Below are 57,671 nucleotides of genomic sequence, written 5' to 3'. Positions count from 1 at the left end.
AAAACCATGTACATCGTGCTCTTTTTTATTGCGTTGACCCTTGCCGTAATGGGATTAAATATTGACCATCAAGCTGTTCTCATCGCTTGCGTTATTCTCATCGGCGGTTTTCTCGGCATTAACAATACCCTGGTCACGACAGCCGTCATGGAAGTGGCACCTGTTGAACGGTCGGTGGCATCGTCGGCTTACAGCTTTGTCCGTTTTGTCGGCGGAGCCGTTGCCCCCTGGCTTTCGACAAAATTGGCTGAATGGGTGAATGAATCGTTCCCTTATTACTTTGGTGCCTTTTGTGTGATTCTCAGCTTGCTGGTCTTCTTTTCCGGACGAAAATATATGGTGAATATTCGTTAGGCGATGAAGCGGTTCGGCTTGACCGACCGCTTTTCGACGTTTTCAAAACCCGTACCTATCTTAAGACGGCATCATCTTCCGTTAATTTTTTTGGCAGGTGTCTTCATATGTTCATGTCATCCACAGCGCGCGTCGCCAAAGATCGCTTTTATCCTTGGCTCGTTTTATCGACCACAAGCCTTGGGTCATTACTCGTCCTCCTTAACGTAGGGACATTAAATGTGGCTTTACCGGTCGTTACCCGGCATTTTCATACAACGGCGGATCTCAGCAGTTGGATTCTCCTATCCTACATGTTAGTGAATACCATTTTTATCCTGATATTTGGACGGGTTGCCGATGTATTTGGCCGGCAAAAATTGTACCTGATCGGTTTGTCCGTCTTTACAGCAGCCGCCCTCCTCATCGGCTTTTCTCCTAATGTGGGCGTTCTGATCACTTTAAGAATCCTTCAAGCCCTTGGCGGAGCACTTGTCATCACGAATACAACGGCACTTATTACGGATTCATTCCCTTCTAAATTACTGGGAACAGCACTCGGGATTAACGTGCTTGTCGCCTCTACCGCCCAATTGCTCGGGCCAGTGGTCGGCGGATTTTTAGCCTCTGCGCTTGGCTGGCGTTGGGTGTTTTGGTCGAGTGCACCATTTGGTCTAATCGGCCTATTGTGGGGACTTTTCACTTTGAAAAGAACCCGCACCACCAAAGCCCGTGAACGCATTGACTTTTTGGGTAGTCTGACCATCTTGCTTGCTTTAGGAGGTTTGATCACCGGTCTATCTGAAGGGAGCGTCCTTGGCTGGGGCAACCCACTTGTCGTCCTTGGCTTACTATTATTTGTTACAATGACGCCGCTTTTTATCATTATAGAAAAGTTTGCGGCATCACCGCTTCTGGATTTTTCCTTATTTAAAAAATGGTCGTATTCAGCAGCCAATGTCACGAACTTTCTCAATTTCTTTGCGCAAACGGCAGTCGTAGTGCTTTGCGCTCTCTATTTTCAACTCGTCTACCATGAAAGTTCGTTCCAATCCGGATTAAAAGTTTTACCGATTACGCTCGGGATGTTGATCATGTCTCCGGTTGCCGGTATATTGACGCGAAAATACAGTGCCCAAATTTTATCAACGATCGGCTTGGCCACTTCCTTTATCGGGTTACTCATTATCGTCATCGTCATTAGCCCATCTGTTGGTTATCCGCTCTACGGGATCGGTTTATTTTTGATAGGTTGCGGTGGCGGTTTGTTTTTGACACCGAATACGACGACCATTATGACAAGTGTCCCTCCCCATCGGCGCGGCATCGCAAATGGCGTTCGCTCCATGCTCGGGAATATGGGCCAAGTGACAAGCACCGCCATCTCATTGATGGTCGTAACGGTGGCGCTTCCGGACCATTTGAAAGATATCATTTACACTGGCACCACAACTGGTTTGACGCCATCCGACTTGCATTTCATCACTTCAGGGTTCCGATACGCCTTTCTCGTGTTAATGCTCGCACCTTTTCTCGGCATGTTTATTTCTTACTTCCGGAATGCAAAATAAAAAACTTGGCTCCACCAAGCCTTCTAGGCGAAGGCAGAGCCTTAGTTGCCCTTATGCTACCCAGAAAAAATTTTATACTTCTTACCCATAAACTTAAGCATGGGGTCCCTTTCAGCCCCATGCTTTTTATGTTTACTCTATTTTCTCATCAGAGACGAACCAGCTGCTTTTGCGATAAGCCATCGCCTCCATGACGGCAACCAATTCGCCTTCACTTTCCACCTTTATGCGATACCATGAGGTACGATGATTTCTTTTTTCTTCGGTGGCCACTGCCTGAAGCATCTTCCCCCGAAAAGCAGGGGCCATAAAATTGACAGTCGTTGACAACCCGACAGCGGTCCTTCCGTAAGAATTGCAAGCCGCCGCAAATACATAATCGGCAAGTGCAAAAATAATGGCACCATGCACCGTTCCATGGCTGTTCAGCATATGATCTTCAATCCGAACCTGAGCAGAAGCCGTTCCCGGACCTAATGCCGTCAGTTCAATCCCGAGAAACTTCGCATAAGGTTCGTTCTTAAACACGTCCATAATTTCCTGATAATGTTTTTTATGAAAAATCAACTCTTGGTCGTCACCGGACACGGCGAAACACCTCCTTCGCTAACACTTCGCCAAAGCCGGCTAATATCCTTCTAAGATAACCCAGCATTTTACAACGCGAAAAAACGATGAACCCATACTGCAATAAAACAGGTATTTTTTTGGCTCTATAATATTTGTTCGGGTATGAGAAAAATTCAGACAAAATCATACACGCAACCTCCTATATCCTTTAAACTTGAATTGTGCAGAAACAAGTTAAAGATAGGAGTTGCGTGTACATGAATTTTAACAAGATTTTACCTGGATTAAAAGACGCAGTAATTACTAGGGTAAAGAAGTTAATGGTGATTACCATTTACATAATCAGTTACCAAAAACGAAATGCTCTTAAAGTATTTTTCTAGCGTTTCCACACGGCGAACAGGGAGCACTTCAATGATTTCCTTTTTCTCGACATCAACAATAATGGTTTGGAATTTAGTCTTATTTGCGTCTCCCTTGAATTCATCAACCGCAATAACTCTAGGGAGCTGGCGACGAATGGGCATTCTCCGTATATCAGAGAGCCGAATTAGGCTTGATAAAGATAACTCGGAAAACGAGCAGCTTGTGTAAATGATTGCTCAGCTACATAACTCAAAGCCTATTGAGTTAATGAAACGGTGCGTCGTTGATAACGATCTACAAACTGAAAACGCTCATAAAATGTATGCCCACAGTCCATACACTTATAGCGTCGTTTCCGAAGTAATAACTCTACTGGTCGTTCTTCGATTAGCCGGCCTCGGATCCGTTGAACTCGATAACTGTGAACCTTATTGGTTTTCTTCTTGCATCCTGGGCACGATACTTTTCTGAGTTTTGTCCCTGACTCAACTACGAAGCCTTGTTCAGTTTGTTTTGCATGTTCAACCTCTACATTATTGTGTTGTTAAATAACTGGTTCTTTTTTATAATTGGATATGAATATCCCTACTTTTATTTTTATTTGAAGGTGATAATATGTTTCTTGATTTTATAATTCTTTTGGGGGTAGCAATCGCTGGTGGAATTGTTACAGTTATTGGATCAATTTTTCTCATGGGGAAAAAAATTTTAGAACCTAACAAAGCACTTCAACAAAAAATTAACAACCTTGAAAGTGAAATTGAAAATTTAAAAAAGAAATGACTTTCCCAAAATATTCGGAGTATAGGTAACGGCTAAATGATCCTTATAATCGCGCTTCCCCTTACGTTTACAATCGAAATTGGATTACTCACTAGAGAAAATCAAAAACCTTATTTCACGCCCTACGTGGTTACCCACAACGTTTCATCTTCTTAAAGCTCACAGTAATCAAACCATCTTTGTAAATGTAACACAATACATATTAAGTTACATCATAAAATGAAATGAAAACTTATATGTATAGGATAATTAGAAATCAGAACCCTTTTATTGCCTCCCAATGTAACTTATTGTATTTTAAACATACATAACATGTAACTTAACGCTGTCCAACAGTTGGAAGGCGCTATTAAATTTGAATACGGATTCATGGACGAAGAAAAACTCATGAAATTTGTGGAACCCATCCGTGACCTCGAGAGGATCGAAGCCATGAAAATTTGCCTGAAACCAATTTTTAAAAAGTGTTTTAACAGTTGGTAAACTATTTGGGTATATAAAAAAGCCTACCTTAATTTAAGAAAGGTAGACTTTCGATGAAAAATGAAGGATCTCTTACTTTTTAACAGGCTCTATATATAACGATGTGTTTACTTCATCATTATGATTTTTTGTATCGATAACCAAAATATAGGCTTTAATATTATATAGTTTCCCGTCTCTTTTAACACTTTCTGAGGTTGAAATACTTACAAATGAATAATTAGTTTTGATTGTGTTATGGTATTTCATGGTTCCATCCTCAAAATCAAAACCTTGTTTTTTGATGGTTTTATCTAATTTAAAGTCATCAATATTTAATGGTCTGTTGTTGACGGTAAACGATTTTATATCGTTTGCGTAATCATTTTCAATGATGCTTTTAACTTTTCCCAGACTATTCTTGTCAGCAATATTTTTATACTTTTGGGGCATTTGGGATACAGAGGCAGAGCCAAAAGCACAGTTGTAAATTCTTTGAGTTGGTTTCCATTCATAACCATTATTTTTAAAATCGAATATTGACGTTGATTTCTCCAATACTCCTACCGGGGTTTCTAATAAAAATCCGCCGGTATTAGGACGTTGTTCATAGTCGGAAAATTGTATTACACCACTTACATTGTAAGCATCGTAATCTATTGAAATACTATCAATTGGCTTACTTGAGTTTCCCGAATAGTCTATATAAGAGTTAGCCCCGCACCTCACATCAACATAATTAAACCAAGAATAAGCACCTAAACTATACCCACCGGGAAAAGAATTAGTATAGTATGCGTGATCCGCTGCGTGTGCTTCGTGTTGTAAAGAAAAGGCCGACATAGTAAGACACACTACCAAAACAAGTGCAAAGGTTCCTACTTTTTTAACCATTTTCTTCACCCTCTTTTCAAAGACTTTGATACTTTTTTGAAAATACCTATAATATTGGGAAATGTCAATAACTATTTGAACAATTAAGTCTTTTTTACCTAGGAAAATGGGAAAATAGGTCTAGTTATAGTTATGTTTAATATGATCTTGTCTTAAAAATCGGGGATAAACGAGTTTATTCAGGTAATAAAAACCTTAAAAAACTGGGAAATCGAAATTTTAAACAGCTTTGCCTTTGGCTATAACAACGGATCCCTAGAAGGACTCAGCAATCAAACAAAAGTGATTAAACGAAATGCCTTTGGATTTAAACGTTATGACCGTTTACGGTTACGTGTTTTATTACATCATTAGTTTAAATTAAACAATATTCCAGATGTTTAAGGAGTACGAGGTTTAGCTCCTACCCCAACATTTGACGTAGAACCATTTTTTTCATTGACAACTATCTAAAAAAAGCTGCCCATAAGGCAGCTTTTTCGTCAAATATCGTTTAATGAACACCGCGCATATGCCGTTGAATAACCGGGGCAATCGCAAAAAGCAATAAACCAAGAATGACTGCGACGGCGCCAATGATACTGAAGAAGGCAATCTCTGTGTCTGGGTTATATAACGGTGCAATTTGCGCATTCAAGGATTGTGCCGCCGCATCCGCCAACAGCCAGAGACTCATCATCTGTGAAGCAAAGGCCTTCGGTGCGAGTTTTGTTGTGGCTGACAATCCGACCGGCGAAAGGCAAAGTTCACCGATAACAACTAAGAAGAAGCTTGCTACAAGCCAGAGCGGGTTAACAAGTGTATGCGTGCCGTGTAACGCCGGAATGACCATGATTAAGTAAGACAGGCCGGCGAAAATCAGACCAAATGAAAATTTATGCGATGTGGATGGCTGGCGCTTTCCAAGTTTAACCCATAAGGCTGCAAACACCGGCGCAAAAATGATAATAAATACCGGGTTTAATGATTGGAACCAGGAGGAAGCAAGATGTATCCCCCAAATATCTAGCTGAGTCCGCTTATCCGCATAACTTGCCAAGATTACCGAGCCTTGTTCTTCAATAGCCCAGAACATGACTGCTGCGATAAATAGCGGAATGTAGGCAATAATACGAGAACGTTCATCTTTCGTCGTTTTCGGACTGCGATACATAACGACAAAATAACTGACCGGGATTAAGATGCCCAAAAAGCTGATAAAGTTGATAACATTATCAATGGTCAGCGTACCCGTTGCCTTCGCAATAAGAGCAAGGATGATGATCACAATCGCGATAGCGCTAAACAAAACAGTGACTCTTTTGCGCTCATTAGGAGCAAGCGGATTTTTGACCTCTTTTCCAGCGTCCCCTAAATACTTCCGTTCTGTTAGCACATAGATCAATAAACCTAAAGCCATACCAATGGCGGCGCTTCCAAAGCCAAGGTGATAATTGATTTTTTGTCCGAGCGTTCCAGCAACGTATGGCGACATAAAGGCACCCATGTTAATACTCATATAGAAGATGCTGAAACCCGAATCGCGCCGCGCATCCGTCGGGCTGTATAAAGTACCGACAATCGTCGAGATATTTGGTTTCATAAGTCCGGAACCCAAAATAATGAATACCATTGATACAAATAATGCCGTGACACCGCCAGGAAATGACAGTGCAATGTGGCCGCACATAATCAATACAGCGCCCCAGAAAACCGTGCGGCGGTTTCCAAGCAAACGGTCAGCAATCCAACCCCCGATAATACTCGACATAAAAACAAGTGCTCCATAAATGGACATAACAGCCATGGCTGTGCTATCTTTCAGCCCCAGTCCCCCGTTTGAGACTTGGTCATACATGTAATAGAGTAAAATGGCCCGCATGCCATAATAGGAAAAACGCTCCCAAAGCTCTGTAAAAAATAATGTAAATAGACCCTTTGGATGGCCAAAGAATCCCCGTTCAGGCTTGTCCTGAGTAAGGTTCTGAATTAAAGCCAATTTTCACTACTCCTTTTCTTATGTGAGATCTCAGATGTGGTTAAATTTTCTGATAAATAACACCGCAAAAATACGTTCCGTTTTCGGATGACCATTCAACGCAGGGAAATACCGATGGGCTTACGGTGATTCCATAACGGGGACAAAAAAGGATTCCGAGCGCGGGCTAAATGTTTTGACCGAGTAATCTGACAATAATAATAAAAAAAGACCACTAAAATCTTCGTACCAAGGGCTGTTTTGTGACCATCTCAGCAAAAAAATTCATTGGAGGCTATCCCTATTTTACCTCGAGCTATGGAGGATGTCCATTCATTCATAATTTTTTCTTATTGTCTTGCAATACAAAAAAGAAAATCAACTTATAACAAATAAATTGGTCAATGCAACCTATTCCACTTATGATCAAAATGAAACGGAGGTTTCTCGGTCTGAAATCCAAGAAACCCCGCGATCGTTTTTTATAAGCGATAGATGTTTGCGCACGTTTCACTAGTAGGTTCGTAAAAACAGTGTAATTTGAAGCGGCCGACGAGCGGTTGACCATACCATTGTTGTGGGCAATCCCCTTGAGGCCTAAAATACCAAAGGCTATACTTGGCCGGCCAATGCCGGAAACCGTTCACCACCTTTCTGGAAAGGCGTTTTTCCAGGGCCCGCGCTCTTTGGTAAAAGTAACCGTATAAGACGGCTTCAAAAGCATGCGGTTGAAAGATCATTTGCGGGATGGTTCGGATCCCTACAAAATCAGAGCAGTCCGCCCGAACCCGATTAATCCCGACATTACCGACGAGCAACTCCCCAAGTTGCCCTTCACCTTCCGCCTCGGCACGTAGCAGTCGCGCTAATAGATTAATATCCTTAGTAGTTGCTTGCACAACAGCCATATTTCCACCTCCCGATGTTTCCCTTGTATCATATTGTTTAAAAGGGCTCTTGTTGACACTGGATTAACATTCGAGGTGGAAAAATGATTTATTCAGAAGCAGAATGTTGTTGTTCCAATATTTTTTTATGTGACGGTAGAAAAATCACCGCAGCCATATTTAATAACGCAAAAATAAACATCGCCCAAAAGACATGATGGAGGCCATTGGCTAATACCTTTTGGATATAGCTAATGACGGAATCCGGTAAATGTTTGAGAACGTCGGCATTTAAGAGATCATTGAAATCCCCTTTAAGCTTTCGGCCTTCTGCGGCCTGTGAATGGATAGAATGCGTGATGGCATTATTAAAAATCGTGCCATAGACCGCCACCCCGACGGTTTGGCCCATGGAACGCATGAAGTTGGTGGAAGCCGTTGCAGCCCCGCGCATCCGCCACCCGACTGCCGCTTGCACAATGACGGTTGTCGGTGTTGTCGCATACCCCATGCCGAGGCCGATGACGACCATTAGCCCGACAAAATACCAATAGGGTGACTCAAGGGTAAGGGCAAGCAGCCAACACCCACCAGCCAAAATGAGAAAAGAACCTATCACGGCTGTGAACTTGGCGCCAATTTTATACATATAGCGGCCAGCAAACGTCGCCCCAATCGGCCAAGCAATCGACATGGGCATTAACGTCAAGCCTGAACTTGTTGCACTATGTCCGAGAATAACTTGAATCCACATCGGCAGGTAAACATTGACACCGATTAAAACAAAACTTGATAAAAATCCGATAAGATTGGATACGACGATGGTTGGAATGGTAAAAAGGGCTAAAGGCAGCATCGGCTCGCTCGTTTTTGATTCAATCAGAATAAAAACGATAACGAAAATAATGCTAATGGCAAAAAGGCTGATAATGATCGGTGAATCCCAGGCATACCCTTTTTGCCCGCCATTCAGCAATGCATAAAGCAATGCTGAAATCCCAACGGTAAAAACCAGCGCCCCAAGATAATCAATTTTTCTTTTCGCTTTATTTTCAAGCGTTTCATGGAAAAACACCAAAATGAGAACGAGTGAGATGACCCCAATTGGTAGATTAATATAAAAAATCCAGCGCCAAGATATTTGGTCAACAAAAAAACCACCGACAAGCGGTCCTAATAGACCAGCCACTCCCCAGACGGCACTAAAAAGGCCTTGCATTTTCGCGCGTTGTTCACCCGGGAACAAGTCCCCGATAATCGTAAAGGTGATCGGCATTACCGCACCGGCTCCGATCCCTTGAAAGGCTCGAAACCAAATGAGCTGATTCATGGTTTGCGAAGCCCCGGATAACATTGATCCAAGGACAAATAAAATAACGCCAAATATAAAAACTTTTTTCCTTCCAAACAAGTCGGCCAATTTTCCGTATATCGGCGTTGTGACAGCCGTTGTCAACGTGTAAATCGCAAACACCCAGCTGATTAAACTCAGCCCGCTTAAATCTTTCACAATTTCCGGCATGGCCGTACTGACGACTGTTACATCAATGGCAACAAGCAAAATGGCCACCAACATGGCCACGGTGACCATTTTTCGATTTGTTTCCTTAATCATATATTAACCTCTCTTTTTATTTTAATACCAAGATTACTTTTAGAAAGTATAGCGGAAAGACGCGTTTTGCACCAAAAAAATGCATCAATATAATCGTCATTTCTTGTTGGTCATGGCTAGGTTTCTGTATAATCCAATTAGTGTTGATAAAAGGAGTCCTTAGGGTATGATTCGTCGTTTTTTTTCTTATTATAAACCACATCGAAGGTTATTTTTCATTGACTTCACAAGTGCTGTGATTGTTGCCATTCTTGAACTTGCTTTTCCTGTTGCGGTACAGAGGTTTATTGATACATTGCTGCCCGGAGGCCATTGGCCGATGATTGTCGCCGTCAGCATTTTGTTGCTTATCGTCTATCTAACTAGCACCTTCTTGCAGTTTGTGGTTGGCTATCTCGGGCATAAACTCGGGATCAACATTGAAACCGACATGCGCCGAGAACTGTTTTACCACATCCAGCGCCAGTCGTTTCGCTTTTTTGATAATACAAAAACCGGGCACATCATGAGCCGAATCACGAATGACCTTTTTGATATTGGCGAGCTTGCACACCATGGTCCGGAAGATTTTTTTATTGCGGTCATGACCTTTATCGGCGCTTTCTGCATCATGATTAGCGTCAATGTGAAGCTTGCGCTTGTTGCGCTTTTCGTCGTTCCGTTTCTCATCTGGGTGATCGTTTTTTGCAACCTACGCATGAATAAAGCCTGGGACACGATGTATGAGAAAATCGGCGATGTCAACGCCCGAGTGGAAGACAGCGTCTCTGGCATTCGCGTTGTCCAATCGTTTACGAATGAAGAGTTTGAGAAAAAACGATTTAATAAGGATAACGGGAAATTCCGCATGGCCAAACTCAAAGCTTACAAAGTGATGGCCTTCACCGAGTCGAGCACGTATATGATGACGCGTTTTATGACACTTGTCGTTTTAGTATTCGGCGCATGGCTCACCTATCACCATCAGCTTTCTTACGGTGAACTCGTCAGCTTCGTTTTATATGTGAATGTACTCATCAAGCCAGTGGATAAAATCAGTGCCTTGTTGGAGCTCTATCCGAAGGGTATGGCTGGATTCAAGCGGTTTCTCGATATATTGGCGGTTGAACCTGACGTCCAAGATGAGCCCGGTGCCATCGATGTGAAGAACCTTGAAGGCCACATTGAATTTCATGATGTCTATTTTCAATATGAAGCCAATCACCCCGTTCTTAAAGGGATTGATTTGACGATTGAAGCCGGAAAAACGGTCGCCTTTGTCGGCCCATCTGGCGCGGGCAAAACCACGATTTGTTCCTTAATCCCACGCTTCTATGATGTTGATCGGGGATCGATCACCATTGATGGATTGGATATTCGGAAAATGACGAAGCGGTCGCTGCGGTCGCAAATCGGCATCGTCCAACAAGACGTTTTCCTGTTTACCGGGACGATTCGGGAAAATATCGCTTACGGAAAATTGGATGCCACCGAAGAAGAAATTCGGGAGGCTGCGCGACGTGCATATTTGGATGCTTTTATCGAATCACTCCCTGACGGTTATGATACGCAAATTGGTGAAAGAGGTCTGAAGCTATCCGGCGGTCAAAAACAGCGCCTGGCGATCGCCCGTACGTTTCTGAAAAACCCGCCGATTTTAATTTTGGATGAGGCCACCTCAGCACTTGATACGGAATCGGAGAAAATTATACAAACCGCTCTGAATGAATTATCGGCCAATCGAACGACACTCGTCATCGCCCACCGCTTGGCGACCATCAGAAACGCCGACCATATTATTGTTGTGACCGAAGACGGCATCGCTGAACAAGGAAGCTATGAGGAATTACTGGAACTTGGCGGCGTGTTTAGCAAACTGCATCATATCCAATATGAAAAAGCCATTGAAAGCCAGCTCAACCGCTAAAAGAAAACGTTTTGAAGAAACTCACCAAAAACAAGCTGATATTTGAGCTATTTATCAACAGGGGCATACTTTATTATCGTATGGGCGAAGAACAAGGGAAGTTTTTAATCATCGTTCAACGAGCGAAGGTCATGGTAAAAATTCACTTGGTCCATTGACGAGACATCTAATAAATAAGTGGTTCTTGAAGTTATCTCCAGTCAATTTTGCGTGACATTTTGTTTGGCTATTGGCCTCAAAATGTCGCGCTTTTTTTGCCAAAACAATGCCCGGGTATTCCTATTTTTCGTGATTCCGTATCATTTTCCCGGTCTCCTGCCTCTGTAATGATATGCTTTTTCAAATTGCATATCATTTGACTGACCAATCGACCTCAAAATGATATGCTTTTTTGGTTTTTGGTCGAAATTCAGCCCAGTTATTTCTATTTCCTATGATTGTATATCATTTGCGCGGCTCCCAGCTCATGAAATAATATGCTTTTTCGGATTGCGTATCATTTGGCTGATTGATCGACTTCCAAAATAATTTGCTTTTCTTGTTTTTGACCGAAATGAGACGCGTTATCCCCTTTACTAGCAACATCTTTTGCCAATGAACATACTCTTTGGGGTATAGTCAATTAGACATAATAGGAAGCAACGGATCGTTGTGTCATTTTATAATGTTTTCTTAGAATTCTATGGATTCGTTGTCTCTTATCATTATTGAATTGGCACCAATCCAACAGATTAGATACAGACAGTGGTCTGTCGGGAAAAAGGAGTTTAAAAGATTCTGCCATACGGAGAATGCCTTTTTCAAAGTTTTCCTTAAACCCGCACCTTTTACATATTAAATACCGCCCTTCAACATCTACCGAAAGCGAGCGGCACTGACCACATGAAATTCCTTTTTTCAAAGTGTCATAGGAATAGTCGGGAATATGCATTTTTAGGTAAAAGGAATTTTCATCATGCAGTCTAGCAAGCTGTCGGGCTTTCTCTATGAACGTTTCATCATAGACGGCAGATCCGAGCTTTTTTACAAAGGAATTTATTTGTGTTGGCAGGATGATGGAAAGGTGTTTATTGGCATTGAACAAGGTGAATTCCCCATTAACAAAAATAACTTTCGATATAACCGGAAGATAGAGGCCAAGGTGTTGCAAAAGCTGCCTGAATAAGTCTTCACTGCGTTGCAACGCCTGTAACGGATTTTTAATTTCCTTGCCAGTGACAGAAAACCGACGTTTTCCTTCAATATAGTATTCGCCTTCATAGTTTTTTACTTCGAAAAGATAGGCTTGATGCGGAGAAAGGAGGCAGGAATCAACTTGGAACGTGGAATTGTTCCATTTTAGAATCAGGTCTTTAAGATGGAGGTAAGATGAGGCTGGGGACTGGGCGATGAGCTGATCAAAATAGCACTCGCCTTCGAACCCTTTTTCGTCTGCGTGAAGTTGTTTTAATTCTGATTCTGTAAAGGGCATCCTCTCAAGAAGTAGCCAGCGAACCTGGAGGTTATAAGGAACGGATCTAGATTTTATATCCATACTTTCCCTCCCTATTTAAATTTTAAAAAAATAATAACAAAATATAAAATATGCGTCCAGAACACACCTTTGTAAACGCATCCAAAATGGAATAAATATTAAACTCAGCATATATTACTTTTTTTTCACTATGTTTGTCGATGGGTTCATTCGGGTAGTAGCAAATGTGGTTTTTTGGCTCAAACACCTCTTCTTTTCCGCCAATCCCTGATCAATTGATTCATGACCTCTGATACGATCAGCCCGATGGCGATGGCTAAAGACATAAAAAACACCTTGGCAGCCAATGACAACGCCACATTGTATTCGCTGATGACAAAATGGCGCATGGCGTCGTAAGCAAATCCCCCGGGAACGAGCGGAATGATACCGCAAACCGAAAAAATGATAACAGGGGTCCTATATTTTCTAGCAAAGACATGGCTGAGCACCGCTACCCAAAACGCACCCACAAATGTCGCGAAAATAATGTTTACCCCATGGTCCTTTAAAACATAATAAAACATCCAGCCAACCATTCCGGTAAACCCGCACTTTAGCAACGATTTTTTCGGGACGTTAAATATAATGCCAAAAGCTACGGAAGCTAAAAAGCTCGTTACGATTTGTTGTATCATCGACATACCCCTTTAGAAAAAAGCCAGTACCATCGCGATCCCGGTTCCGATCGCAAAAGCTGTCAAAAAAGCCTCGGCCCCTTTGGAAATGCCGCTTACCAAGTGACCTTCCATTAAATCCCTTATAGCATTGGTAATCAATAAACCGGGAACAAGCGACATCACTGAACCGATTGTAATCGTATCAAAGTGGATGCCCAATCCGCTTTGGGTAAATAGGTAAGCCAAGCAACCAATAATAAAAGAGGCAAGAAATTCAGCAAAAAAGTGGACCTTGATCCACCGGTTAAAATAGATAAAGGCAGCATGACCAATGCCGCCGGTGACAAAGGCCGGAGCAAAATCCCGCCAGATGCCGCCAAACATGATTAAAAAACAGCCGCTAGCAATCGCCGCGAATAAAATCTGCAACCAAACGGGAAAGGAATGGCTCATGGCTTCAATTCCTTTTAATTTACTGCGGGCTTCCGAAAGGCTCAACCTACCGGAACTAACCATTCGAGAAATTTGGTTAACGAGTACGACTTTCTGCAAGTCTGTCGTTCTCTCCTCGATGCGCACCATTCTTGTCGAATTCGATCCGTCAAAAGAAAAAATGATCGCTGTGGGAGTCACATAACTTTGCGGCAAACAACCCGTAAAAGCGATGCCCATGCGCGTCATCGTATCCTCCACGCGATAGGTTTCCGCTCCATTTTGCAACATAATTTTGCCCGCCAAGAGGCAGACATCCATTGCTTCATCCATATTGGCCATTCTTAAAAGATCTCCCTTTATGCGAATTTTCGTTTATAGCGTCGAAAACGGATCAAGTCGCGTTCGTTAAACCGCCTTGATTTTCATTATAAGAAAAAAAACAAGACAAGGACAGTCATAACAGACCATCCTTGTTTGTTTAATGCCAACGGAATTGCAGCGGTTGAAGGTTCGGGTCAATCGTCTTGAATTCATAATGGCGGGCTTTTAAAGCTTCTAACAAACTTGCTAGATACTTTGCCGTCTCTGGTTTATCATGGATTAAAATGACCGGGCTTTCCTTTTTATGACGAAATTGATCGACCTGCTTTAATGTATATGAAACATATCGTGCATCGTTAAAAGCCCAATCACGGCTGTCAATATTCCAATCCCACATAATGAACCCGGCCTCTGCCTCTGCTTTTCGATAATCCGGCGTCATATAGGGAACACTTCCGTAAGGCACACGAATTAACACGGTTTTAATACCGGTTATTTGCTGTAAGGTTTTCTGTGCTGTTTTCATTTCCGCCACGACGGTTTCCCTTGAATGATAAAATTTATTTTTATCATGCGTCACACCATGTAGTCCTAAACGAAATCCTTTTTTCGCTAAGTCTTTCAAAACGTTCGGATATTTTTTCATGTTCGGTTCAAGTAAAAAGAATGTCGCTGGAACGTGGTATTGAGTGAGGATCTGAGCGATTTTCGCAGTAGCCGTCGAGGGGCCATCATCAATGGTCAAATAGACGACATGATTTCCCTGTGGGCCTTGAAGTGAGGGCGTTTGAACTTTTGGTGCCTTCTTTGGTTTCTTTGTTTCAGACTTTCCTTTGTTATGACGCTCCAGGTTTCCCTTTTTACCTGTAACCAAAACTTTTTGTGGGTGTTCTTTGTAATATTGCTGAATAAGTGTGTTGAGCATCTTTTCTTTCTTTTCTTCCCAAATGAGCATATAGACTTCATCATTGCCGTCGAGATCATCATTCAAAATCGATGCTTGAGAGATAGCACTACTATTAAAGAATTTAAGATTCAAAGTTATGGAAACGATTATTGCCAATGATAAAAGTAAAAATCCGCTCCCCATCCTTCGAAAATGCCAACCGCGTTTCCGCATCCACGCCACTTCTCCCATATTTTTTAACAAATTATACCTAACTATTACATTACCATTACATATGTTACATTATATATTCAAATGTCTTTATCTTCAATACACTTCGAAAAAATATATGTGGAAAAATCTTTCATTTTCTGTCCATTCCAAAACCATACATTTAAGGAAGTTGCTCAAGTAACGTTCCATTTTTATAAAAATAGTAAACAAAACAGCTTCAAAGCGACCTGTTTTTTTATTTCCAAACTGGGGAAACGTGCTATTATATATAGGTATGCCACCACGGATCTAAATGTTCACATGCATGATAAGGGGGTTGAGAAAACGAGAGGAAGGAAAGGCCATTCATCATTATCAAGCGATGTTCAAAGTTTTGGTTTTTGATAAGCCAAGAGTCCATACAAGCAAGATCTTGGCCGTGGTTCGAAACCATCCCACGTAAAAAAACTAAGGAGCGATTATAATGAAACTGAAAACATTTGTTGTCAATGCGGTTTTGGCTGCATTGTACATTGCCGTCACCTTTTTGATTCAACCATTTGGTTTTACGAACATTCAATTTCGACTATCGGAAATCTTTAATCACATGGTCGTCTTTAATAAGAAATATTTCTTCGGCATTATCATTGGCGTCTTCCTTTCCAATCTGTTTTTCTCTCCAATGGTGGCGTATGATCTGATATTTGGTGTCGGACAATCCGCGATTGCTTTATTGATCACCATTATTTCGGCGAAATACATTAGAAGCTTATGGACGCGAATGGCCTTAAATACCGTTGTCTTTACAGTCAGCATGTGCTTCATCGCTTTGGAACTCCATCTCGCCTTGCATTTGCCGTTCCTCATTACCTGGCTGACGACGGCAATTGGTGAGTTTGTCGTCATGGCTGTCGGCGCGCCGATCATGATGGCCATCAATAAGAAAATACCCTTTGCAAGAATGATATAGAAAACAGGGCTCTGCCAAGCCTTTTAGGTGAAGGCAGGGCCTTCGTTGCACTTATATTGGTCTGAAACTTTCTTACCAGTATGAAAAAGGCTGCGCTTCGCAGTCTTTTTTTCGTTAAGAAAAACAAGTCGGCTGACCGGGCTTGCAAGCAGGATCGCCAAGACAAAACGCTCGCCATACTTGTGACAACAAAGTGATAAAACCACCCATGCATAGTTTCGGTTTTTACTGGACCATATTAAAACTAAAAATGGGTGGTGATGATATTGGACGTGGAAAGATGGGGTTATTTGATATTGTTAAGCGTCATCTTAGTTGCGGGTTTACTCATCCCATTTATTTGGTATAAATTCGTGAAAAACAGAAAATGGGGAACAAAATAATCGGAAATCAATTCGCGCACGTTGCGGCGAGTTGATTTTTTCTTTTTTGTCACTGTTTTTTTACACAACCGTTCGTATAATCCGTGAATTTGGAGACAACATAAAACCGATTCACTAGTCTGGACGAGAATAATCTTTGACATAGAGGAGAATGGATTATGATCACCAAGCGGCGCCTTGTGCGATTGAAAAATATACTCATGCTCCTGCTGCTCTTCGTGATGACCGGATGCAGCAAAAACTATATCGTTTTAGACCCTAAAGGACCGGTGGGGCATGCGGAATTAAGGTTGATCATCCTCTCGACGATCCTCATCGCCATCGTCTGCGTGCCAGTCATCTTGCTCATGCTCTATATCGTCTACCGTTACCGCGACACACCAGACAATAACGCCCCTTATGCACCAAACTGGGAGTCGAGCCGCCTTCTTGAAATCATCTGGTGGGGCGTTCCCATTATTATCGTTGCCATCCTCGGTTATCACACGACCAAAGGCATTTATGGATTGGTCAAGCCGCCGACGACGGATAAAACACCGATTACCATCCAGGTCACTTCTTTGGACTGGAAATGGCTGTTCCAATATCCGGACCAAAATATTGCTACCGTCAATCACGTGCGCATACCGACGGGTGTGCCCGTGCAGTTCGTTCTGACTTCCGATGCGCCGATGAATTCCTTCTGGGTCCCGCAGCTCGGCGGTCAAGAATATACCATGCCGGGCATGGCCATGCGATTATGGCTGCAAGCAGACCACCCCGGAAAATATTTTGGCACGGGAGCCAATTTTTCCGGAGAAGGGTTTGCTCACATGCGCTTTCCGGTCATTGCCGAATCCCAAGCTGATTTTAATCAATGGGTGAAAAAAGTAAAGAAAACTGCGCCGCCGATGACCCAAAGCGAATATGAAGCCATAAAAAATCCCGGATTGATCGATCAACGAACGTATTCTTCCTATCCGCCGAACAGCTTTGTCGAGACACTGATGAAAAATGGTCATCATCATACCGAACGGCGGAACGAAAATCATGATGTCCCATCCACCGGAACGCCTTAAAAGCTTGAAGGTTTAGGAAGGAGAAGCACTATGCAAACTCAACATTTCTTTATAGTCGGAGACCCGCTCATCCTTGGGGCGGATATTTCCATTATTCTAGTTTCCGCAGCGATTATTTTTGTTTTAACGTATTTCAAAAAATGGGGCTGGCTTTGGAGAGAATGGCTGACGACCGTTGATCACAAAAAAATCGGGATTATGTATTTTATATCTGCCCTCCTCATGCTTTTTCGGGGAGGCGTGGATGCCCTCCTCATGCGTTTGCAGCTGATGTTTCCGAACATGAATCTATTGGAATCGGAACATTATAATGAAATTTTTACAACGCACGGCACCATCATGATCCTTTTTATGGCGATGCCCTTGATTTTTGCGATGTTTAATATTGCCGTACCTCTTCAAATTGGGGCACGCGATGTCGCTTATCCCTTTTTAAATGCCGTGAGTTTCTGGTTGTTCTTCTTCGGGGCCTTGCTGTTGAATTTATCGTTTGTCATCGGTGGTTCACCGAATGCCAGTTGGTGGGGCTATCCCCCTCTATCGGAATTGACCTTTAACCCAGGACCAGGTGAAAACTTTTACATATTATCTATCCAAATTTCAGGGATCGGAAGTATTGCCACAGGTATTAACTTTCTCATCACCATTTTAAAAATGCGGGCGCCGGGCATGCGATTAATGGATATGCCGCTCTTTACCTGGTCGGTATTATCCTCTTGCATTGTGATCATCGCCGCTTTCCCGGTTCTGACCGTTGCCCTATTCTTGCTATTCATGGATCGGTTTGCCGGCGCCCATTTCTTCACCATGACGCATGGCGGTGATCCCATGATGTACGTGAACCTCTTTTGGATGTGGGGGCACCCTGAAGTGTATATTGTGGTTTTACCTGCCTTTGGCATCTTTTCCGAAGTGGTCAGCGTGTTTTCTAAAAAAGTGATTTTCGGTTATACCTCCATGGTCGTTTCACTGCTTTTAATTAGTGTTTATGCCTATTTCACGTGGGTTCACCATTTCTTTACTATGGGGGCAGGCGCTGATGTCAATACTTTCTTCTCCATTTCAACGATGCTGATTGCAATACCCACAGGGGTTAAAGTGTTCAACTGGCTTTTGACGATGTATCGGGGCCGGATTCGGATGACCGAACCGATGCTTTGGACGCTCGGGTTTATCGTCTGCTTTGTCGTCGGTGGTGCTACTGGGGTCATGCTGTCCGTTGCCCCTGCGGATTATCAGTACCATAACAGTTATTTTGTCGTCGCTCATTTTCATAACGTGTTAATCGGTGGAACGGTCTTTGGCATGTTCGCCGGCATGACCTATTGGTGGCCGAAGATTTTCGGTTTTAAGCTTAACCCAACTTTAGGAAAATGGGCCTTTTGGCTGTGGAATATCGGTTTTTACGTTTGCTTCATGCCGCAATATGCGCTTGGGTTCATGGGCATGACAAGAAGGATCTATACGTACCCGGATGATATGGGGTGGACGCCTTATAACGTGGTGTCGACGATTGGCGCTTTTATCATGGCACTCGGGTTTGTTTTTCAAGTTTGGCAAATCGTCTACAGCGCCAAACGCATGGATCGCGATGTGACCGGGGATCCGTGGGATGGCCATACTTTAGAATGGTCGACCACATCCCCTGCGCCTTACTATAATTTTGCCGTCATTCCGAAAGTGGAAGGGCGCGATGCTTTCTGGAAAGAAAAGAAAAAAAGGAGCCAGCCGGATTATAAGCCTGAGAAGCGAGAACTTAAACCGATCCATTTTCCTAAAAACTCAGGGATTCCTTTCATTATGGGTGTTTGCTTCTTTATTGCTGGCTTCGGGCTGACTTTTCACTGGGTATGGCTTGGGGTCATTGGGCTTATAGGTGTTGCCGCAACGCTTTATGCCCGCTCCTTCCAATATGATACGGAGTATGTCATTCCCGTTGAAGAAATTAAGAAAACCGAGGCGGCGCTTGGGAGGGATATATAGTGGCACACGCGGTTGAAACCGGAGTGAAGCATGAAGACCATGAATCGATCAAAATTGCCGGCTTTTGGATTTTCCTTGTCCAAGACGTTCTTTTATTCGCCACCCTTTTTGCGACCTATGTCGTGCTTAGAAATCATTACGCCGGTGGCCCGACGCCAAAAGAACTTTTCGATGTGCCCGGATTTGTTGCAGAAACCTTCATTCTCTTAACAAGCAGCTTCACAAGCGGTTTGGCGGCACTTCAACTCAATAAAAAAAGCGTCGGCGGGCTCATCACCTGGCTCGTCATCACCGGGGTTCTTGGCCTTGCCTTTTTGGGGTTTGAAATTAATGAGTTTACAAATATGGTTCAAGAAGGTGCAACGATCTCAACAAGTGCTTTCTTGTCGGCCTTTTTCACCCTAGTGGGAACCCACGGGGCTCACGTGACATTGGGTTTAGGGTGGATGCTCGGACTGATCATTCAGCTTGCCCGCCGCGGCATTACCCCGGTCACAAGCCGAAAAGTTTCCGTGCTCAGTTTATATTGGCATTTTCTCGATGCCGTGTGGATTTTCATTTTTACCGTTGTTTATCTGATAGGAGTGATGTGACGTGCACGACGACCATTCGGAAAAGCACCCCGGCTCAACGGTTTCGTATGTTATTGGCTTTCTCTTGTCCATCGTCTTGACGATTATTCCGCTTTACGTCGTCTTAAACCATAGCTTCAGCAATATGATTCTGGTCTATGTCATCATGATTATGGCCGTCTTACAATTTCTGATCCAGCTTGTGTTCTTTATGCATATCAGAGAAAGCGAAGAGCCGCACTACAATATTTTGGCCATCGCCCTTGGCATCATCTTCGTCTTTGCTATCGTTGCCGGCTCAGCATGGATCATGACCTTTAATTCGCAGGTCCAGTAAAATGAAAAGGAGGCCGCCATTATGTGGATGATTGTCGGTGTTTTCCTGGCACTTGCCATTTGGCATCTCTTTAAACTGTCGGTTGTTTCTTTATACGTTCTACTCTTTTTAGCGATCGTCGCCGGAGCCATTCCGATTTTGGCAAAGAGGACAAACCGTCGGGAACATGGCGGTTGACTTGGCATAACCAATGCGACACACAGTGTCTGGTCACCCACGAAAAATCCCTAGCCATAAACGGCTAGGGATTCGCACAACGAAGACCTTTTAAAAGCAGGAATACCCCGTAACCCCCCCCTAAGTGCTAGCGGGTGGTGGACGTTCAATGTCTTTCTAATAAACCGGCTTCTAAGTCGCGGATGGCCATCTCCCGCACCATATAATGTTTTTTCTTGCCTGTCGCTGTATACGGTAATTCATCAATAAAACGATAGTAGCGCGGCCGTTTATAGTCGGCAAGCATGGGGTGCTGGTTGCAGTATTGTTGCAAATCTTTGACTGTCAAATTAGGATCCTTCTTGACGATGTACGCCGCAACGGCTTCTCCTCTTAATGCATCAGGAACACCGACGACCACCGACTCCTCAACTCCGGGGTGCTGGTTAAGAATTTCTTCCACTTGGACGGGGTGAATGTTTTCACCTGATGAAACGATCATGTCATCTTTGCGGCCGACGATGGTAATAAACTCATTTTCATCCCATGTGCCCATATCGCCGATATAGATCCAGCCTTTATAGAAGACTTTTTTGCTTTCCTCTTCTTTATTGACATAAGCATAAGCGGTTTTGCCCGGTGCCTTGACAATGATTTCGCCGATTTCTTTTCCGTCCTTGGCGACAAAATCATCGGGCTCGGCTTTGCGGTCCGGATAGACTTTAACGACAGCGACCTCATCATCTGTACAAGCCCGCCCTGCCGTTCCGGACATTTCCGGCAAATCGTATGGACGGAGGAAAGTATTCCAAAATGCCTCTGATGTGCCGTACCCGTTAAAAATGTTCGGGGTTAACGTTTTTTGGAACCTTATGCAATCTTCTTTCTCCAACGGGGAACCCATCGTGACAATCCCTTTTAACCTAGACAAGTCTTCCGGTTTCTTTAATTGGGTGTTATAGAGCATTTTTAAAATCGCCGGAACGCCAATCAAAAATGTAATGCCGTATTGATTAACGTATTCAAGCACTTTTCTCGGATTGAATTGGCGAAGAATGACAACCTCCCCGCCCACATAAAGCGTCGGATTCGGACCGCCAGAATGAATGCCGCCGCGATGGAACCACGGACTCATGTTCATGGTTTTATCCATCGGGGTTAAAGGGAAGTGCATCGCCACATCATGTGCCGAAAAAATTTCATTTATGTTGTTTAAAGGCACACCTTTAGGTTTACCCGTCGTCCCGGAGGTGTACAGCCGGGTCACTTCATCATAAATGTGGGAAGGTCTGGGGATGTCCGGATTATCTTCAGAGCAATATTCAACATATTCGCGGTAGGTCACATGGTCGTCGGGAGCCTCTTCCGGATGGCCACTCATCTCAACCATGACCACTCGGCGTGGTTGATGTTGAGCAAGCGACAAGGCTTTAAGAGCCGTCTCTTTAATTTCCGCATCATAAATAAAAACTGTCGGCTGGCTGTCATCGATATGTAAAGCCATTTCTCCTGGGGAAAGGCGGAAGTTAATTGGGCAGTTGATCGCCCCGATTTTTTGCGGGGCAAGATAGGAAAAAACAAATTCGGGTGAATTAAAAAGGGCATACATAACGACATCGTTTTTCTTGACACCATCATCTAAAAGAGCATGACTCAGCCGATTCACTTCTTTATTCAGCGCCTCGTAGGTCCATGTTCTTCCGGTCGAGGGATCGGTTAACGCGGGGCGGTTGCGAAACCGGTGGACATTGCGTAAAAAGCCGTTAATATAGGTAAACTCATTTTCAAAAGTGTCTTTAAACATCGTGACGTCATAAGTCAATGCCATTGTCAATCGCCTCGATTACTAATGATTTTTACCTATGATACTTTCCAACAATTAAAGTGGCGTTTTGTCCGCCAAATCCAAATGAATTAGACATCGCTATGACCACATTTGCGGCCCGTGCCTGGTTAGGGACATAATCCAAGTCACATTCCGGATCGCTTTCTTCGTAATTGAGGGTTGGCGGCAGGATATTGTCGCGAATGGATAGAAGACATGTTATGAGTTCGGTGACCCCTCCCGCCCCCATCATATGGCCGGTGGCACCTTTCGTCGAACTGACCGGGAGTTTTTTGGCTCGTGTTTCCCCAAAAACCGCTTTAATCGCCAGTGTTTCCACACGATCGCCAAGCGGCGTCGACGTACCATGCGCATTAATGTAATGAATGTGTGAGGGCTCTAAACCAGCCGCTTCAATCGCCTTTTGCATACAACGGATTTCCCCGCGTCCATTTGGCTCAGGGGCCGTGACGTGATAGGCATCTGCGGTATTGGCATAACTCAGCAGTTCCCCATGTATTGGAGCGCCGCGTTTTTCTGCCGACTCTAGAGTTTCTAATACGATGGCACCGCCGCCTTCGCCGATCACAAAACCGTCACGATGACGTTCAAAAGGCCGACTGGCTTTTTCAGGGCAATCGTTTCGAGTGGAAAGCGCTTGAGCCGACGAAAGACCAGCTACCATAAAACCTGATAAAATGGATTCCGCGCCGACAGCGACAACAACGTCAGCTTGTCTAGTTTTTAATAACATGGAGGCTATCCCCACAGCATCCGCCCCCGAAGAACACGCCGTGCTGACCGTTAAGCTAGGGCCTAGGAAGTGATAGGCCATGGCGATTTGCGCTGCGGCGATATTGCTGAGAAACTTCGGGACGATATGCGGGCTCAGTCGAAAACGGCCGCTCCGGGTCAATTGCTCTTGAGCATCAGTCACAGTGGCAATGCCGCCAAGTGCAGTTCCAAGCACCACACCGATTCGCTCAGGCGCTATATTCGGTTGGCTTTCATCGATGGCTTCTTTCGCCGCCGCCAATGCAAACTGCATAAAAAGATCCGTGTTTCTCACTAATTTTTTCGGTAAAAAATCGGTAGGATGAAAATCTTTGACCTCCGCCGCAATTTTTACCGGCCATTCTGCGGGATCGAAGCGGGAAATAGTGGAAATGCCGGTCTTCCCGGAAAGCAAATTTTCCCAATAAGAGGAAACACCGATGCCAAGCGGCGTTACTGCCCCCATTCCCGTAACGACGATGCGTTGTTGGGTCATTTTCTTCATCTCCGTTGTTCTGGCATTTTTTCGTGTAATGCTCTCCATAGAGTAGGGTGGCTTTTTTGCAGATTAACCGGCCGTTTACGGTCGTTGACAAAAGCATGGGCCGTTCTACCGATGGCCGTCAACTCCCCTTTTTGATTATAAATTTGATACATGAACAATACTCTCGTTCTGGATAGCGATGCCAGTTTGGTGTGAATGGTGATTTTCTCCAGAGGGCGCACCATTTTCTTATATTCACAATCCGCTTTTAAACAAACCAGTGCTAAACCGCGCTCATGGAATGTCTCCATATAGGAAAACCCATACTTGTCCAAAAGCTTCATGTAAGCATCCGTAAACCATTCAAAGTTTTTGGCATAGTAAGTGATCCCTGCTGCATCGCCATCCGACCACGCCACCGTCCTTTCCATAATGTCGCTAAAACTCGTTTTAGACATGCTATTCACCTCCATTTTAAGCAACTTACCAGCCGCTTTCAAATATTATACCAATTCGTAACAATCTGTCATTAAGGGGTTGCTCCTATACTTTAAATAAAAGCCATCCGACAACTGTGTTTGTTTATAATGTAAAGGAAACTTGGCTCTGCCAAGCTTTTTCCAACTTAGAACCTTCGTGGCCCTTATAATGCCCCCCGAAAAAAGATTGCCTTTCTTACTAGTATAAAAAAAGCCCCCGGAAAAACTTCCGGAGAGCCTTAGTGGTTTGGGATTTTCCTTCTATTTTCCAATGAAATCTTGTGTCCAATAAGAACCGTATGAACCGCCTTTGACATACCCGACACCGATGGCCGTGTAGTTCGGGTTAAGGATATTCGCCCGGTGCCCTTCGCTGTTCATCCATGCTTGAACAACCTCTTCTGGAGTAGTTTGGCCGGCTGCAATATTTTCACCTGCCGTTGTATAGCTAATTCCATATTTTTTCATCATATCAAACGGCGAGCCGTAGGTTGGCGATTGGTGTGACAAATAATGATGATCACGCATATCCGCCGACTTATCCCGAGCCATTTTGGATAATTGCGGGTCAATGGCTAACGGCTTTAAACCACGTTTTGTCCGTTCTTGATTCGTTAATTCTACGACTTGCTTTTCAAAGGCATTAAGCGAATCACTAGATTCTGCAGCCGGTTGATCTTGTTGGCTCGGTTGTGCTTGTTGATGTTGGGCTGTCGATGGCACGGTATGAGGTTGATACGTTCGAACTTGGCTCATCAACTTATTCAGATCGGGAAAATACTTAGAAAACGAATAAAAGTCCGCAGGTTGAAAGAACGTTTTATAATAAACATAGGTTTTTACAGGAGTTTGGGCGTGAGCTTCATGGGTAAAAGCTAAAGGGAGGGCAATGATACCCGCGACAATGAACGTCATCCATTTTTTCATGATATCTCGATTCGCCTCCGTTTTTCGTTTTTAGTGCCTTTAGTGGCTACGTATATACTATTCGGAGTCGAAAAGATATCGTCGGGGGCCATTCATAGATTACCAGATTTTACGTGCCGCACTAATGAATACATCCCGATAGATCTGGGCCTTAAATATTCTTCTAAAACTTTTTACATTGTCAATTATCTCTTATATAGAAAACTTGGCTCTATCAAGCCTTTTAGGTGAAGGCAGAACCTTAGTTGCCTTTATGCTAGCCCGAAAAATAATATAATTTCTTATCAGTGCAAGCCTTTTGGACGAAGACAGAGCCCTTATACTGGCCTAAAAATGATAAACTTTCATACGGGTACGAAAAAAGAGCTGCCTTTTCTGCAGCCCTTACTACAAATGTTACTATCTCTTAAACCAATCAGCCTTCTCCATATTCAAAAATGGGATGGTCGTATCTACCAAACCTTCAACCCGATCCCGCGGGAGTGCTTCTCCAGCTAACCAATTCCTAAAATTAAACACTGTCGGATTTTGATCTCCACCAAGCGCCAACCACGCCTTTTGCTCCTGTGGAAAATAAGCCGCGGTGTGAATCGTCCCCGCCCAGCTGCCATAAAGCTTCGAGAAAACCCCTTGATGGGTATCGTTTAAAAGTTTAAAAGCTTGATTGGCGTTTAAATTCTGTTGTTGATGTTGCGCCATGATCGCCATTCTTTTTTGTGAATCAGCTAATTGATGACGGTTTTCCTCTGTCAATATCTTAAAGTGATTGGTGCACAAAAACCCTTCTCGGACGGCAACCTTTCTTGGTGAAGCTTCAACGATCCGCGGCGTTTGATCGCTATGGTCAAACAAAGTATAACCGAAAGAGCCGCGGTGAGGAATCTCTTTTAAAAACGACACTGCGTCATCCACATTGGCACAACATTCAAGCACCAATCGCCCAATCATGTAACACACAAAGCCATCACCGGGACGCCTGCGGTTCATAAAGGTATAACCCATCGTCAACCCTTTTTCATTTAACCCGTCACACCGTCCTGTGATTTTCTGACTCATACCAACCGTTGCCAGCCCGCCATCTGTTGGTTGGTAAAACACGAAGCGCCCATCGTAAGTTTTTGGATGGTAGTCATAATTGCGAATGAAAAAGTCTTCGCCAACATATATTGAGCAACCTGAACGCGGCACATTGACCCGATACCCGCCAAATTCAAGCAAGACGCGTTCCATCGGCCATTCCAACGCCTCTTGCAGGCCTAAAAATTCGTCCCAAACAAAGGGAGCCAAATGCTGAAAAACCTGCTTGGTTTCTTTTACATCAATCTTAAATTGTGGCTTTCGCACTTTCCATTGCTGTTCTCTGTTTTTCAACACGATGGAATGTTTCAGCCTGTTTCCTTGAAAAAAGCCAAAATCATAATGCGTCCCTCGAAAAGCGATCACATCTGCAAAGATTTTCTTCATCACATAGAACGTCCTTTGGAAAATAGATTTAGGAATAATCTTTGGTCGCAAATCGCGAATGGTACTTTAAAAACATAAACGGGACGCGTATCCTTTAAACATATCCCCACGCTAATCCAATCGAGAGGGCTTGTATTTTTAGCGGTCCCAAGACCAATATTGCCTATCCTTTTAGATCCGTATCGCGCACAACATTCGCTCTGGCAAATCTTCCAAACCGGAACAGCCATAGTCCCAGTGCCGTGACGGGGCGGAGCCACTTGGAAAAATAGCGAATGACGATGCCGGATAACACTCCGACGACCATTCCGCCGATGACATCCGTTGGCCAGTGCACCCCGCAATAAACGCGGGAGACCATTTCAATGATCGCTACCGCCAAAAAAGTTCGGGACACCCATTTGGACGTTCCTCCCCAAGCTCCGGCAGCAAAGGCAAAGCTTCCCGATGTATGATCACTTGGAAAAGAAGCGTCGGCCGCATGAGGAATGAGCTGATGGTAATCCCCTGGAGGCAAAACGACAAACGGTCTTTGTCTGTACCAAATGTGTGAGATGAGGACATTGACTAATAAGGCAAGCACACCGGCAAAAAAGGAAACGACTAATTGATGGCGCTTTTTTTCTTCACGCCTAGGCAAAGCAAACCATGCGGCAATAAAAAGCGCGGCGTAAATTTCCAATCCGTATTTCGAGAAAAAAGCCATTATTGCATCGATCCAATGTACATGGCCGGATAAATCGTTAATAAAATGATAGAGTGTGATGTCAAAATGGTTCATAGCAGCCTCCGTAATAAATAGTTCCCGTAATGAATAGACGCATAAAAATAATTTATGGTTCAGATCGGCCGGCCGCACTTTTGTTGTATAGGCGAACAAACACCGTTTGTGATGCCTTTTTCGGAGTTAAGACAAACTTTTTCAGAACCGGTCCGACCAAATCGGTACCTTTCCTCTTTCCAGCCATCCGTTCTTCCATATTCTTCGCCTTCACATCGGAAATCGTGACGTGGTAATCTACACCACACGCCAACTTCATCGTTACTTCTTGGTCTTCATTGGTGATGGTTGATTGAACCATGGGTAACACGGCCGCATTTTCCGTTACTTTCCCACTAGATGAAAGTGTAACCAAATAATGTTTATACTTCTCCCCATCAACAATTTTAAACCTAATAGGACATGATGTGAAACGCACTGGTAAAGACTTTTTTATCATTGCGCCTGGTTTGATATTTTCCCTTGTCCCATCCGCACCCGTGCCACAGCTGCACAATAAAATTACTAAAAAGACAGCCGCTAACCTTTTCATGGGTAAAACTCCTTTATGGTTTTTCGTGATTTATAGACTTTTTATAGGGGCGAATGGTTTCATCGGAATACAAACATCATGAGCGGTCACCTTATATTAAATTAAGAGCGAAGCATCCAGGGTTTTCTAAATGAACATCGTCTTCATTTATGCTTTTAACTTACTTATACGCGTCGGGAATCCAACAATGAAAGTTTTGAATTGGCCAAAGTTAAACCATTCCCACTATAGAAAAAAGGCCCGCGCGACGGCGAGCTCTTTTCTTTGTATTTTTAGCTAAACCTATTGGTGTTGGGCCATAGCTTCGGCTCTTGTTCTTTGTATCGTGCCAAATGGGTGTTCTGGCGGAGCATAAATGGAATATAGTTTCAAAGGAATATTCCCTGTGTTAGTCACATTGTGCCACGTCCCCGCGGGGACCATAATGGCGCTATTTTCGTACACATTTTCTACAAAATCAAGTTGGTCACGGCTCTTTCCCATTTGTACAATGCCTTGCCCTTGTTCAATGCGGATGAACTGATCAGTCTCTGGATGCACTTCCAAACCAATATCGGCGCCAACATCGATGCTCATCAAGGTCACTTGTAAATGTTTCCCTGTCCATATTGCCGTCCGATAGTTTTGATTGTATTTGGCTGCTTGTTCGATATTTATTACGAACGGTCTTCCCCCGTAATCTTTCCATTCCCATTGAGGTCTTGTAGCCCATTCGTATTGCGGGTTACCGTAAGCATATGTTTGTCCGCCCCACCCATTCTGCTGTAAGGGCCAATAATAAGGACCAGCTACTCCCTGCCGCAATTGATGATAGGGAAAAGCGTTATTCGCATACACCATGTCCACGCTCCTTCGTTTTTATTGTTTTATTCTATGTGACCGCCCATAAAAACGTGAAAGGAGCTGGTTCATCAAGCAAGGGAGCTTGTCTGAAAATCGTTACGTGGTAAATTCTACTCTCCCGCATCTTTTGCGCAAAGAGTCATCAACCGCAAAAGTGATGAAAAAGCGTCATGCCTCGGAAGTAATCGGGGGTTTGAATGTCGGACAATCCCACCAATTCAATCCTAAACAAAACTTGGCTCTGTTTAAAAAACGGGGTTAACCGGCTTTTTTGCACGTTTTCTTCGCTCGTTATGCTTGATCATCCCGCACACATCACAGTTTTCGGCCTCTGGGTTTCCAAATTATGGAGCGTCTGCTCATTTTCCACACGCTTGAGCCTTAAAAATTCGCATAAATCGGGTTTATGCTCATTTTCGGTGGCGGATCGGCCTGAAATTGCGCATATGTCCCAGTTTTTTACAGTGGTTGGACCCTAATTGCCGGTGGGGCTTAGATCCAAGCAGACTTAGGTTTCTTTTTTCCTTCTTTGAATCATCAATCGGGCTATTTCTTTCGCATATGGGTGTGGTTCTTTTTGTAATTCGTCAATGATGTTCTGGTAATCCGTTTCATTCCGATTCTGGCTTAATTTATAGGCCGCTTGGACTTCCTGTATTTTAATTTTAAAGCCGACAATGCCCACGATTTGTTTTTTTGTTTGCGAAGAAAGATTTTCCCATAAAACGGGATGCTCACGATGTGCTTCGTATTTTTGCAACAGCAATTTCAGATCCTCTTCTAATTCTTCTTCGCTCATAATGCTTGCCGTCCCATACACATGGACCGCTTGGTAATTCCATGTCGGCACATTTTCATGACTGTACCAGGACGACGAAATATAAGCGTGCGGACCTTGATAGATAACGAGAACATTATCACGACTAGTCTCAAACGTTTTCCACTGGGGGTTGGCAATCGCTATATGGCCGGTAATAAAGTAATCGTCTCCTTTTTTATGCAGTTCCAAAGGCAAATGGGTGGCGATGGGCTTACCTTCATTCGTTGTAATGACCGTGCCAAAAGCATTTTTTTGAATAAAATCCCAAACTTCATGAATATCTGTGACCGCAAAATATTTTGGGACGTACATCTTGATCCGCCTTTCAGGAAGAAGTCCGTTTGTTCCTCATCGGCCATAGAGAAGCGATGATCTTAGCGCCCTACTCTTCATCATCACGAAACAGCTCTTCCAAAAACTTGTCTCTCCGATTGAGAAACAATTTTGTCAATTGATAAGGTTCCGTATCCTCATAGTTGATGCTCGCGATGGGGGCAGAATCAAAGCTATATATGTTGGCATTTGGGTATCCTAGCAAAATGGGCGAGTGTGTGGCGATAATAAATTGAGCATTTTTTTCGCTCACTAATTGATGAATAATCCTTAAAAATGTCAGTTGACGGGCTGGTGACAATGCGGCCTCAGGTTCATCCAAGAGGTAGATGCCCTTTCCCCCAAAACGGTTTAAAAACAGAGATAAAAAGGACTCTCCGTGGGATTGTTGATGTAATGATTTGCCGCCGTAACCCTGATAATCAAACTTAGGATCATCCTTCGCCAATTGGTCAAGATAGGTGGCAAAATGATAAAAACTTTCCGCCCTTAAGAAAAACCCTTGTGTTATTTTTGGCATCCACGATAGACGGATGAAGTCCCCTAATGCCGCATCAGATGAATCCACCTCATGGGCATGATTTCGTCCGCCTCCTGCCGTATTAAACCCACATTGATACGCGATCGCCTCAAGCAAAGTGGATTTTCCCGTCCCATTTTCCCCAACGAAAAAGGTGACTGGGTGATCGATTGGCAATGATTCCAGTTCTCTGATCGCCGCTATTGTAAAAGGGTAGGTTTGAAAATCAGTAATTTTCTCTTTAAGTAACGTGACGCGTCGCAAAAACATATTCCATCCCCGCTCCTGTTGGTCGATATCTCAAATCCCTAGACCCCATTTTATTTCCGCAAAATTTTCTCCATCGCTTTTCCCCTAGCCAACTCATCAATGAGTTTGTCCAAGTAACGAATTTCCCGCATGATTGGTTCTTCGATGTCTTCCACTCGAACGCCGCAAACAACGCCTTTGATCAAAGCCCGTGCAGGATTCAATTGGGGAGCTTCCACAAAGAACGTCTCAAAGTCGGTCTGTTTTTCAAGATGTTCTTCAAGCTCTTCCTGGCTATACCCCGTCAACCAGCGAATGATTTGATCGACTTCCGATTTTGTCCGCCCTTTTCTCTCTGCTTTCGCAATATAATGGGGATAGACGCTTGCGACGCTCATTGAATAAATCCGATGTTTAGACATATTATCCTCCTGATTTTTTGTTACCTATCATAATTATTGATACGTATTCCTTAAAGCTGGAATATACTTCTTGAATGTTTGGAATTCGCCCCGTTTTCACCGTTAAATAGTCACGCATAAATCGGTCAAACAAAGCGGAATTTGTCAGATTCCCGAAGCTTTTTTCCATCGGATACCAGTATTCCCTGTACAGTTCCGCTTGCTCTTTCGGCTCCAGTTTCATCAAAACGAAGTTTCGGATCAAATCGGCTTGCGACAGATCAAGCCCCGTTGAGTTAAGACTTTCAAAAATCAACTGTGGATTATCATGGTCACGATCCAACGAAATATCTACAATAATCAACTTGGAGATTCCCTTGTACAGCTTGTTCAGATCGATACCACTGTTTTTGATGGATTCCGCAAAAAAATTGTAGTTCTCGTACACTCTCGGGGAGTATTCTTCGGGGAGTGTTTTGTCTAAAATCAAGTTGATCAGCGTGTCCTTATCGCTCTCCGTCAAGATGAGTTTGTGATACAGTTCCCCCTCTTCTTCGCTGTTGACCAGATAGTAATTCATGATCTTCTTTTTCGTAATATCCAAGGATTGTCCGCTTTCCTCGATGGCTTTGCCCAACGCAAGCAACAGTAACGTCAACGTGGTCAATCGTTGCTGTCCATCAATGACGAGCAGTTGCGGAACGGATGATACTTGATATAGCCCTTGTTCGATATAGACAATCGAGCCAACAAAGTGCCCCTTGATCTTTTCGTCTTCCGCCGCTCTGACAATATCGTTCCAAAGCTGGCGACACTGCTTTATCGTCCAGCTATATTTTCGCTGATAAATCGGGATGATGAATTGTTTTGTGCCTTGCATGAACTTCAATAAATTCGTTTCTACCGCCTTCACTCGACCCTCTCCTCATAAAAGAACTCCTTATTTCGGATATCCGCCCCCGATTTCCTTTGGGGATAATCGTGGATGAACGACATTCACTAATTCTTTATTAATTCTTCGGTTTCAGAAATCAGTTCCCGAAGGAATTCCACGGCTTTCTTTGTGCTTTTCTGATCCGAGGAAAGCAACGTTATGATGTTGTCTATCCTTTGCTTGTAATTACGGGGTTTGGCACGAAACCCTTCAATCATCCGAACCGCTTTTTTCTCATTGATGCAGTATTCTTCATTGATTGCAAAGATCACCTGATTCAAACAGGAAATCGAGCGGAAGACATGACCCGCGACGTAGGAAATGTCGTCCTTATCCACGTTATTCTCGGCGAACATCAAAGAAAAAGAGGCTTCAAACAAGAAAAAGCCCATGATCGCATCTTTGACCGCCTCGGGGTAAGGCACCGTCTTCGCTTTTAATTTGGCAATTTGTTCCGTTGGGTCGGACAGGATTTGACAGATGGCGATTTCCCCCATGTACATGACATTGAGATAAGCGTGCGGGTGACCCGTCTGGTAATGGGCCGAAACATTTCCTTGCAAGCATTCATCGATCACTTTGGCTACCCGATTGATGTCACGGAACAAAAAGTCAACATGATACCCTTGAACCACCAGCCAGCCGCCACCATTGACCCAGGGTCCCCATTGCCCTAGAGAAGTGATCAAATGTTCTCTGTGTTGATCATCGAGTCTTGTCGCGATTTCGCTCACTGCTTTGATATCAAAACCTGCTAATTCATCGTAATAAATGCCAATATCGATATCGGAAGTCGCGTGATTTGTGCCCCTTGCTCTTGAACCTCCCAAAACGACACCCACAATGCCAGGTATTCCATTGAGTTCATGGCTTATTTGATCAATTACCTTTTGTACGGTCACGAAATGCTCAACTCCTTTACTTCGCTTTCTGCATATCATTTTATCACAAACCAGAACAGAAAATTGGCGTCCTTTCCCCTTCCCCCTTTCGCAAACCAACCGCAGGAGTCCGATCAACCCATTTTGAATTTCCTACTATGTCAAGAGAAAATAATTCATGTCCATCCCACTTTAGCCCCACCAAAGCCTCTCTCGCCTACAGCCACAAGGGTTTTCGGCATTTGAGGAACCAGTTGGTACAAAATGCCAGGAAAATAAAAAGTGTCCGTCCATTTGGAAGAAATTAGGGAATCAGGGGGAAGGGTCAAGGGAAATGGAACGTTGGGAAATGTCCAGGGAAATAATTTGAGTGAACAAATGGAGAAGCTCAATCGGAACATAGCGGGATGGGGTATATTGGGAAATTGCTTGATATACCAATGTTCTTTCCTTTCCCCTTTCCCCTGTACCACTTTCAACAAAAGAAAAAGCCAAGCATGGATCAGGGCAACCCCCTAACCACGCTCGGCTTCTTGGACATTTTTTATTGTCCCTGGACAGTTTTTATTACCCCAAGACGGGATTTATTAGCTGTCTACATATTAGGGGTAAGTTAAAAAGTGATAGTTTATAAGTACGGATTGTTAAGAACTTTTTTGCCTTCCTTCTCTTCCTCAAGTAAGAAATTTAAATAATCTCCAATTTGCTTAAAATCCATTTCAGGCTTAAAACCTTTTGAATCATCCAAATGCCTCGTGTTCATCAATCTATCAAAAGTAGCTTCACATGTTCTACGTGGAAATTTCCCTAAAGAAGAATCAAAAAAACTTTTGTGGCAAGAATAATGATGTGTATGAATAAAGTCTTTCCAAGTATCTCTAAGTTCCTCATCTGATTTAATATCAATAATTTCAATTTCTTCAAGTGACCGATTCTCTACTTCTCCCCAAGCTTCTTTAAGCAATGCAATAGCAGAAACATCTGTTTTTGGGGCACTGTATCCAAAGATCGTAAACATATATGCCCTTTCCAAATAGTATCGAGTCAAGTTCCAATTATCTCTTATGAATATGTCATTCGAGTAATCCTTTTCTCTGATAGGATATAATAATTTGGAGGGTTTAAATGCTTTTCTACAAACTGGACATCTATTTTGAATAAGACCTGCACGTTTATGTTCTAGACACAAGCCTACATAAACGTTTCCATGTAGGAATGCTAGCTTAGGTAAATTATCTGTTATTTGTCGAACTCTCGTGTAAGCTTGTAACAACAATGGATCCCAATTAAAAGTAGCTATCAAATCTTTCTTTGTTAAACTAAGTATCAAAAAATCGTACACAGTAGGTTCATCAGGTATTACAAAATTAAAGAAATAGTCATAGATACGTTTTTCTAACTCAATAGCAATTGGTTCACATTCAGGACGGCTTTTTAATTCTGAATAAATATCTTCTAAGTTTTTGCTTTTTGTCTGTAAATTAGCCCTTTTAATTGTTTCAGTCATATTTAATTTTTCAATGAATCCTTCCATGACCGAGGTTCGCTTATTATATTTATCTCCGTTTGGAATGGCAGCAACACTCGCTCCAGCACCCAACAAAACAACATGGGGGCGATTTTTCATTATAGCTTCATACTCGTCAGACTTCATTATTGTCCTCCGATATGTAAAATTTTGTAGAACAAAAAATACCAGCTATCCCCAAATGGATTTCTTCGCAGTTTCACTTATAATGTCAACTAATACTTCTCGGAAAGATTCCGCAATGGGAGCTCCTACTTTGGCAAGTAACTTCTTGAATCTTGTCGCGGCTACAGTTGTCTTCGGTGTATCCTTTATGATTTCGTCAATACTTTTTGCGAGAAGTTCCCTTTCATCATCAGTTAATTCATTAATTTCAGATGCTAGCTCTTGTGCGGCTTCAATTTTCATCTTTGTCCAAGGATAAGGCTGACCACAATTATGACAAAATTTTGGAAGTTTATACCTACTACCACCTATTATGACTACTGCGTCAGAATGGTAATCACCTCGAATATGAGTATTACAAGATGGGCATTTTGTTATTGTTTCTGCTCCACATTCTGTGCAAAAATTTTCGTTATATTGGGGATAAGTTCCTGCAGAATCATTTACAACATGGCCGTTTAAACATATTTGAGCAAAATCGAAATACCCCACATTGATCCTCCCAAATATGAGAAATAAATATAAATTATTCACAACGGGAATTATTTGACTGCAATATTTTAAATTTCAACGTTATATTCATTGCTGTTTTTCACTTTTAATAACAGTCTGACGGCTTCTTGAGAATATTTGTTCATTTCCGACTTTCCAATTTTGATTGTAACATGATATTTATTGTCGGATGCCTTTATGTTTATACCTTTTTCCAATTTAATCTGATTAATCAACTTATCTGCACCATGCCAACTGGGGTAGCCAAGTAACTCGCCAACTTGCGTTAAAGTATAAGGATATTGAATATTGATATGGCTTGGATCATCTAACAAAGCCACTCCATACAATCTGGGAAGTTCTTTATCTTCACTTATTACCTTTTCAATCACTTCGAAATCAACATCTACACTTCGTCTTGGAATATCACTTCTAACTAATTTGTAAGTTCGTGCCAGTAAAGCCCTGAGTAATTTAGGGTGAACATTATCAACTGCTTTATTTGCTGAAAAAGCTTCAAATACCCAATCATAATTTTTAGCTTCTATATATTTCACTCGTATTTCTTTCCCATTCACAACAAATATTTTTTCTTTTTGAGGTCTGGAATTCCCAGACAGATTCTTGTTATAAGCCAAGAAGTAGATATTTGGGATCAATTCTCCTTCATTCGAAAGAATTTCATCAATATCGGAAAGTATATTAAGAATGTTTTTATCATTCCCACCATAACCGACAAATAATAATGGGTGCTCAGCAAAAAAAGTAAGTAATTTAGCACTTAAATATTTCTTTTTTGTCATAAAAATATCGTAGTCCTCTTTATTAAAAACCAAATCAATGTAATTAGTGATACAACCATGAATTTTATATATTTCCCCAATTGACATGGTATCTGGTTTTAATATCTGCTGGCCAATAATCGGTTGATAATCAACAAAAACTTTTTCTAAAAAAGTATCATAGTTGGTTGTTATAATTGCATGAGGTTGAATATTCCTCAATAGCTCGATCTCTCTCTTATATTCTTCATTTTGAATTTCATTTACATCATTAGGAGTAATTTCTTCAAAAATACGTTTAATTTTATATTTTATGTAAGATGATTTTGGTACATGAGATTGAAATAGTTCTTCAGGGAATAAATCTTTATTTGCCCAAGCCCAGTCACGATAATATTTAGTAAATTCAGTTCCTATCTCTTCTAACTTGTACTGATCTTGAAGATAAAACCCTACCTCATTAGGAATTAATGGGCAATGTTTCTGTAGAGCTTCTAATAATCCAATCCAACTTGGACCATTAAAATATCTTTGTGACAAACCTGACCCGATGAATAAAATGGGTTGCGTCCCCATCTCTTTTAAGCAATCCTTTATATCTTCACTAACTTCGAGAATATAATCTTGATAATTCATTGTACCCATCTCAATCCTTTTCTCATAATCAATAAATGTTTACCTGTTAATTGGCAATAACTAGAGATTTATTTAAATACTCTTGCCAATAATTGTCCTCATCCCCTACGATTTCATGAAGCCAGAAGTACATCATTATTAATTCAAGATATTGCTTATTACCTTTTATGAAGGGTCTGTTCGAAATCCTTTTGTAAAGTGAATTCAGATTAAATAAATTATTTTTCTGCTTGTAATCATAATCATACTTTCGCCATTTACTGTTGCTTTTCTTTCGATGACTGACTGGCCATTGATCTTCATTGTCTGAAAAACGATGAGTCCAATCCTTACAAAAACCAATTATATCAACCTTATATTTCTGCCATGTCGCTTCAACCCATTGATCGATTTCTTCTGAAAAAGATAACTGGTAGGCCGATTTTGTTTGTTGAACTTGAATTTGATGATAATCCTTAATAAACAAAAATAGCATTTCTGTTTGATCCTTCAAAAAAGGATTCTTATTAATCAAATGAGCGTAGCAATCATATGAAATGCTCCTAAATTCGCTATCCAAATAATAAAGATAGAAGAGGTCGTCCTTTTTTAAGTAATTAATGATCGAGTGATTCACTTTTTTACCGTATTCATCATAATTATTGAGCAACCATTCCTGAATGTCCGAATCATGTTGACTGATGGTTTTTCTAAACTTTTCGAGCCGCTCATTATTTAATACCGTTCGCTCATTTAATTTTGAAACGTCGAGGTACTGATTAAAATATTCAAATACATAATTGACGCATATTTTCATGTTTTCCATTCGATCTTTTAAACTGAACTCGTTCAATTGATCTTCTTTTTTACGCCGAGCGATATATTCTTCTATTGTGAGCATAATTCACCTTCATTCAATATCAAAATGTTGAACGCCTTCTTTTTCATTTATTTTTAAAGCTCCCGTTCAGAATTGAACTGGAGCTTTCTTGTATTAGGTTTCGTCCGTTTTTTTAACCAATCTTATTGTTGGCTCGGGCTCTTTATAATTAAGAGTTCCTTTTTCAAGATTGCACAACATTTCGATGTATTCTTGTGGTACAGATATTTCTTGAACTAATTGCAGTTCATTTTTAATCTTTTTCTCCAACAACAACAAAATACTTTTCTTTAAAACAACAGGTTCCTGTAAAGGAACGACATCATCGAGAGGTTCTTTGGTTCTCATTTTCTTCATTGACATTTGCTTTACCAAAGATGTGTATTTGCTTTCATCAATCAGTTTCAAGTCTAAGCACCTGCGTAACATAGCGGCGATGGATACATTCCAATATTTTTTTAATTCTACAAAATGAAGCAATGATGTAGAAGTCACTGTCTTGGCAAATGCCTCTGCTGGCATCAAAAATGCCGAAGCAAACCGATTTGCCTGGTTCTCCATATTTTTAAACTCAGTCCGACTAAGAACATCTTGGTTATCTATATCCTTGTGCATCAAAATGTGGCCTAATTCATGAGCACCATCAAACTGTCTTCTAAATGCTGATTTATCGTTACCAAGAAAAATGAAAGGCCTGCCTTGTCGTTGTTGGCAAAAAGCATCGACCTTCTCATTATCAGTATCAACAGAAAAGACCATGATCCCATTTTTCTCTAATAAGTGAACAATATTTGCAATAGGTCTATCCCCAAGTTCCCAGTGTTTACGAACTTGATAAGCTAACTGTTCAATTGAATCATTATCCCATTCTGAATTAAAATACTGGGAAGTATCTGGCAAATTTAGCTCTGGAAACTCAATATATTCTGATAAATATTCGTAGATATACCCAGCTAATAAAGTTTTGTGAAACTGAATCTCCTTACTTTTCTTTGATGCAGTTGCATTTGCACGGAAAAACGTGTTTCCAACAAATTGTTCTTTAAAGTCTCGATAAAAGAAGCTCTTTGGGAATTTAAGCGTATTGATTATCGCCATCATTGTTTCTGGTTTAGGTGTATGCTCTCCAAGTTCAAATTGAGATATTGCTTGCTTAGAAACATTAATTTTTTCTGCAAGCTCACTAATAGTCAAGCCGCGTACCAAGCGTGCCTCCCTTAGCCTCTTTGGATTGAACTTTGGTTCATGTTTTACACTCATATGAAATTACTCCTAATCTAAGGTGTTGTTCTATGATGAAGTTTTATTTTTCAATTTAATAACAATATCGCTATCTTCTTGTGGTACTTTAAGGCGTGGTTCAATATCATCAACTTTGTAGCTGTTTAAAGGAATAATGTCTTGAGAATTGAGTGTAATGTAATTTGAAATATCTTCTTTATATATCCAATCTTCTTGATCAGGTCTTAAAGCACCCTCGAAAATCATGTCACTATCCCGATCATAACTTACTATGATTCCAAAAGGATGATAATCTGGCCCGAGAGACAATGACGGTTGGTAAACTGAATCCTCCAACAATTCGTTTGCAGGAGCCCCAAGCTCCAAGAGGCGGTCGAAATTCGAAGAAGCAAAATCACCACGGTATCTGCACGGATTGTAAATATATTTGTTTTTTGGTAATTTTGAAACCAAGATAAATATGTTTCTCACAGTATCATGGATAACAATGTATGGATGTAGACCAGCCTGTTTCTTAATAACCTTCATCTGTGTATGTGGATTGCTTAAGATCATTTTTTCAACATGAGTATTGACACAATCGTACTGTAAACGAGGAGCATAAGTATTTGTTGTGAATGTAGGAAGCAAAGCTTTTATTGTTTGATATTCTTTCTTCCCCTCCTGGATTCCCTTTACTATCAGACTCCTTTGCTCATCCAAAAGCATACACTTTTCAAGAATCTCTCTCATTCGAACACCCCCATATCTATGTAGACAATTTCATTATTTACCCAATTGTTATTTTTGTCAAGTAATATGGAAAATAATCTTTGAAATATAAAGTTTTTGAGCTTCATTTAAAAAGTTTGTCTAACACCCAAGTTAATTTGCTTACGACCGCTCCAACTCTTCCGAAAAGGTATCTTTTCGGAAATGTGTGATAAATAAAATAAAAAATGCCCCACAATACAAGTTGTGGGGCAGATCATATACTATTTAACCCAGCCTTCTCAACGCAATAATTCGTTTTGCTTTTCTAAGCAACTTGAACCATTCAGGTTCTTCGGCAGGTCTTAGAATTTTTTGGGACGTATTCCCTTTCTTCCCTTTGTAGCTTTTGAAGATTTCTTCTCGATCCATACTGAATACCTCTGTTGGCTATATTCCTCAAACGCATTACTGTGATAAAACCTTTATGGAATATCAAACTTACAAGCCGACTATTTGATGAGTCGCGTATCGGTTAGCGACAGACTAACAAACCGACCATTTATCAGCCGCATGTCGGTCAGCGACAAAACTTACCTCACCCATTATTATAACCAATGTTAATTGACGAAAATGTTGCTCAATCCATATTGGCGTGCATCAAAGCGATTTATTCCCAAATGAGACAAGGCAACTATGATAGATTAACCAGGAAGCTCGTCTCATCCGCACATGAATTGCTAATCCCGCTGGTTCAGAAATTGTTGCGTTCTCGAACCCTGGACACCCCCTGATTATGCTTTGTCGGCATCCATTGAAACTGTCCAGTTTTTTGGATCCGCTAGCGTTTTGCATAGCCGACCGCAACCTGGATAATTGATTCAGATTGGTACGGGGGTCGGTGATATCTGTATCGCATAACGTATGGATAAGTTCCAGCAGTCTTTTTTCGTACTGATTTTCATACCGCTCCAGCAACGCCTCCACATATTCTCCCAAAACATGATCGTCCCAATGGGGACACAGTTCTTCAAAGAACAACGTCGCCAAAGAGCGAAAATGGTGTGGAACATCAACCCCCGTTGACGCTTGGATAACTTGAAACTCAGCGGATGATTGAGGTTCAAAAAAAGCAGACATGACGTTGCCAATTTGATCATTGAGCATCTTACCATCAACCAAGGGAACTGGCGGATAGCCCCTTAAAACATCGCCGCCCTTGTCCAATTCAAAATGTTCGACACGGCAATTCACCCCGAACAGGGAAAACAGCCTGAGAAAAAAGACGGACAGGTCTTCTGCAATCAAGAAATTTTTGTTCTGATCTTCACTGCAAATCGTTCCCATTATCATGACTGTATTTCGATCGCCGTTCGAACACAGAACATCACGGACGTAACGACTATGAATGGTATCCAACGGACGAAAATCTGATATCAGTTTAATGCCCGATATTATCAGCTTATATCTGGTTTGTTCCATTCCACAAACAAGATCCCTTTCCTTGATTTTAGAAGCCCATTAAACTGGCAGTCATTTTGATGTGCCCACATATTTCACAAACTGATTGATCTCTGGCACAAAGGTGTATCCATGGAGTTTCAGTTCACGTTTCATATCTTGGACATCCAGAAAAATATCGTCCGCCAATTCCTCCAACGACTGATAGTGACCATTGTTCAGCTCTGTATTGATAAACTGAACCCTTCTTTCAACGGGGAAGCGATAGAACTGATGACCATACATGTTTTATAACCCCCCTTTACGATTTTTACCTGTTCATTCATTTTAAGCAGTATTCATCCAGAATCTACGGCGATTCGGTTCTATGATGTCTGAGCTTTATCGTATTAAAGCACGAACATGAACAGGCAGATACTGAAAGGGGGGTTAAACCTTCACGGAACCATGGAATGAGGGCTTCCCTTCTGCTAACTCAACCTCATTCCTTTTTTCCAAATTTATTGATATACATGTTCCGATCCGCCTCCTCAAACAATTGCTCCATGTTCCCTTTGGACGAATGGGAATAAGCGTATCCATAGGACATCTTCATCGGCCAATCCCTGTTATTGTAGCCATTTATGGCTTCATCCATTTTTTCAACCAGCTTTTTTACTTCCGATAAATCCATTTCGATGACCAGGATGGCAAACTCGTCGCCGCCAATTCTTGAAACAAGCACTTTTTCCGACTGAAAATTCATCAGTATTTTGGCGGCTTCCTTAATCAGTCGATCCCCTTCCCTGTGTCCGAAGTGATCATTCACCGTTTTCAATTCGTCCAGGTCGCATAGGATGATTGCCATAGGAACGTCTACTTCTTTATCGTATCTTTTCAATAATCTCTCAAAATAATCCCTGCTATAAGCCCCCGTCAAAGCGTCATGCGAGATCCGATACTCCAGATCTTTCTGGAGCTGGATCCACCCATCGATGTTTCGGAGAATACCATGAATTGCAACGAGCTCACCCTTCTCATAAACAGGCGTGGCCACCTCTTCAAACCACCGTTCCCGTCCATTTTCATCCATCCAACATTGAATGATGGGCTTGTCATAGTCGAAATCCCCACTCCATTTTTTCTGGATGATGTCACGGAAATCAGGGTGCAAATGACGGTAAATGTGTTCGGGATGCTCATAACACAGTTGTACCGAGCCTCTGCCGAAATACTGCTCCAAGGCCCCATTGACAAACAACACTTGCGGCTTTGGTTTGATGCGGCAGTAGTAAATGATATCCCTTGACTGCATCACGATCTCTTTTAACTTCGATGTTTCGAAATGATGGGCGGCTGTTTCTTTATCCATTTCCTGAACCTCCTGAATTATGAAGGGTTGTAAATACCGACCCTTCGTCAGTCTCCCGCCATGTCTTCGAGACCGAGCACTTTATCCACGATTTGCTCAATCACTACCTTGCCGCCTTGCCTGTAACCGACAATAACCCGCCCCCCATCGAGGATGGCAAAGGGCTCACCGTCTTCCACCTCATGCAGTTGCTCCAGCACCGTTTGCTTGATTTTTTCCCTCAGTTCCTCCGATACCTTAATCTTAAAAATGATCATTTCCCTTCCCTCCCAATCCACCATGTTCAATCCCTAAAACAGCAACGACTTGAAAAAAGAGCCGATCTCGATGCCAGCACAAAGCATGAGCAAACACGCCAACATTTCCATGCAGACATCTTGAAGCCAATGTTTATCCTGCAGATTCCCCATCATCTTTTTCATTTGCAATCACCCCTTTCAGACCTAATCCTGTTTCAAAGAAAACACAATTAAAAACGCCCAGTCTTTCGACTGAGCGTTGAATTGGAATTTTATGTTTATTTTTGCGAATTGAACACTCACCCATTTTCCATCTTCCCTTAATGAGTAACCTGTGAGTAGATTTAATCTTATCAAATCTCTTCCAGCTTCTCAACGAAAATCAAATCGCGTTTCCTGGAAAACTCCATTGGAGCATGTTCCTTGCGAATGCCCGCTTTCCTGAGCACTTTCCACTCCTGCAACGGTTCGCCTTGCCGTTTCAACTCCTCCATGGCCCAGTGAATTTTTCGCAACCGATACTGTTCTTCGCTCTCGACTGTTCGCTCAAGGTATTTCTTCGTTTTGGGCAGATGATTCATATGTTTTTCCAGCAAGGCCGTAACACCAGCAATGGTCCCAATTCTGCCCACCGTCAGTCTTTTGGGCTTTCCGTCGGATTCCAAAATTCGACTTACGGCATGCTGAACTTTCGCCAACACTTCAAGGTCTCGTTGATTCCAATCGACTCTAATGTTCCTGGTCTTCTTTTGGGCAGGCTCAGGAGAATGCTCATTGAGCCAAATCCGATCCTTGCGATACAAACGGGCGTACAGAGCGAGATTCAGTTTTCGAAGCTCGGTTTTGGAGAAATTCGGATGCTGTTGTTGAAGGGAAAGCCACTCGGTTCGATCCCGTTCCCGCTCCAGATCCCGCCGTCCATCCTTCACTTCCTTTCCCCTGATGTGCTTTTTAACGGTCATGGGATCCGCATGAAGCCTTCGGCCAATTTCTCGCAAACTTAAACCCTCGTTAGCCAGCCGCAGGCATTCGCGTTCCCAAACCTCCCCGTATTGTTTAACCCTGGATATTTTGTTCGGGTCACTTTCTCCAGCCCGCCTTGTATAAACGAAACCGCAGGAACATGAAAAAGTACCAATCACTCCCTTGTTTTTTTCACAGGTGCTTACGGTTAAATCGGTAATCACCTTTTGTTGATAATGCTCCGCCGCGGGATTCAGACAAATCCATGGTCCATCCCCAAACGGCTTGTACTGCTCATCCTGATAAAACATTTCCTCAAGCGAGATGCCCAAAAAATTTATCAAAAGCAAGTGTCGCAAGGGATGGAAGGATCGCCGATGTTTTCTGACCATCGACGCAAGCCAATTGCTTTCTCCCCGCAAGCTGGACTGCAACCGCTCCAAAAATTCCTCTCCATAATAACGAACAAAATCCTGGCGAAGTCTGGTTTGATCCACTTTCCCGCTGATAAAAGAAGCATAATGTTTTTGCCGAAGCTTGGCTTCAAAGTGCCTCTGGAACCAATCGAGCGGACGATGGGGAAAACGTTGCGTGAGCAAGGCTTCAATGCCGTTGCCAATGGAACGGTAATGCGAAAGCAGTTCCGAATCCGTTATGTACGCAACCTGATTCAATGGACAGTTTTCTTCTGTCGGTTCCGCAAACACATGTTTGTTCGTTTGCCGCAGGGCAACCTTGCTGTCGTTTAGCCACGTTCCATGTTTGACGCACACATCCCAGCCAGGAATTTGATGCATTCGGTGCCAATACAATTCTCCATGCCGAGCCAAATCTTCCTGAAAGCAAATGGGGCAATACCGAAAATGCGTTGCGGAACGAATTGAACTGGCCATCACCCCCGCACGGGTATAAACGCTGTTGCCGCTTCCGCCGACCATCGCCAAAAATACTGCTTCTGCTTGTTGCGGAGGAAGAAACGCGGAGTAAAAAGGATACATGGTATGCTCCATGACCAATCGATCCGCCGTTATTTTGGAACCGACAGGAAGCCGAGCAACCAACGCCCCGATATGAGACGGCAAATCCACGGAAGCCAGAACGTTGTTCTTGCCAAACAAATCCTGAAGCAGGTTCTTGGGACTTGGATCTCCTGTCCGCTTACGATAACGGGCACAAACGGAATATAGGAGCTCGTCGGGATAGGGGGTAGGAAAAAACACCAGCACCCGCCATCACCCCGCACACCACTTGTCGAGCCGTATGACGCCTGCCTGTTTCAGGGCATCATAAGCGGTCATCCCCTCTTCCTTTCCCTTTTTCACGATCAACCGCAAGTCACGTTCGTCTTCCGCAGGGTTTACCTTCCCGCCCTGTCTGTCCTGTTTCTTTTGAATCGATAATTGAAAAGCCGCCTTGACGACTTCATTGACATCGGAAGCATTCGGTTGCTCGGTTAAAACGGTTTTCACCAGTTCTGAAGCCTGTCGTTCGGAAATCCCCAATAACTGAAGCCTGATAATTGCTTCGTCTTTCACCCGCACAATTTGTTCTTGCCTCGATTCAGTTCGTTTTCGTGCCTCCTGGACAAAAGTTTGCACATCGATTTGAATTCGCTCCCTTTGAATAAATTCTTCCACATCGGGAACGACAATGTCCTCATAATCCAGCAACTGTGTCCTACGGCCATTTCTTAACGCGTCAAGCATCGGACGAATGATCCTCAATTGCTCGTTAGCCACTTTGCGAATCAGACTGGTAGTAATTCTTTCCTTTCCCGTGACGATCGCCCGAACCTGAACCGTTGTAAATAACTTAACCGCCACGTCGGGAATCCCTTGCGTCTCCTCGTACATGACGTCGGACAATTCCTGTGTCAGCCCCTCCACGTGCCTTGTCCACTGATACTGCCACAATCCTGACAGAAACAATGCCCAGTTTTCATCTTTTTTCAAACGATCCCACAGAAAACTGCCATAACCGCTTAAGCTTCGTCGTGCCTGGCGAAATTCCGAGGTGAGCACCTTCAAACTTTTCGGTGTGCCCACGAGCAGGACAGGGATTTGGGCGGTGTTGATCAGGGTCGTGAAAAAATTGAGCACTTGGGCGGAACCGCCGCTTCTGGCGAGACTTAAATGTTGAATCTCGTCCACTACCAAGATTCCTGTTCCCATGTTTTGCAACAGTCGGGACAAAATCGGGATCATCACGTTCGTTGACCATTTTCCGTTTCCGTACCTCTCCAGATACTGCGTTCCCAAAAGCGTATCGATGGCGGAAAACAATTGCAAGCATAAAGCCTTTAGGCTCCCGTCATATGGGGCCTCCAAACGAATATGCGTGACCTGGTATCTGGGAAAGTCTTGTCCCTGATACTCGGAATGAACGATTACTTGCGGGAAGAGAGCAAGGATTCTGTTCAGCGAGCTGGTTTTCCCCGAACCCGAAATGCCAATCAACGCCATGCTTTTGGCAGTCGAATGCGGCTGATAAACATTGCCCCTATGCCCTGCGTCCTCGGTTTGGGATAATCGCCTGATGACGCACGGCGAAAGCGGATTGCGTTCCGCATATCCGCCCCGAATCATTGACGAAATCGCATCATAAAGCACCAGATGTTGTTCCAGAGGCTGAAAGTATTGGGAAAACCGTTGCGGGATCAGGTGAATGCGAAGATGCGGTTCCAACTGTCTTTCCAACGAATCCATCGGCGGATAACTGGACAATGCTTCGATCACCTGTTCAGGCGATAAAATGTCTGGCAACGCCTCGATCCATGGATTGCCCGCAAAATCTGGAATGACCTGCTTGTGATACTCCGCAACAACCGCTTCCGTTCCGTTTGGCAATCTAACGATCTCCACAAAACGCATCCTCCTGTTTTTGCTTCAATAATCCAAAATAGCTTCGTTCGTCTTGTTCCTCCTCATTCCGCTGTACCACACGTTCACTTGCTGAAGATCTCACCAACGAAAAACTTTCCTGTTTTCGGTTTCGTTCTTTCTCTTGCCGCCTGTTCTCTCGAATGTCCCTCAGTTTTTGAGATTTGGACATAGGAATGGATTCTGCATGGGTTTTCTTCCTGGCTTCTACGACAATCGCCTCAATTTCCGCCGCCAGCGTTATTCGCTCCCGCAATTCCAGGTCTTGCGATGTCGCCTGATTATATTTCTCCCATGCAAGCAGGTAGTTCACGTCTTCCAGACTTAGATTGCGATACCGAGCCTGGGACTCCAGCAAATTGCACACATCGTACGATGTTCGGCCTAACCGCAAAAATATCTGGCTGACATTCCGCGGGTCGAAAGAAACAACCAACTTTCGTGTGCCATGTGTGCGAGCATGAACAAACCATTTTTCCTTCAACGCTGTAGGACAACTGTAATACATGCCTTGGAAACGGATGCCGCCAGGCGTCACCGTCGCTTCCGCCGTCGGCAACAGATTGAAACGCAAAACATCTTCCGACACCCTGCGGAGCCTTCCCGAACGGTGCTGGATGCCAAAGTTCCAAAGTTGAATGGGAATTGGCTGAACATCTTGTGCAATCTGTTCAGCATCCCGCTGGTATCCTGTCAAATAATGTCGATTATTGTAGTACAACACACATTTAATGAGGATTTGCGTGAACTCTGGGATGGTAAGTGTGGCGTTCAGCCGATAATCTTTGGCTCCCCGCTCCTGAAAGTCCTCTTGAATTGCTCCAGGCAAAAACGGTTTTACATGCGTTTGAATGAGGTCAAAATGTTTTTCCACCACTGCTTTCCAGTCGGGGCGATACGGGGAAGTGTTTTTCACCGCAATTTGCAAATGCTCGATGATGGACAACGCCTTGTCGGAAAGCAGTTCTCCTCTGTCCGCCAAAATCGATTCAGGCAAATACACGCATGGCCAATCTTCTTCACGGATCTCAATCCCAAATTGACGGCACCATTCCACCTTCGATTCGCACGCATGTTTCAACGCCATCATCGCTCCTTGCCAGCTTGGACCCTCCAGCCCAACGTATAGACCCGCAATCATTCGGCTGTACCCGTCCATCACCAGGTACAGCACAGGACGCCCAATAATTTTTGTGCGGTCAAATGAACTGACCAAATAAACATCGGCAACCGTTGCATCGATTTGATAGACGGATCCTGGACCAAACACATCCTGCTGAGTGGAACCCAAAACGGGGCGGTACCGTTGATGGAACTTTTTTGCACTCTCCCGCAAGGAGATTTCTTTTTTCAAATCCCGCCATTTGCGAAACCAGTATCGGAACTGTGAAAACGAAGGAATCGCCGTGCCGCTTTCCATGACGGGAAGCTCGACTCCGTTGTCCAGTTTGCGAACCTCTGAGCAATATTCCTTCAACATTTGTTCATACGCCCAGCGGAGGGAGGGGCGATTGGCTTTATAGTAATATTTGTCCAGAGCAATCCGAAAAATCTTTTTGACCTCTTCGCTCACATTCATTTCCCCGTAGATGGAATCAAACTTTTTGGGCCTGCCCCGTTTCCTTGCCGTCTGCTTCCGTTCTTTTCCCCTCCCGCCGCGGTTGGCAAAATCGGGCAATACCGCCAGCTTGGTTTTGCCTCGGCTCCAATATCTTTTGAGGATTCTCCCAATCTGCTTTTCCGACAATCCAAACCTCTCCGCCGCCTGGCGAATGAGCTTCGACCGTTCGGCTGAAACAAAGATTTGCGGTTCAAAATCTTTCGAAGCAATCGCCTGAACAATTTGCCAATCCTTATCCCACTTCTCTTTTTCCTTGGCAGACATCATTTGCGGATCAACAAAGCAAGCCCAAGGATCGGATTCTTCCATTACGATCAAGCCTTGTTCAATGCCGTATTGAATTTCCTCCAGCCAACGGCTTTTTGGAAATTCCCTGCCTTGAATGTCGATGACAAAGCATGCTTTTTGTTCCGCATCGATCCAAAGGATGCGTTCAAGCCGCTGGTCACCGACATAGCGGATGACCGTGTTAACGCACAGCTCCAAATCTCCTCTCCCCTCCCTGAAGCATATTGACCTTTAGCCCAAGATCCTTGGGTGTCGCAGACAACTGAATGTCTGCATCCATGTTGATCTGGATGAGTCGGGAAGCGATCAAGTACCTGAACACCAGGAGACCTGTTCCCGCCTCTTCTTTCATCTCCCTTTCAAAGGAAGCCAGGATGGTACGGATCCTTTGGTCAGAGGACAACAGTTTCTCTTGTAGAATCGAGGCGTATTCTTGAATTTGCGTTGAGGAAAAACCGTAATCCTCGACATTCAAGGCAGACAACACCCATTCAATATTGCGGCTCCGTTGAACGGGAATTTCGTGCTGGGTCACAACGGCAAAATCCACATGGCGTTCCTCCCAATACCGCCGCTGAATTTCCAATCTCTCCAATGTCGCCTTTTTCTCCAATTCGGCGGCATCTTTGATGGCACGGGCATACTGGATTTCCCTGCCTTGTTGATCCCTTGCCGTCATCACAAACGTTGTGGTGATCACATGCGGCACTTCCGTTTTGGGATCCTTCAGCCGCTTTAAGAGCGACTCGTCCATTTGATCCACGATGGTTTCCACATCCAGGAGTGGAAACTGTTCCTTGATGTCAAATATCGATTCATCCCATTCCAGCAGGTAAAAGTATCGAAGTTGTGTGTCGGTGAGCAGATGCACCACACGGTTGCACTTTCTTGAAAACACACGGCTAGCTCTGCCGCGACTGGGAATATCCATTACCGTCAGCCAAGGGCGGTAGTTTTCACGTTCACCTTGCCCCCGACCCTCCGCCAAAAATCGTTTCAGTTTTGCTTCTGTCCAATCTGAACTTCTTGCCACTTGCTTCACCTCCATTGCCAGAAAAGAAAAAGTGCCATGAGTTCGCATTTAGACAACAGCATCCGTTTTTTTGAAACGGCACTGTGCCTGCAACAACTCATGGCACTTTCACTTTAAATAAGGTAAGATTGTATGGTTTCAGGGAATCAGATTTGCAACCCGTCAACCGCTCTTTGCTTATCTTCCGCACTGGAATTGACGTAGAATCGATATACAAGATCGACGGAACTATGCCCTGTCAAGAGGCAAACCGTCTTTGGATCAACGCCGCTTTTGATCAATTGGGAACAAAAAGTGTGGCGAGCCGCATGGGGATTTATTTTCTCGGACAATTGGGCTTTCCTGCTGTATTTGTCCAGGATTTTGTTTATTGCCAATCGCGTAAGAGGCCCCCGCTGTCCAATGAGCAGTTTGTTCGAATCCGTGTGTGGACGCACATTTAAATATTCCTTAACCGCATTCACCGTTGCGGCATTCAGGTTCACTTTTCGCGACTTGTTCCCTTTGCCGTTGCGAATGAGGATATAGCTGTAATTGTTCTTGCCGTTACGTTCTGTCAGAACAATGTCATCCAGTTCGATATTCACTAACTCCGAACATCTGATTCCCGTTCCAAAAAGTAAGTAGTAAATGCAAATATCTCGTTTGTTGTTTTCCGCTTCAATCGTTCTTTTCAACCGATACAAATCTGTTTTTTCAACGACTTTAATTTCCCGATCTAGCTCAGTGGTATGTTTCATTAACACTTTGTTCAATTGAATTTCCTCTTTACAAACACCTGTATTCACCAAAAAACGCTGAAACAAAACAATGCTTTTCAGTTTCCGATTAATGCTTGTCGGTTTGAGTTTTTTGTGCAAGTTCAGATGTTGTCGGTACTCTCGCACATCGGTTTCCGTAATGGTGTCGCTCTCGTATCCCAATGTATCCTTAAGCCAAGATTGAAATTGCCTAATGTCTGTCAAATACGCTTCCACTGTTAGCGAACTCTTTCCTTCCCGCGTCAATTCTTCGCGAAATTGATCCAGGTACAAATTCCTCTCCCCTTCTTTGCCAGACAACAAAAAAAGTGCTGTTTCAAATGGGCAACGTTCCGCTTTTTTTTTAAGCTGAAACATCATCCACATGAAAAAGCACTTTTTTAATGGTTATGTGATTAAAATAATTGTATTGGACATTTCTCGTCTTTTCAAGTATTAGCCCAAATTTTGGCCATATCGAACCTGACAAATAACTTGACTACATAATTATTGATTATGTGGAGAGTAAAGATCATTTTCCCGTTCACCTTAATAATTTAGGGGCATTTAAGAACGAAAAATCTCGCCACATAACTTAATTACGCCATTTTTAGTAATGGAATGCACAAAATACAGACTCCCCTCATCGCTCATCCCTTAACCTGCCAAGAAGCTCCTGTTTCTCCTTTTCCAGTTCACGCCAATCGTGGATATCGACTGCTTCAGGGTGTGCATCCATTTCTTGCTCGGTCATATTGGAAAATAGGGTATAGAATGAACCTCTGAATTTTTTCTCAAATTCGGCAATTTGCTTATAAACATCGTCAAGGCTGGTCAATTGTCTGTTCCCTTGCTCTTTTCAATTGAGCAACCCATTGTAGTTGGAAAGCAACTTCTGGTTTTTTCCATGCCCCAAGCATAAAGCGTGGAATTTTCTGATTGTACTTTTCCCCGACCGTCTCTAGGCCACGTTCGATATTTTTGTAAATAATAGTGCGGGAAACACTGAGGTAATCAGCCGCCTCCGAAATATTGACCAGCTCTGATTCATGATAGACATATTGCAAACTCCCAGCATCAGTAGAACCGTAAAACCAAGAGTCAAAAAGCAGTTTGGCTTCAATCAAATCCAGTTGTTGCTGTAGGATCCGTTCTATGTAAGTCAGCATTTTCTTAAGGGATAAAACATAGTTCTCCTCATACATGAAGTCTGGATCTACTCTGAGCTGTACATTTGTTGGCTTTATATATTCTATCTGAGGATATGTCTCAGCCATCACCATCGCATAGGAGTATAGCAAGAAGGTTTTTTCTTTTTGTAAAAGAAGTGCGTTTTGTTCTTCAAAAGCTTGGGTGATTATATTTTCTGTTAATCTTAAAATATCCAAATCCACCCCTCTCCTTTCACTCTTATTTTATTGTTAAGTTAACAGATTTTCAATTCTGCAAAAAATTTCATTTGCATGCAAAAACAAACAAACGAGAACCTTCCCATTTTAAGAAAAAGGGGATTCTCGTTTGTTAAATGATTGACTTTATTTTCCCGCATCTAATGTATGGTTTCGGGTTATTTTTTTGAGAGATTATCTTCTAATTTCGATAGCAGATGAATCACTTGATCTGAAGCTTGTTCAAGTTGATTTAAGGCTTCTTCAGCACCATGAATATTTCCTCTCTCATAATTCTCTACTGCTATTTTTGCGTAATGATGAACTAGCTTATGAGGCTCTTCTAATTCCTGATATGCAGAATTTTCTTTTACAAATGGAGGCAAATCTCCGTAATACCATTTGCCAAGCCTGCAAGCCTCATAGGAAATAACTTGATTTGAATCGATTGTTTGAATTCCTAACAACATGTTATAGATTTTCCACTTCCAAATAAGATGGTCTGTTTTGGCTACCCGAACCAAATCATTCGAATTGAGTTTTACATTAATTCCAAAGAAGGAATTTCGATATTCATCCATTTTGATACTCAAATCGTAGATAATCTTTGCAGTTTCTTTTGCGACTTCTCGGGTGTGAATACTATGATCGTGAATAACAGAATTTCGTTCTGTAATCTCCGTAATCACAGCAGACTGTTCTTCGGTCATTGCCGCAATTTGAGATGTAGAATGGCTAATCTCTTTCATCGTTGAAACAATCTGTGCGATCACTTCCCTGGCATGCTGTGCACCCGCTACAGTCTTTCCAACAAGTTCGCCCGTTTGCTTTATCTGTTGAATGACCTTGGCGGATACATGACGCAAAGAGTTCATATTTGAAGTAATCTGATTGATTTGTTCCTTTGTATGTTCGGCTAATTTTCGAACCTCTGACGCAACAACAGAAAAACCCCTTCCTTGCTCACCAGCACGAGCCGCTTCGATGCTTGCATTTAAAGCAAGCAAATTGGTTTGATCTGCAATTTCCTTTATGATTTTAACGACTTGTTGAATATGTCCAATTTCATTGTCGAGTTGGTTGACTTGTTCGACTACTTGATAATAGACATCTCCAACCCGACTAATATCATCCAAAGCTTCATCGATCTCCACTTTACTTTGATCAGCGGATCGCACTGCTTCATCGGTTCCTTCAGCTACTCTTACAGCATGATTGGCAACTTCTTGAATCGAAGCACTCATCTGTTCTGTAGCCGCCGTCACACTATAACTTTCCTCCATCTGCTTGTCCATCGACATAATCAATTGTTTCGTTGTGTCTAATCGGGTCGTATGGTTAAGTAAATCTGAAACACCAAATAAGAAAGATTTCAAGGTTTCTTCCATGTACACTTCAACGATAAGTTGTTGATCATAGGCCGCTAGTTTTTGTACGGCAAGAACCATCTGCATCATTTGGTGGGGATTTTGGTACAACTTTTCCATCAGGATTGATGTCATGAGATGGATTAACAAATGATGAGCAGAAATGAAATGTTCTGCCGTCAAATGAATACGGCTATGGACTTGACCGATTACGATTCTTGTCATAATGTATTCATGATTGATATCTGCATGAAGAAACTGGTCTAAGTACCTCTCCATTGTTTGTCGCAGTCGATCTATAGTGGAATGTTCAAGGATAATTTGCTTCAAATGATCAACAGACTGGAGTTTTTCGTAAAATTGATGTATAATCTCAGCTTTATATGGATTTAGAATTCGAGCGGATTCCCTAACATGATTTAACGTGTCTTGATTGATGCTCAAAAACATTAATTTCTCTTTGGCTCGTTCTTCAATCTGAGATATGTCTGTTGAATGAGAAAAGCTCATATATTCCTTCCACGTTTTTGTTTTTTTGATAAAAATGCCCATTATAATTCCTCTCCCCTCCAAATATAAGCCCTTTGTTGTAGTTCTTTATTCCCCATTTCAAATGTCGTATCATATCGATTCTTATCTAAACCATAGGAAATTACTACAATCATACTATATATGCACACATCGCTTGTCAATTGTAATTGTGATACAGCATTTCCTCCAAATTGCAAAAAGGGATTTTGACTGTTGTGAGGAAAGGAGCAGTATTGGGGGTATTTCACATATGTAGAATCGCACCCAAAAGGGTGCTTATAGTTCAAAGGAATTACGCCGACTGATTCAGCCGCTTGAACATCCCGACCATAATTCGGCGAAGTTCCTGGGCTTTTTCATCCAGCCGCTCAAACGTTTGTTTATCAATGTAGCCCTTTCTGAAAGCCCTTTCAATCCAATAGCGGGTCTCGTTAGCCGATCCGAATGCGATCCCCAAATGGTACCGCTCACGCCCTGCATACTGCCCGCCATTCGATTCAGCGATGTTTGCACCGATGCTCGTGACACATCGTATGAGCTGATCCACCAACCGATACTTTTCGTCTTGCGGGAAATTTTTTACGATCTCGTCGATTTCGTCTTCCAAGGCAATCGCTTTTTGGTACAATGTCAATGTTTTAAAATCTTTCATGAATAAATTCCTCACCACCTCCGCCGCTATACTTCGGTTGGTAATGAACCTAAAATTCCTCCACATCAATCCGTACTGAATCCAAATCCTTTAACCGTTCAAGCATAAGCTCTTTCCTCGTCATCAACTCTTGATACCTGCTTTTCAGCATTTTCGACAAGCTCCTTATGACCGAGCCATAGTATATTTCCTCATCATCAAAATGGGCTTCAAATCGAGTTACTTCATGTTGCATCGAATGTTTTCGAGAATCTGGATATTTATGGACAGTGTAAAAACATATGAGTTTCCTGTCTTCCGTCAAAAACAACTCGTTGAATTCCTCTGTTTCTTCACCATTGGCATTGCCCGAATATTCAAGTGAGGAATTGATCAAAAACCCCTTTAGCAATTCTCCGTCCGATCGGTAAAAATATTCCCTTTGCTCCATTCGCGTCCCGAACATTGACGCCTTTTTAAAAATGGGTTCAAATGTCAGGACGTTTTTGGCGATTTCAAATACCTGCTCTATCATCCCTTCACCTGTTTTCTGATTCTCCCTTGTTAATCTTTTCAATTCCGTTTCTGCAAATTGAATATCTGACACCAGACTTCGAAGTTCATTCAACATGCACTCACGTTCCTTTCGATTTGAGATTTAAACAGGGCTTCACGTTGAAATTGCTTGTTCAGCCCTCCCCCTGTTTTGCCTGTCTCTGGATTCATTGTATATATTAAATAGAAGGAAATTGTCGCCTGACAGGCAACATAAGAGGAGGCAACAGATGGGTAAATTAGACGCTAATCTGAAACAAAAAATCAAAGAACTAGCCTTTTCCGATGATTTTCTTCAGAAAAACAAGAAATATTCTGCAATCTATGAAAACCAAACTGAGGGCACAACTGTATTTGGGCACAGTTTGAGCAGTTATCAATTAAGTGCCATCCAATCAAGACTCAGGACTGCACAGAACACCTTATCCCTGGGCAAATATATACGAAAATTAGCCGCTGATAAGGGACGGTTCCATTACAATGAGGCGTTTTTTGGACAGGCTCAAATCACCCGCCAATACTGGTCAAAACTGCTCAACGATAAATATGAAAGACCTTCGAAAGAGGTTATTTTGCGTATTGCCATTCTTTTCAGATGCGACTTGAAACAAACACATGAACTGTTGGCGAAAGCTGGGTATACCTTTTCCGATTGCGATCTAAGGGATCAGATTGTTTTGGGTTGCATCGAATTGGGCGTCTACGATTTCGCGGACATTGAAGAGTTGCTGGAAGATGAGGGATTAAAATCTCTTTTTTCATAAATCATTTTGCAAAACTATACCAAATCAATTAATAAAAATGCCCCCTATCTCTTTCGAGAAACAGGACAGATCAACACCGATATTCAGGGACTTGCCCGCACCATCTTCTCGTCAAACACAAATAATAGACTTTATTATGTTTGCAAAATCCCCAAGAATATTCATTATTGTTGAAAAAACATTATCTCCAAGTTCGGCTTCTTCGAAGCCTGATTGCAATGCAATACCCATAAGTTGGGCGTTCCTTACGAACGCCGTAGTCACCCAAAGGGTGACTATGAACTATAAGACCAAAACGATCTTGCTTTTTGGAATTATTCAATTTCCAAAGTGAATAACAACTTGTTGACAATCGACTTTATCACGGTAAATCACTAAAGTGATTTTGCTATAGCAAAATTAAAAAGCGAAGCTTTTTTTGCCCCGCTTAAAAAGGAATGTCGTCAAAATTATCTGCTTTTGGCGGATCTTCAATGTTTCTTGTTGGAGGGAAAACTCTCAAGGCATATTCTTTGCCAAAAAACGTTTCAATTTTTTCTTTCGTAATTTTGCCGACGTTGCTCATTCCATGTTGAAGAAGATTTGTGACGACCTGTTCCGCTTCCGCCAAAATGTTATCTGTATACCGTGGAATTTGGTAAAAATTGATGAACTTATGCCCTTTTCTCCCTCCATGAATCCCTTTTGCAATCTCCCAAAGTTCATCCGAAAGTTCTGTGTGCGGGATTTTGATGAGGAGACCGATTAAAGCCAACATATTGATTGCTCTTGTTATCGTAGACCTCTCATAAAGATCCCCCAACCTATTCTTAAGCTCAGTGGAAGAAACAAAGAAAACCGCTTCTCCGTTGCAACGAAACTTTGGATAAATATGCTCCTTCCCCCAAGAGTTTAGCAAAATCAACAGCGGAACAAAGCCTTTTGTATAATCATAAAGTATCGGTTGTCTCTGTTTTATTCGAGCTATCCCATCCTGAAGCAAATCTAAATTATATTCATACTTTTGATTCTCCTGGAGACTCCATTCATCGTGAAGTTCCAGGATATGAAACAGTTTGGCCAGTTCTTGACGAGCTTTGATAAAGCTGTCAGCAACATGCGTTCCAATCCCTATCCCTTCCACTGTTTCAATAAAATCAAAAATATTGAATCCAATCGTCCGTCCATTTGGCCGCTTGGTGAAATACCGATAAACGCCTTTTTGATCTTTTGAAATCCATGCTACATTTTTCGACACCAATTGACATGGAAAAAATATGTTTTCTTCGCCAGGAATATTGGCATAAATTCTGCCAAACAGGTTGTTTTGTAACGCAAACTGTTCAAATTGCTGAGTTGTGATATTCAAATCGTGTAATCTTGAATCCAATGTCCGTTTAACGAAATTATGGATTTTCCCTGTTTCCAACAAATGTTGATGAATGATCTCTTTCACTACCTTGTTTGCCTTTCGATATGATACCAAAACCCCTGTCTCTAATATCTGATCCTCTCTTCTCTTCAGTTTATATACTTCAATTGCGAACTCTTTCCCCCTAAACCCCTGCATTCGCAATTCGCGTTTGCCTTTATTCAATCGGACTATTTTTTGTTTAAGCAATTGTTTCGGTGTTCCTTTTGGTTCAAAAATTTCGTCTATACTTTTCATTCTTTATTACCCCCAATATTGTCTTTACAATACGAGGATAATAATTTTGACCGTGGGTCAATAGGTATAAAACGTCGAACCAGGTTGGACACATTAGAGATTGACAGCACCATAACGACTTGCTTCTTTGCCCTCCCCCCTGTCGCACATGTCCGACATGTACCGACAAAAAAATGCGACTTGTTCCGATTAAGTCGCACAAAAACTGCATATGATCTAAAAACCATAAAATCTACCAAAAGTCCTACGGTGTGATGTCAAGAGTTAAAAACAAGTGAATTGGAAATTCTTTTGGCCATATGTCATAAAAAAGGGTGCACTAAACCAAACCTCCAGTATATTGTAAATAACTGGAAGTAAACGAGACCAAGGTTATCGATGAAGGTTACCTCATCGCGTCACCTTCTTTTTCGGCGCATAAATTTGACCGTTGCGGAGCAGCGCATCGATCAGGCGCACCAGTTTTCTTGCCGTTAAGACGAGGGCGCGTTTGTGTGAGTGCTTCTGCACTTCACGATACTTCTTTTGGTAAAAGGCGCGGTATTCAGGTTCGTGTCGCCGGACCAGATTGGCAGCCTCAACCAGGTAATACCGGAGATAACGATTGCCTGTACGCGCAAGCATTTTGTCATCCGCCTCATAGTCACCCGATTGGTGACGCGGCCAAAACAATCCTGCAAATTTGGCGATTGCGGCTTGGTTCTCAAAGCGTTCAATGTCGCCAATTTCGGCGAGAATACCGGCGCAACTCACCGGGCCTAATCCCGGAATGGTTTCGAG

Annotated in this window: 57 protein-coding genes, 2 pseudogenes and 1 riboswitch (1 of these 60 running past the window's edge); of the genes and pseudogenes, 12 read left to right on the top strand and 47 right to left on the bottom strand. The window is 42.7% G+C overall.

All coding sequences use genetic code 11. From position 1 onward, the window contains the following. Nucleotides 1-354 carry the final stretch of an MFS transporter gene (locus tag H532_RS17865; protein ID WP_245566408.1) on the top strand. Its footprint begins 864 nt before the window's first position, so 354 of the gene's 1,218 nt are visible here — the last part of the coding sequence; its start codon lies off the left edge, out of view; the stop codon is at nt 352-354. A gap of 107 nt (nt 355-461) precedes the next feature. Beyond that, complete coding sequence (locus H532_RS17860) at nt 462-1,904, top strand: MFS transporter (protein ID WP_245566407.1); 1,443 nt, start codon at nt 462-464, stop codon at nt 1,902-1,904. A 132-nt stretch (nt 1,905-2,036) separates the two neighbouring features. On the opposite strand, the gene H532_RS0104845 is transcribed toward H532_RS17860, so the two are convergent. From H532_RS0104845 to H532_RS21055, 3 genes and pseudogenes are all read right to left on the bottom strand, one after another. Continuing rightward, nucleotides 2,037-2,492, bottom strand: coding sequence for a hotdog fold thioesterase (locus tag H532_RS0104845; protein WP_027724562.1), 456 nt, complete (start codon nt 2,490-2,492; stop codon nt 2,037-2,039). 299 nt (nt 2,493-2,791) lie between these two features. Next, entirely contained in the window at nt 2,792-3,001 is a 210-nt protein-coding gene (locus tag H532_RS17855; RefSeq protein WP_051263141.1) for a transposase, read from the bottom strand. A 95-nt stretch (nt 3,002-3,096) separates the two neighbouring features. Beyond that, nucleotides 3,097-3,294, bottom strand: a pseudogene (locus H532_RS21055) (transposase family protein); the annotation flags it as partial. A gap of 161 nt (nt 3,295-3,455) precedes the next feature. Here H532_RS21055 and H532_RS20205 point away from each other — a divergent pair. Then, nucleotides 3,456-3,623, top strand: a complete 168-nt coding sequence (locus H532_RS20205; protein ID WP_155994971.1) for a hypothetical protein — start codon at nt 3,456-3,458, stop codon at nt 3,621-3,623. Between the two features lie 555 nt (nt 3,624-4,178). Here the strand turns inward: H532_RS20205 and H532_RS0104820 are convergent. Continuing rightward, nucleotides 4,179-4,979, bottom strand: a complete 801-nt coding sequence (locus H532_RS0104820; protein ID WP_027724560.1) for a hypothetical protein — start codon at nt 4,977-4,979, stop codon at nt 4,179-4,181. A gap of 156 nt (nt 4,980-5,135) precedes the next feature. Here H532_RS0104820 and H532_RS19810 point away from each other — a divergent pair. Continuing rightward, a pseudogene (locus tag H532_RS19810) lies at nt 5,136-5,333 on the top strand (transposase); the annotation flags it as partial. Between the two features lie 139 nt (nt 5,334-5,472). Here H532_RS19810 and H532_RS0104815 read toward each other — a convergent pair. The 3 genes from H532_RS0104815 to H532_RS0104805 all read right to left on the bottom strand — a co-directional run bounded on the left by H532_RS0104815 (nt 5,473) and on the right by H532_RS0104805 (nt 9,438). Beyond that, nucleotides 5,473-6,957: a peptide MFS transporter gene (locus H532_RS0104815; RefSeq protein ID WP_027724559.1), complete on the bottom strand. Its 1,485-nt coding sequence runs from the start codon at nt 6,955-6,957 to the stop codon at nt 5,473-5,475. A 461-nt stretch (nt 6,958-7,418) separates the two neighbouring features. Then, entirely contained in the window at nt 7,419-7,844 is a 426-nt protein-coding gene (locus H532_RS0104810; protein WP_027724558.1) for a cell wall hydrolase, read from the bottom strand. An 88-nt stretch (nt 7,845-7,932) separates the two neighbouring features. Then, nucleotides 7,933-9,438, bottom strand: coding sequence for an MDR family MFS transporter (locus H532_RS0104805; protein ID WP_027724557.1), 1,506 nt, complete (start codon nt 9,436-9,438; stop codon nt 7,933-7,935). A 166-nt stretch (nt 9,439-9,604) separates the two neighbouring features. Here H532_RS0104805 and H532_RS0104800 point away from each other — a divergent pair, with 166 nt between their 5' ends. Then, the gene (locus tag H532_RS0104800) at nt 9,605-11,344 is read left to right on the top strand and encodes an ABC transporter ATP-binding protein (RefSeq protein WP_027724556.1); all 1,740 of its coding nucleotides are present in this window, start codon (nt 9,605-9,607) and stop codon (nt 11,342-11,344) included. 622 nt (nt 11,345-11,966) lie between these two features. On the opposite strand, the gene H532_RS0104790 is transcribed toward H532_RS0104800, so the two are convergent. The 4 genes from H532_RS0104790 to H532_RS19440 form a co-directional block, all read right to left on the bottom strand. Further along, complete coding sequence (locus H532_RS0104790; RefSeq protein ID WP_027724555.1) at nt 11,967-12,878, bottom strand: nuclease-related domain-containing protein; 912 nt, start codon at nt 12,876-12,878, stop codon at nt 11,967-11,969. A gap of 179 nt (nt 12,879-13,057) precedes the next feature. Next, nucleotides 13,058-13,501, bottom strand: coding sequence for a threonine/serine exporter family protein (locus H532_RS0104780; RefSeq protein ID WP_027724554.1), 444 nt, complete (start codon nt 13,499-13,501; stop codon nt 13,058-13,060). Between the two features lie 6 nt (nt 13,502-13,507). After that, nucleotides 13,508-14,251, bottom strand: a complete 744-nt coding sequence (locus H532_RS0104775) for a threonine/serine exporter family protein (RefSeq protein WP_027724553.1) — start codon at nt 14,249-14,251, stop codon at nt 13,508-13,510. Between the two features lie 139 nt (nt 14,252-14,390). Continuing rightward, nucleotides 14,391-15,353: a polysaccharide deacetylase family protein gene (locus tag H532_RS19440; RefSeq protein WP_051263140.1), complete on the bottom strand. Its 963-nt coding sequence runs from the start codon at nt 15,351-15,353 to the stop codon at nt 14,391-14,393. Between the two features lie 412 nt (nt 15,354-15,765). Then, nucleotides 15,766-15,810: riboswitch (PreQ1 riboswitch) on the top strand. Nucleotides 15,811-15,816: 6 nt separating this feature from the next. Between H532_RS19440 and H532_RS0104760 the strand changes: the two genes are divergently transcribed. The 6 genes from H532_RS0104760 (at nt 15,817) to H532_RS20200 (ending at nt 20,812) form a co-directional block, all read left to right on the top strand. Beyond that, nucleotides 15,817-16,302, top strand: a complete 486-nt coding sequence (locus H532_RS0104760; RefSeq protein WP_027724552.1) for a QueT transporter family protein — start codon at nt 15,817-15,819, stop codon at nt 16,300-16,302. Nucleotides 16,303-16,843: 541 nt separating this feature from the next. Next, a complete protein-coding gene (locus tag H532_RS17845) occupies nt 16,844-17,743 on the top strand; it encodes a cytochrome c oxidase subunit II (protein WP_081412319.1) in 900 nt (299 codons plus the stop codon). A gap of 30 nt (nt 17,744-17,773) precedes the next feature. Further along, nucleotides 17,774-19,726 carry a cbb3-type cytochrome c oxidase subunit I gene (locus H532_RS0104745; protein WP_027724551.1) on the top strand — a complete coding sequence of 651 codons (1,953 nt, stop codon included), beginning with the start codon at nt 17,774-17,776 and terminating at the stop codon, nt 19,724-19,726. Continuing rightward, nucleotides 19,726-20,319: a cytochrome o ubiquinol oxidase subunit III gene (gene cyoC, locus H532_RS0104740; RefSeq protein WP_245566406.1), complete on the top strand. Its 594-nt coding sequence runs from the start codon at nt 19,726-19,728 to the stop codon at nt 20,317-20,319. Before H532_RS0104745 ends, cyoC begins: the two co-directional genes overlap by 1 nt. A 1-nt stretch (nt 20,320) precedes the next feature. Next, the gene (cyoD, locus tag H532_RS0104735) at nt 20,321-20,635 is read left to right on the top strand and encodes a cytochrome o ubiquinol oxidase subunit IV (protein ID WP_027724549.1); all 315 of its coding nucleotides are present in this window, start codon (nt 20,321-20,323) and stop codon (nt 20,633-20,635) included. Between the two features lie 21 nt (nt 20,636-20,656). Then, nucleotides 20,657-20,812: a hypothetical protein gene (locus tag H532_RS20200; RefSeq protein WP_155994970.1), complete on the top strand. Its 156-nt coding sequence runs from the start codon at nt 20,657-20,659 to the stop codon at nt 20,810-20,812. Between the two features lie 145 nt (nt 20,813-20,957). On the opposite strand, the gene H532_RS0104725 is transcribed toward H532_RS20200, so the two are convergent. From H532_RS0104725 to H532_RS0104545, 34 genes are all read right to left on the bottom strand, one after another. Further along, entirely contained in the window at nt 20,958-22,619 is a 1,662-nt protein-coding gene (locus H532_RS0104725; RefSeq protein WP_027724548.1) for a class I adenylate-forming enzyme family protein, read from the bottom strand. A gap of 28 nt (nt 22,620-22,647) precedes the next feature. Continuing rightward, nucleotides 22,648-23,886 carry a beta-ketoacyl-ACP synthase II gene (fabF, locus tag H532_RS0104720; RefSeq protein WP_027724547.1) on the bottom strand — a complete coding sequence of 413 codons (1,239 nt, stop codon included), beginning with the start codon at nt 23,884-23,886 and terminating at the stop codon, nt 22,648-22,650. A gap of 5 nt (nt 23,887-23,891) precedes the next feature. Next, nucleotides 23,892-24,332: an acyl-CoA thioesterase gene (locus tag H532_RS0104715; RefSeq protein ID WP_051263139.1), complete on the bottom strand. Its 441-nt coding sequence runs from the start codon at nt 24,330-24,332 to the stop codon at nt 23,892-23,894. Between the two features lie 282 nt (nt 24,333-24,614). Continuing rightward, entirely contained in the window at nt 24,615-25,280 is a 666-nt protein-coding gene (locus H532_RS0104710; protein WP_081412317.1) for a CAP domain-containing protein, read from the bottom strand. Nucleotides 25,281-25,679: 399 nt separating this feature from the next. Beyond that, nucleotides 25,680-26,744, bottom strand: coding sequence for a C45 family autoproteolytic acyltransferase/hydrolase (locus H532_RS0104705; RefSeq protein ID WP_027724544.1), 1,065 nt, complete (start codon nt 26,742-26,744; stop codon nt 25,680-25,682). A gap of 163 nt (nt 26,745-26,907) precedes the next feature. Beyond that, nucleotides 26,908-27,525 carry a phosphatase PAP2 family protein gene (locus H532_RS17840; protein ID WP_038111551.1) on the bottom strand — a complete coding sequence of 206 codons (618 nt, stop codon included), beginning with the start codon at nt 27,523-27,525 and terminating at the stop codon, nt 26,908-26,910. 52 nt (nt 27,526-27,577) lie between these two features. After that, the gene (locus H532_RS0104695; protein WP_027724543.1) at nt 27,578-28,057 is read right to left on the bottom strand and encodes a hypothetical protein; all 480 of its coding nucleotides are present in this window, start codon (nt 28,055-28,057) and stop codon (nt 27,578-27,580) included. A 282-nt stretch (nt 28,058-28,339) separates the two neighbouring features. Beyond that, nucleotides 28,340-28,897 (bottom strand): cupin domain-containing protein, encoded by a 558-nt coding sequence (locus tag H532_RS0104690; protein WP_038111549.1) that lies wholly within the window; start codon nt 28,895-28,897, stop codon nt 28,340-28,342. 511 nt (nt 28,898-29,408) lie between these two features. After that, nucleotides 29,409-30,032 carry an FMN-binding negative transcriptional regulator gene (locus tag H532_RS0104680; RefSeq protein ID WP_027724540.1) on the bottom strand — a complete coding sequence of 208 codons (624 nt, stop codon included), beginning with the start codon at nt 30,030-30,032 and terminating at the stop codon, nt 29,409-29,411. Between the two features lie 70 nt (nt 30,033-30,102). Continuing rightward, nucleotides 30,103-30,843, bottom strand: a complete 741-nt coding sequence (locus H532_RS0104675) for an AAA family ATPase (protein ID WP_027724539.1) — start codon at nt 30,841-30,843, stop codon at nt 30,103-30,105. 50 nt (nt 30,844-30,893) lie between these two features. Beyond that, nucleotides 30,894-31,244: a DUF2200 domain-containing protein gene (locus H532_RS0104670; RefSeq protein ID WP_027724538.1), complete on the bottom strand. Its 351-nt coding sequence runs from the start codon at nt 31,242-31,244 to the stop codon at nt 30,894-30,896. A 1-nt stretch (nt 31,245) separates the two neighbouring features. Beyond that, complete coding sequence (locus tag H532_RS17835) at nt 31,246-32,136, bottom strand: DUF262 domain-containing protein (RefSeq protein WP_245566405.1); 891 nt, start codon at nt 32,134-32,136, stop codon at nt 31,246-31,248. 86 nt (nt 32,137-32,222) lie between these two features. Further along, nucleotides 32,223-33,059, bottom strand: coding sequence for a nucleotidyltransferase domain-containing protein (locus H532_RS0104660; protein ID WP_027724537.1), 837 nt, complete (start codon nt 33,057-33,059; stop codon nt 32,223-32,225). A gap of 607 nt (nt 33,060-33,666) precedes the next feature. Next, the gene (locus H532_RS0104650) at nt 33,667-34,692 is read right to left on the bottom strand and encodes an SIR2 family protein (RefSeq protein WP_038111544.1); all 1,026 of its coding nucleotides are present in this window, start codon (nt 34,690-34,692) and stop codon (nt 33,667-33,669) included. Between the two features lie 45 nt (nt 34,693-34,737). Further along, on the bottom strand, nt 34,738-35,223 hold the full coding sequence (locus tag H532_RS0104645) for a DUF2321 domain-containing protein (RefSeq protein ID WP_027724534.1): 486 nt from the start codon (nt 35,221-35,223) through the stop codon (nt 34,738-34,740). Between the two features lie 68 nt (nt 35,224-35,291). Then, entirely contained in the window at nt 35,292-36,641 is a 1,350-nt protein-coding gene (locus H532_RS0104640; RefSeq protein ID WP_027724533.1) for an SIR2 family protein, read from the bottom strand. A 46-nt stretch (nt 36,642-36,687) separates the two neighbouring features. Beyond that, complete coding sequence (locus tag H532_RS0104635) at nt 36,688-37,521, bottom strand: hypothetical protein (RefSeq protein ID WP_027724532.1); 834 nt, start codon at nt 37,519-37,521, stop codon at nt 36,688-36,690. A 93-nt stretch (nt 37,522-37,614) separates the two neighbouring features. Continuing rightward, nucleotides 37,615-38,760, bottom strand: coding sequence for a helix-turn-helix domain-containing protein (locus H532_RS0104630; protein ID WP_027724531.1), 1,146 nt, complete (start codon nt 38,758-38,760; stop codon nt 37,615-37,617). Nucleotides 38,761-38,790: 30 nt separating this feature from the next. Then, entirely contained in the window at nt 38,791-39,474 is a 684-nt protein-coding gene (locus H532_RS0104625) for a hypothetical protein (protein ID WP_027724530.1), read from the bottom strand. 618 nt (nt 39,475-40,092) lie between these two features. Then, complete coding sequence (locus H532_RS0104615; protein WP_027724529.1) at nt 40,093-40,914, bottom strand: hypothetical protein; 822 nt, start codon at nt 40,912-40,914, stop codon at nt 40,093-40,095. A 51-nt stretch (nt 40,915-40,965) separates the two neighbouring features. Further along, a complete protein-coding gene (locus H532_RS0104610; protein WP_027724528.1) occupies nt 40,966-41,178 on the bottom strand; it encodes a DUF4250 family protein in 213 nt (70 codons plus the stop codon). A 196-nt stretch (nt 41,179-41,374) separates the two neighbouring features. After that, on the bottom strand, nt 41,375-42,244 hold the full coding sequence (locus tag H532_RS0104605) for a sensor domain-containing diguanylate cyclase (RefSeq protein WP_027724527.1): 870 nt from the start codon (nt 42,242-42,244) through the stop codon (nt 41,375-41,377). 47 nt (nt 42,245-42,291) lie between these two features. Then, the gene (locus tag H532_RS0104600) at nt 42,292-42,501 is read right to left on the bottom strand and encodes a hypothetical protein (RefSeq protein WP_027724526.1); all 210 of its coding nucleotides are present in this window, start codon (nt 42,499-42,501) and stop codon (nt 42,292-42,294) included. Between the two features lie 133 nt (nt 42,502-42,634). Then, nucleotides 42,635-42,790, bottom strand: a complete 156-nt coding sequence (locus H532_RS20195) for a hypothetical protein (RefSeq protein ID WP_155994967.1) — start codon at nt 42,788-42,790, stop codon at nt 42,635-42,637. 46 nt (nt 42,791-42,836) lie between these two features. Then, nucleotides 42,837-44,672, bottom strand: a complete 1,836-nt coding sequence (locus H532_RS0104590; RefSeq protein ID WP_027724525.1) for a TnsD family Tn7-like transposition protein — start codon at nt 44,670-44,672, stop codon at nt 42,837-42,839. A gap of 6 nt (nt 44,673-44,678) precedes the next feature. After that, a complete protein-coding gene (locus H532_RS0104585) occupies nt 44,679-46,307 on the bottom strand; it encodes an ATP-binding protein (RefSeq protein ID WP_027724524.1) in 1,629 nt (542 codons plus the stop codon). Next, nucleotides 46,294-48,432, bottom strand: a complete 2,139-nt coding sequence (locus tag H532_RS0104580) for a Mu transposase C-terminal domain-containing protein (protein WP_027724523.1) — start codon at nt 48,430-48,432, stop codon at nt 46,294-46,296. Before H532_RS0104580 ends, H532_RS0104585 begins: the two co-directional genes overlap by 14 nt. Beyond that, complete coding sequence (locus tag H532_RS0104575) at nt 48,416-49,267, bottom strand: heteromeric transposase endonuclease subunit TnsA (RefSeq protein ID WP_051263138.1); 852 nt, start codon at nt 49,265-49,267, stop codon at nt 48,416-48,418. Before H532_RS0104575 ends, H532_RS0104580 begins: the two co-directional genes overlap by 17 nt. 146 nt (nt 49,268-49,413) lie before the next feature. Further along, nucleotides 49,414-50,301: a tyrosine-type recombinase/integrase gene (locus H532_RS0104570; protein ID WP_049808538.1), complete on the bottom strand. Its 888-nt coding sequence runs from the start codon at nt 50,299-50,301 to the stop codon at nt 49,414-49,416. Nucleotides 50,302-50,650: 349 nt separating this feature from the next. Next, on the bottom strand, nt 50,651-50,845 hold the full coding sequence (locus H532_RS0104565) for a hypothetical protein (protein WP_027724520.1): 195 nt from the start codon (nt 50,843-50,845) through the stop codon (nt 50,651-50,653). After that, nucleotides 50,832-51,395, bottom strand: a complete 564-nt coding sequence (locus H532_RS17830; RefSeq protein ID WP_038111541.1) for a helix-turn-helix transcriptional regulator — start codon at nt 51,393-51,395, stop codon at nt 50,832-50,834. Before H532_RS17830 ends, H532_RS0104565 begins: the two co-directional genes overlap by 14 nt. A gap of 179 nt (nt 51,396-51,574) precedes the next feature. After that, nucleotides 51,575-53,314, bottom strand: coding sequence for a methyl-accepting chemotaxis protein (locus tag H532_RS0104555; RefSeq protein WP_027724519.1), 1,740 nt, complete (start codon nt 53,312-53,314; stop codon nt 51,575-51,577). 271 nt (nt 53,315-53,585) lie between these two features. Then, complete coding sequence (locus H532_RS0104550) at nt 53,586-53,945, bottom strand: four helix bundle protein (RefSeq protein WP_038111538.1); 360 nt, start codon at nt 53,943-53,945, stop codon at nt 53,586-53,588. A gap of 49 nt (nt 53,946-53,994) precedes the next feature. After that, nucleotides 53,995-54,555, bottom strand: a complete 561-nt coding sequence (locus H532_RS0104545) for a hypothetical protein (protein WP_027724517.1) — start codon at nt 54,553-54,555, stop codon at nt 53,995-53,997. A 154-nt stretch (nt 54,556-54,709) separates the two neighbouring features. On the opposite strand from H532_RS0104545, the gene H532_RS0104540 reads away from it, so the two are divergent. Beyond that, nucleotides 54,710-55,243, top strand: a complete 534-nt coding sequence (locus tag H532_RS0104540) for a hypothetical protein (RefSeq protein ID WP_027724516.1) — start codon at nt 54,710-54,712, stop codon at nt 55,241-55,243. A gap of 427 nt (nt 55,244-55,670) precedes the next feature. Here H532_RS0104540 and H532_RS0104535 read toward each other — a convergent pair whose 3' ends face one another. Both H532_RS0104535 and H532_RS17825 read right to left on the bottom strand, forming a co-directional pair. Beyond that, nucleotides 55,671-56,819 carry a hypothetical protein gene (locus tag H532_RS0104535; RefSeq protein WP_155994966.1) on the bottom strand — a complete coding sequence of 383 codons (1,149 nt, stop codon included), beginning with the start codon at nt 56,817-56,819 and terminating at the stop codon, nt 55,671-55,673. 462 nt (nt 56,820-57,281) lie between these two features. After that, the coding region (locus H532_RS17825; protein ID WP_038111536.1) for an IS110 family transposase at nt 57,282-57,671 on the bottom strand (390 nt) is incomplete at its 5' end.

Origin of the sequence: Tuberibacillus calidus DSM 17572, from assembly GCF_000430685.1 — a bacterium.
GTDB classification, from domain to species: domain Bacteria; phylum Bacillota; class Bacilli; order Bacillales; family Sporolactobacillaceae; genus Tuberibacillus; species Tuberibacillus calidus.
This window is presented reverse-complemented; position numbering and strand designations above follow the sequence as displayed.

Excerpts from the sequence above, each read along its gene's own strand:
- H532_RS17860 (WP_245566407.1), top strand. The coding sequence starts at position 462 with ATGTTCATGTCATCCACAGCGCGCGTCGCCAAAGATCGCTTTTATCCT.
- H532_RS17855 (WP_051263141.1), bottom strand. The coding sequence starts at position 3,001 with ATGCCCATTCGTCGCCAGCTCCCTAGAGTTATTGCGGTTGATGAATTC.
- H532_RS20205 (WP_155994971.1), top strand. The coding sequence starts at position 3,456 with ATGTTTCTTGATTTTATAATTCTTTTGGGGGTAGCAATCGCTGGTGGA.
- H532_RS0104820 (WP_027724560.1), bottom strand. The coding sequence starts at position 4,979 with ATGGTTAAAAAAGTAGGAACCTTTGCACTTGTTTTGGTAGTGTGTCTT.
- H532_RS0104810 (WP_027724558.1), bottom strand. The coding sequence starts at position 7,844 with ATGGCTGTTGTGCAAGCAACTACTAAGGATATTAATCTATTAGCGCGA.
- H532_RS0104805 (WP_027724557.1), bottom strand. The coding sequence starts at position 9,438 with ATGATTAAGGAAACAAATCGAAAAATGGTCACCGTGGCCATGTTGGTG.
- H532_RS0104800 (WP_027724556.1), top strand. The coding sequence starts at position 9,605 with ATGATTCGTCGTTTTTTTTCTTATTATAAACCACATCGAAGGTTATTT.
- H532_RS0104790 (WP_027724555.1), bottom strand. The coding sequence starts at position 12,878 with ATGGATATAAAATCTAGATCCGTTCCTTATAACCTCCAGGTTCGCTGG.
- H532_RS0104780 (WP_027724554.1), bottom strand. The coding sequence starts at position 13,501 with ATGTCGATGATACAACAAATCGTAACGAGCTTTTTAGCTTCCGTAGCT.
- H532_RS0104775 (WP_027724553.1), bottom strand. The coding sequence starts at position 14,251 with ATGGCCAATATGGATGAAGCAATGGATGTCTGCCTCTTGGCGGGCAAA.
- H532_RS19440 (WP_051263140.1), bottom strand. The coding sequence starts at position 15,353 with ATGCGGAAACGCGGTTGGCATTTTCGAAGGATGGGGAGCGGATTTTTA.
- H532_RS0104760 (WP_027724552.1), top strand. The coding sequence starts at position 15,817 with ATGAAACTGAAAACATTTGTTGTCAATGCGGTTTTGGCTGCATTGTAC.
- H532_RS17845 (WP_081412319.1), top strand. The coding sequence starts at position 16,844 with ATGATCACCAAGCGGCGCCTTGTGCGATTGAAAAATATACTCATGCTC.
- H532_RS0104745 (WP_027724551.1), top strand. The coding sequence starts at position 17,774 with ATGCAAACTCAACATTTCTTTATAGTCGGAGACCCGCTCATCCTTGGG.
- H532_RS20200 (WP_155994970.1), top strand. The coding sequence starts at position 20,657 with ATGTGGATGATTGTCGGTGTTTTCCTGGCACTTGCCATTTGGCATCTC.
- H532_RS0104725 (WP_027724548.1), bottom strand. The coding sequence starts at position 22,619 with ATGGCATTGACTTATGACGTCACGATGTTTAAAGACACTTTTGAAAAT.
- fabF (WP_027724547.1), bottom strand. The coding sequence starts at position 23,886 with ATGACCCAACAACGCATCGTCGTTACGGGAATGGGGGCAGTAACGCCG.
- H532_RS0104715 (WP_051263139.1), bottom strand. The coding sequence starts at position 24,332 with ATGTCTAAAACGAGTTTTAGCGACATTATGGAAAGGACGGTGGCGTGG.
- H532_RS0104710 (WP_081412317.1), bottom strand. The coding sequence starts at position 25,280 with ATGAAAAAATGGATGACGTTCATTGTCGCGGGTATCATTGCCCTCCCT.
- H532_RS0104705 (WP_027724544.1), bottom strand. The coding sequence starts at position 26,744 with ATGAAGAAAATCTTTGCAGATGTGATCGCTTTTCGAGGGACGCATTAT.
- H532_RS17840 (WP_038111551.1), bottom strand. The coding sequence starts at position 27,525 with ATGAACCATTTTGACATCACACTCTATCATTTTATTAACGATTTATCC.
- H532_RS0104695 (WP_027724543.1), bottom strand. The coding sequence starts at position 28,057 with ATGAAAAGGTTAGCGGCTGTCTTTTTAGTAATTTTATTGTGCAGCTGT.
- H532_RS0104690 (WP_038111549.1), bottom strand. The coding sequence starts at position 28,897 with ATGGTGTATGCGAATAACGCTTTTCCCTATCATCAATTGCGGCAGGGA.
- H532_RS0104680 (WP_027724540.1), bottom strand. The coding sequence starts at position 30,032 with ATGTACGTCCCAAAATATTTTGCGGTCACAGATATTCATGAAGTTTGG.
- H532_RS0104675 (WP_027724539.1), bottom strand. The coding sequence starts at position 30,843 with ATGTTTTTGCGACGCGTCACGTTACTTAAAGAGAAAATTACTGATTTT.
- H532_RS0104670 (WP_027724538.1), bottom strand. The coding sequence starts at position 31,244 with ATGTCTAAACATCGGATTTATTCAATGAGCGTCGCAAGCGTCTATCCC.
- H532_RS0104650 (WP_038111544.1), bottom strand. The coding sequence starts at position 34,692 with ATGAAGTCTGACGAGTATGAAGCTATAATGAAAAATCGCCCCCATGTT.
- H532_RS0104640 (WP_027724533.1), bottom strand. The coding sequence starts at position 36,641 with ATGAATTATCAAGATTATATTCTCGAAGTTAGTGAAGATATAAAGGAT.
- H532_RS0104635 (WP_027724532.1), bottom strand. The coding sequence starts at position 37,521 with ATGCTCACAATAGAAGAATATATCGCTCGGCGTAAAAAAGAAGATCAA.
- H532_RS0104630 (WP_027724531.1), bottom strand. The coding sequence starts at position 38,760 with ATGAGTGTAAAACATGAACCAAAGTTCAATCCAAAGAGGCTAAGGGAG.
- H532_RS0104625 (WP_027724530.1), bottom strand. The coding sequence starts at position 39,474 with ATGAGAGAGATTCTTGAAAAGTGTATGCTTTTGGATGAGCAAAGGAGT.
- H532_RS0104615 (WP_027724529.1), bottom strand. The coding sequence starts at position 40,914 with ATGGAACAAACCAGATATAAGCTGATAATATCGGGCATTAAACTGATA.
- H532_RS0104610 (WP_027724528.1), bottom strand. The coding sequence starts at position 41,178 with ATGTATGGTCATCAGTTCTATCGCTTCCCCGTTGAAAGAAGGGTTCAG.
- H532_RS0104605 (WP_027724527.1), bottom strand. The coding sequence starts at position 42,244 with ATGGATAAAGAAACAGCCGCCCATCATTTCGAAACATCGAAGTTAAAA.
- H532_RS0104600 (WP_027724526.1), bottom strand. The coding sequence starts at position 42,501 with ATGATCATTTTTAAGATTAAGGTATCGGAGGAACTGAGGGAAAAAATC.
- H532_RS20195 (WP_155994967.1), bottom strand. The coding sequence starts at position 42,790 with ATGGGTGAGTGTTCAATTCGCAAAAATAAACATAAAATTCCAATTCAA.
- H532_RS0104555 (WP_027724519.1), bottom strand. The coding sequence starts at position 53,314 with ATGGGCATTTTTATCAAAAAAACAAAAACGTGGAAGGAATATATGAGC.
- H532_RS0104550 (WP_038111538.1), bottom strand. The coding sequence starts at position 53,945 with ATGAAAGATTTTAAAACATTGACATTGTACCAAAAAGCGATTGCCTTG.
- H532_RS0104545 (WP_027724517.1), bottom strand. The coding sequence starts at position 54,555 with ATGTTGAATGAACTTCGAAGTCTGGTGTCAGATATTCAATTTGCAGAA.
- H532_RS0104540 (WP_027724516.1), top strand. The coding sequence starts at position 54,710 with ATGGGTAAATTAGACGCTAATCTGAAACAAAAAATCAAAGAACTAGCC.